The 57,671-nt window shown below is 26.4% G+C and carries 58 protein-coding genes, 1 tRNA gene, 1 riboswitch and 1 other annotated feature (1 of these 61 running past the window's edge); of the genes, 46 read left to right on the top strand and 13 right to left on the bottom strand.

Features of this window, described 5'->3' with window-relative positions; genetic code table 11:
- The 21 genes from Q4E08_RS01915 to Q4E08_RS01815 all read left to right on the top strand — a co-directional run.
- A protein-coding gene (locus tag Q4E08_RS01915; protein ID WP_303127594.1) for a cobyrinate a,c-diamide synthase crosses the window boundary here: on the top strand, positions 1 to 700 show its 3' portion. Its footprint begins 605 nt before the window's first position; only the last 700 of its 1,305 coding nucleotides appear in the window; the start codon falls outside the window, past its left edge; the stop codon is at positions 698 to 700.
- A gap of 29 nt (positions 701 to 729) precedes the next feature.
- Positions 730 to 1,356 (top strand): precorrin-8X methylmutase, encoded by a 627-nt coding sequence (locus Q4E08_RS01910; protein WP_303127591.1) that lies wholly within the window; start codon positions 730 to 732, stop codon positions 1,354 to 1,356.
- A 5-nt stretch (positions 1,357 to 1,361) separates the two neighbouring features.
- Positions 1,362 to 2,444, top strand: coding sequence for a cobalt-precorrin-5B (C(1))-methyltransferase CbiD (gene cbiD / locus Q4E08_RS01905; protein ID WP_303127588.1), 1,083 nt, complete (start codon positions 1,362 to 1,364; stop codon positions 2,442 to 2,444).
- A gap of 12 nt (positions 2,445 to 2,456) precedes the next feature.
- Positions 2,457 to 3,059: a precorrin-6y C5,15-methyltransferase (decarboxylating) subunit CbiE gene (gene cbiE / locus Q4E08_RS01900; protein ID WP_303127586.1), complete on the top strand. Its 603-nt coding sequence runs from the start codon at positions 2,457 to 2,459 to the stop codon at positions 3,057 to 3,059.
- A 16-nt stretch (positions 3,060 to 3,075) separates the two neighbouring features.
- Positions 3,076 to 3,660, top strand: coding sequence for a precorrin-6Y C5,15-methyltransferase (decarboxylating) subunit CbiT (gene cbiT, locus Q4E08_RS01895; protein WP_303127584.1), 585 nt, complete (start codon positions 3,076 to 3,078; stop codon positions 3,658 to 3,660).
- Entirely contained in the window at positions 3,653 to 4,318 is a 666-nt protein-coding gene (locus tag Q4E08_RS01890; RefSeq protein ID WP_303127582.1) for a cobalt-factor II C(20)-methyltransferase, read from the top strand. The genes cbiT and Q4E08_RS01890 overlap by 8 nt, the downstream gene beginning before the upstream one ends.
- A 13-nt stretch (positions 4,319 to 4,331) precedes the next feature.
- On the top strand, positions 4,332 to 5,078 hold the full coding sequence (gene cobM, locus Q4E08_RS01885; RefSeq protein WP_303127579.1) for a precorrin-4 C(11)-methyltransferase: 747 nt from the start codon (positions 4,332 to 4,334) through the stop codon (positions 5,076 to 5,078).
- A gap of 2 nt (positions 5,079 to 5,080) precedes the next feature.
- The gene (gene cbiG / locus Q4E08_RS01880; protein WP_303127576.1) at positions 5,081 to 6,067 is read left to right on the top strand and encodes a cobalt-precorrin 5A hydrolase; all 987 of its coding nucleotides are present in this window, start codon (positions 5,081 to 5,083) and stop codon (positions 6,065 to 6,067) included.
- On the top strand, positions 6,068 to 6,793 hold the full coding sequence (gene cobJ, locus Q4E08_RS01875; protein ID WP_303127573.1) for a precorrin-3B C(17)-methyltransferase: 726 nt from the start codon (positions 6,068 to 6,070) through the stop codon (positions 6,791 to 6,793).
- Complete coding sequence (locus Q4E08_RS01870; RefSeq protein ID WP_303127571.1) at positions 6,793 to 7,563, top strand: cobalt-precorrin-6A reductase; 771 nt, start codon at positions 6,793 to 6,795, stop codon at positions 7,561 to 7,563. Before cobJ ends, Q4E08_RS01870 begins: the two co-directional genes overlap by 1 nt.
- A gap of 10 nt (positions 7,564 to 7,573) precedes the next feature.
- Complete coding sequence (gene cbiB / locus Q4E08_RS01865) at positions 7,574 to 8,521, top strand: adenosylcobinamide-phosphate synthase CbiB (protein WP_303127569.1); 948 nt, start codon at positions 7,574 to 7,576, stop codon at positions 8,519 to 8,521.
- Positions 8,518 to 9,597: a threonine-phosphate decarboxylase CobD gene (gene cobD / locus Q4E08_RS01860; protein WP_303127567.1), complete on the top strand. Its 1,080-nt coding sequence runs from the start codon at positions 8,518 to 8,520 to the stop codon at positions 9,595 to 9,597. Before cbiB ends, cobD begins: the two co-directional genes overlap by 4 nt.
- Positions 9,587 to 10,720 (top strand): hypothetical protein, encoded by a 1,134-nt coding sequence (locus tag Q4E08_RS01855; protein WP_303127565.1) that lies wholly within the window; start codon positions 9,587 to 9,589, stop codon positions 10,718 to 10,720. The genes cobD and Q4E08_RS01855 overlap by 11 nt, the downstream gene beginning before the upstream one ends.
- 12 nt (positions 10,721 to 10,732) lie before the next feature.
- A complete protein-coding gene (locus Q4E08_RS01850; RefSeq protein ID WP_303127563.1) occupies positions 10,733 to 12,238 on the top strand; it encodes a cobyric acid synthase in 1,506 nt (501 codons plus the stop codon).
- A gap of 178 nt (positions 12,239 to 12,416) precedes the next feature.
- Positions 12,417 to 13,868, top strand: a complete 1,452-nt coding sequence (locus Q4E08_RS01845; RefSeq protein ID WP_303127562.1) for an aminoacyl-histidine dipeptidase — start codon at positions 12,417 to 12,419, stop codon at positions 13,866 to 13,868.
- Positions 13,869 to 14,070: 202 nt separating this feature from the next.
- Positions 14,071 to 14,412 carry a hypothetical protein gene (locus Q4E08_RS01840; protein ID WP_303127560.1) on the top strand — a complete coding sequence of 114 codons (342 nt, stop codon included), beginning with the start codon at positions 14,071 to 14,073 and terminating at the stop codon, positions 14,410 to 14,412.
- 77 nt (positions 14,413 to 14,489) lie between these two features.
- On the top strand, positions 14,490 to 14,726 hold the full coding sequence (locus Q4E08_RS01835; protein WP_303127557.1) for a TIGR04540 family protein: 237 nt from the start codon (positions 14,490 to 14,492) through the stop codon (positions 14,724 to 14,726).
- A gap of 162 nt (positions 14,727 to 14,888) precedes the next feature.
- The gene (locus Q4E08_RS01830) at positions 14,889 to 15,338 is read left to right on the top strand and encodes a hypothetical protein (protein WP_303127554.1); all 450 of its coding nucleotides are present in this window, start codon (positions 14,889 to 14,891) and stop codon (positions 15,336 to 15,338) included.
- Positions 15,339 to 15,428: 90 nt separating this feature from the next.
- Positions 15,429 to 15,911: a flavodoxin family protein gene (locus Q4E08_RS01825; RefSeq protein WP_303127552.1), complete on the top strand. Its 483-nt coding sequence runs from the start codon at positions 15,429 to 15,431 to the stop codon at positions 15,909 to 15,911.
- A 23-nt stretch (positions 15,912 to 15,934) separates the two neighbouring features.
- Positions 15,935 to 16,273: a hypothetical protein gene (locus Q4E08_RS01820; protein ID WP_303127549.1), complete on the top strand. Its 339-nt coding sequence runs from the start codon at positions 15,935 to 15,937 to the stop codon at positions 16,271 to 16,273.
- Positions 16,274 to 16,322: 49 nt separating this feature from the next.
- Positions 16,323 to 16,494, top strand: a riboswitch (Lysine riboswitch).
- Positions 16,495 to 16,585: 91 nt separating this feature from the next.
- Complete coding sequence (locus Q4E08_RS01815; RefSeq protein ID WP_303127547.1) at positions 16,586 to 17,911, top strand: APC family permease; 1,326 nt, start codon at positions 16,586 to 16,588, stop codon at positions 17,909 to 17,911.
- 494 nt (positions 17,912 to 18,405) lie between these two features.
- Here Q4E08_RS01815 and Q4E08_RS01810 read toward each other — a convergent pair whose 3' ends face one another.
- Both Q4E08_RS01810 and Q4E08_RS01805 read right to left on the bottom strand, forming a co-directional pair.
- A complete protein-coding gene (locus Q4E08_RS01810) occupies positions 18,406 to 18,867 on the bottom strand; it encodes a threonine/serine exporter family protein (RefSeq protein WP_303127545.1) in 462 nt (153 codons plus the stop codon).
- Between the two features lie 4 nt (positions 18,868 to 18,871).
- Positions 18,872 to 19,636, bottom strand: coding sequence for a threonine/serine exporter ThrE family protein (locus Q4E08_RS01805; RefSeq protein WP_303127543.1), 765 nt, complete (start codon positions 19,634 to 19,636; stop codon positions 18,872 to 18,874).
- A 185-nt stretch (positions 19,637 to 19,821) separates the two neighbouring features.
- Between Q4E08_RS01805 and glyA the strand changes: the two genes are divergently transcribed.
- The 4 genes from glyA (at position 19,822) to Q4E08_RS01785 (ending at position 23,803) form a co-directional block, all read left to right on the top strand.
- Entirely contained in the window at positions 19,822 to 21,057 is a 1,236-nt protein-coding gene (glyA, locus tag Q4E08_RS01800; protein WP_303127541.1) for a serine hydroxymethyltransferase, read from the top strand.
- Between the two features lie 94 nt (positions 21,058 to 21,151).
- Positions 21,152 to 22,063 carry a metallophosphoesterase gene (locus Q4E08_RS01795; RefSeq protein ID WP_303127538.1) on the top strand — a complete coding sequence of 304 codons (912 nt, stop codon included), beginning with the start codon at positions 21,152 to 21,154 and terminating at the stop codon, positions 22,061 to 22,063.
- 55 nt (positions 22,064 to 22,118) lie between these two features.
- On the top strand, positions 22,119 to 23,060 hold the full coding sequence (locus Q4E08_RS01790; protein WP_303127536.1) for a dipeptidase: 942 nt from the start codon (positions 22,119 to 22,121) through the stop codon (positions 23,058 to 23,060).
- Positions 23,061 to 23,065: 5 nt separating this feature from the next.
- Positions 23,066 to 23,803, top strand: a complete 738-nt coding sequence (locus Q4E08_RS01785; RefSeq protein ID WP_303127534.1) for an SDR family oxidoreductase — start codon at positions 23,066 to 23,068, stop codon at positions 23,801 to 23,803.
- A gap of 3 nt (positions 23,804 to 23,806) precedes the next feature.
- Here the strand turns inward: Q4E08_RS01785 and Q4E08_RS01780 are convergent, their stop codons facing one another.
- On the bottom strand, positions 23,807 to 25,321 hold the full coding sequence (locus Q4E08_RS01780; RefSeq protein ID WP_303127532.1) for a cell wall metabolism sensor histidine kinase WalK: 1,515 nt from the start codon (positions 25,319 to 25,321) through the stop codon (positions 23,807 to 23,809).
- Positions 25,321 to 25,992 (bottom strand): response regulator transcription factor, encoded by a 672-nt coding sequence (locus Q4E08_RS01775; RefSeq protein WP_303127530.1) that lies wholly within the window; start codon positions 25,990 to 25,992, stop codon positions 25,321 to 25,323. Before Q4E08_RS01775 ends, Q4E08_RS01780 begins: the two co-directional genes overlap by 1 nt.
- 145 nt (positions 25,993 to 26,137) lie before the next feature.
- Between Q4E08_RS01775 and Q4E08_RS01770 the strand changes: the two genes are divergently transcribed.
- From Q4E08_RS01770 to Q4E08_RS01755, 4 genes are all read left to right on the top strand, one after another.
- Positions 26,138 to 27,382 carry a pitrilysin family protein gene (locus Q4E08_RS01770; protein ID WP_303127528.1) on the top strand — a complete coding sequence of 415 codons (1,245 nt, stop codon included), beginning with the start codon at positions 26,138 to 26,140 and terminating at the stop codon, positions 27,380 to 27,382.
- A 9-nt stretch (positions 27,383 to 27,391) separates the two neighbouring features.
- A complete protein-coding gene (gene recX / locus Q4E08_RS01765) occupies positions 27,392 to 28,030 on the top strand; it encodes a recombination regulator RecX (protein ID WP_303127527.1) in 639 nt (212 codons plus the stop codon).
- Position 28,031: 1 nt separating this feature from the next.
- Positions 28,032 to 28,157 carry a hypothetical protein gene (locus tag Q4E08_RS01760; protein ID WP_303127524.1) on the top strand — a complete coding sequence of 42 codons (126 nt, stop codon included), beginning with the start codon at positions 28,032 to 28,034 and terminating at the stop codon, positions 28,155 to 28,157.
- Between the two features lie 186 nt (positions 28,158 to 28,343).
- Positions 28,344 to 29,090 carry a transglutaminase family protein gene (locus Q4E08_RS01755; RefSeq protein ID WP_303127522.1) on the top strand — a complete coding sequence of 249 codons (747 nt, stop codon included), beginning with the start codon at positions 28,344 to 28,346 and terminating at the stop codon, positions 29,088 to 29,090.
- A 25-nt stretch (positions 29,091 to 29,115) separates the two neighbouring features.
- Here the strand turns inward: Q4E08_RS01755 and Q4E08_RS01750 are convergent, their stop codons facing one another.
- On the bottom strand, positions 29,116 to 29,469 hold the full coding sequence (locus Q4E08_RS01750) for a tetratricopeptide repeat protein (RefSeq protein WP_303127520.1): 354 nt from the start codon (positions 29,467 to 29,469) through the stop codon (positions 29,116 to 29,118).
- Between the two features lie 276 nt (positions 29,470 to 29,745).
- Between Q4E08_RS01750 and Q4E08_RS01745 the strand changes: the two genes are divergently transcribed.
- Together Q4E08_RS01745 and Q4E08_RS01740 are read left to right on the top strand one after the other, a co-directional pair.
- Entirely contained in the window at positions 29,746 to 33,984 is a 4,239-nt protein-coding gene (locus tag Q4E08_RS01745; RefSeq protein ID WP_303127517.1) for a 2-hydroxyacyl-CoA dehydratase, read from the top strand.
- A 58-nt stretch (positions 33,985 to 34,042) separates the two neighbouring features.
- Positions 34,043 to 34,268, top strand: a binding site (T-box leader).
- 125 nt (positions 34,269 to 34,393) lie between these two features.
- Complete coding sequence (locus Q4E08_RS01740) at positions 34,394 to 37,039, top strand: valine--tRNA ligase (protein ID WP_303127515.1); 2,646 nt, start codon at positions 34,394 to 34,396, stop codon at positions 37,037 to 37,039.
- 102 nt (positions 37,040 to 37,141) lie between these two features.
- Here the strand turns inward: Q4E08_RS01740 and Q4E08_RS01735 are convergent, their stop codons facing one another.
- Positions 37,142 to 38,395 (bottom strand): FprA family A-type flavoprotein, encoded by a 1,254-nt coding sequence (locus Q4E08_RS01735; protein ID WP_303127512.1) that lies wholly within the window; start codon positions 38,393 to 38,395, stop codon positions 37,142 to 37,144.
- Between the two features lie 204 nt (positions 38,396 to 38,599).
- Between Q4E08_RS01735 and Q4E08_RS01730 the strand changes: the two genes are divergently transcribed.
- Complete coding sequence (locus tag Q4E08_RS01730; protein ID WP_303127510.1) at positions 38,600 to 39,889, top strand: folylpolyglutamate synthase/dihydrofolate synthase family protein; 1,290 nt, start codon at positions 38,600 to 38,602, stop codon at positions 39,887 to 39,889.
- Positions 39,890 to 39,907: 18 nt separating this feature from the next.
- Here Q4E08_RS01730 and Q4E08_RS01725 read toward each other — a convergent pair whose 3' ends face one another.
- Positions 39,908 to 40,156, bottom strand: coding sequence for a TIGR03905 family TSCPD domain-containing protein (locus Q4E08_RS01725; protein WP_303127509.1), 249 nt, complete (start codon positions 40,154 to 40,156; stop codon positions 39,908 to 39,910).
- Positions 40,157 to 40,281: 125 nt separating this feature from the next.
- On the opposite strand from Q4E08_RS01725, the gene Q4E08_RS01720 reads away from it, so the two are divergent.
- Positions 40,282 to 41,172 (top strand): YncE family protein, encoded by an 891-nt coding sequence (locus tag Q4E08_RS01720; RefSeq protein ID WP_303127507.1) that lies wholly within the window; start codon positions 40,282 to 40,284, stop codon positions 41,170 to 41,172.
- On the opposite strand, the gene Q4E08_RS01715 is transcribed toward Q4E08_RS01720, so the two are convergent.
- A complete protein-coding gene (locus Q4E08_RS01715) occupies positions 41,169 to 41,705 on the bottom strand; it encodes a DUF4364 family protein (RefSeq protein ID WP_303127505.1) in 537 nt (178 codons plus the stop codon). The genes Q4E08_RS01720 and Q4E08_RS01715 overlap by 4 nt on opposite strands.
- An 86-nt stretch (positions 41,706 to 41,791) precedes the next feature.
- Between Q4E08_RS01715 and Q4E08_RS01710 the strand changes: the two genes are divergently transcribed.
- Entirely contained in the window at positions 41,792 to 42,583 is a 792-nt protein-coding gene (locus Q4E08_RS01710) for a polysaccharide deacetylase family protein (protein WP_303127498.1), read from the top strand.
- Between the two features lie 109 nt (positions 42,584 to 42,692).
- On the top strand, positions 42,693 to 43,346 hold the full coding sequence (locus Q4E08_RS01705) for a single-stranded DNA-binding protein (RefSeq protein ID WP_303127495.1): 654 nt from the start codon (positions 42,693 to 42,695) through the stop codon (positions 43,344 to 43,346).
- A 40-nt stretch (positions 43,347 to 43,386) separates the two neighbouring features.
- Here the strand turns inward: Q4E08_RS01705 and dapD are convergent, their stop codons facing one another.
- Positions 43,387 to 44,097, bottom strand: a complete 711-nt coding sequence (gene dapD, locus Q4E08_RS01700; protein ID WP_303127492.1) for a 2,3,4,5-tetrahydropyridine-2,6-dicarboxylate N-acetyltransferase — start codon at positions 44,095 to 44,097, stop codon at positions 43,387 to 43,389.
- 155 nt (positions 44,098 to 44,252) lie between these two features.
- On the opposite strand from dapD, the gene Q4E08_RS01695 reads away from it, so the two are divergent.
- The 8 genes from Q4E08_RS01695 (at position 44,253) to Q4E08_RS01660 (ending at position 52,673) form a co-directional block, all read left to right on the top strand.
- The gene (locus Q4E08_RS01695) at positions 44,253 to 44,789 is read left to right on the top strand and encodes a cob(I)yrinic acid a,c-diamide adenosyltransferase (RefSeq protein WP_303127491.1); all 537 of its coding nucleotides are present in this window, start codon (positions 44,253 to 44,255) and stop codon (positions 44,787 to 44,789) included.
- Positions 44,789 to 45,925: a pyridoxal phosphate-dependent aminotransferase gene (locus Q4E08_RS01690; protein ID WP_303127490.1), complete on the top strand. Its 1,137-nt coding sequence runs from the start codon at positions 44,789 to 44,791 to the stop codon at positions 45,923 to 45,925. Before Q4E08_RS01695 ends, Q4E08_RS01690 begins: the two co-directional genes overlap by 1 nt.
- Before the next feature lie 519 nt (positions 45,926 to 46,444).
- Complete coding sequence (locus tag Q4E08_RS01685) at positions 46,445 to 47,371, top strand: ABC transporter permease (protein WP_303127489.1); 927 nt, start codon at positions 46,445 to 46,447, stop codon at positions 47,369 to 47,371.
- Between the two features lie 13 nt (positions 47,372 to 47,384).
- Positions 47,385 to 48,326, top strand: coding sequence for an ABC transporter permease (locus tag Q4E08_RS01680; RefSeq protein ID WP_303127488.1), 942 nt, complete (start codon positions 47,385 to 47,387; stop codon positions 48,324 to 48,326).
- A 13-nt stretch (positions 48,327 to 48,339) separates the two neighbouring features.
- Positions 48,340 to 49,359 (top strand): ABC transporter ATP-binding protein, encoded by a 1,020-nt coding sequence (locus Q4E08_RS01675; protein ID WP_303127487.1) that lies wholly within the window; start codon positions 48,340 to 48,342, stop codon positions 49,357 to 49,359.
- On the top strand, positions 49,346 to 50,329 hold the full coding sequence (locus Q4E08_RS01670) for an ABC transporter ATP-binding protein (protein WP_303127485.1): 984 nt from the start codon (positions 49,346 to 49,348) through the stop codon (positions 50,327 to 50,329). The genes Q4E08_RS01675 and Q4E08_RS01670 overlap by 14 nt, the downstream gene beginning before the upstream one ends.
- A 74-nt stretch (positions 50,330 to 50,403) precedes the next feature.
- Positions 50,404 to 52,095, top strand: coding sequence for a peptide ABC transporter substrate-binding protein (locus Q4E08_RS01665; protein ID WP_303127484.1), 1,692 nt, complete (start codon positions 50,404 to 50,406; stop codon positions 52,093 to 52,095).
- Positions 52,096 to 52,181: 86 nt separating this feature from the next.
- Positions 52,182 to 52,673 (top strand): GNAT family N-acetyltransferase, encoded by a 492-nt coding sequence (locus Q4E08_RS01660; protein ID WP_303127482.1) that lies wholly within the window; start codon positions 52,182 to 52,184, stop codon positions 52,671 to 52,673.
- A gap of 39 nt (positions 52,674 to 52,712) precedes the next feature.
- Here the strand turns inward: Q4E08_RS01660 and dapB are convergent, their stop codons facing one another.
- From dapB to Q4E08_RS01645, 3 genes are read right to left on the bottom strand one after another with little or no spacing between them, the layout of a single operon-like run.
- The gene (dapB, locus tag Q4E08_RS01655) at positions 52,713 to 53,468 is read right to left on the bottom strand and encodes a 4-hydroxy-tetrahydrodipicolinate reductase (RefSeq protein ID WP_303127480.1); all 756 of its coding nucleotides are present in this window, start codon (positions 53,466 to 53,468) and stop codon (positions 52,713 to 52,715) included.
- A gap of 11 nt (positions 53,469 to 53,479) precedes the next feature.
- On the bottom strand, positions 53,480 to 54,352 hold the full coding sequence (gene dapA, locus Q4E08_RS01650) for a 4-hydroxy-tetrahydrodipicolinate synthase (RefSeq protein WP_303127676.1): 873 nt from the start codon (positions 54,350 to 54,352) through the stop codon (positions 53,480 to 53,482).
- Between the two features lie 22 nt (positions 54,353 to 54,374).
- The gene (locus tag Q4E08_RS01645; RefSeq protein WP_303127478.1) at positions 54,375 to 55,364 is read right to left on the bottom strand and encodes an aspartate-semialdehyde dehydrogenase; all 990 of its coding nucleotides are present in this window, start codon (positions 55,362 to 55,364) and stop codon (positions 54,375 to 54,377) included.
- 202 nt (positions 55,365 to 55,566) lie between these two features.
- Here Q4E08_RS01645 and Q4E08_RS01640 point away from each other — a divergent pair, with 202 nt between their 5' ends.
- The 3 genes from Q4E08_RS01640 to hslO all read left to right on the top strand — a co-directional run bounded on the left by Q4E08_RS01640 (position 55,567) and on the right by hslO (position 57,542).
- A complete protein-coding gene (locus Q4E08_RS01640; RefSeq protein ID WP_303127476.1) occupies positions 55,567 to 55,818 on the top strand; it encodes a small, acid-soluble spore protein, alpha/beta type in 252 nt (83 codons plus the stop codon).
- Positions 55,819 to 55,910: 92 nt separating this feature from the next.
- Positions 55,911 to 56,657 carry a class I SAM-dependent methyltransferase gene (locus Q4E08_RS01635; RefSeq protein WP_303127474.1) on the top strand — a complete coding sequence of 249 codons (747 nt, stop codon included), beginning with the start codon at positions 55,911 to 55,913 and terminating at the stop codon, positions 56,655 to 56,657.
- A gap of 3 nt (positions 56,658 to 56,660) precedes the next feature.
- Positions 56,661 to 57,542 carry an Hsp33 family molecular chaperone HslO gene (gene hslO / locus Q4E08_RS01630; protein WP_303127472.1) on the top strand — a complete coding sequence of 294 codons (882 nt, stop codon included), beginning with the start codon at positions 56,661 to 56,663 and terminating at the stop codon, positions 57,540 to 57,542.
- Between the two features lie 37 nt (positions 57,543 to 57,579).
- Here the strand turns inward: hslO and Q4E08_RS01625 are convergent.
- Positions 57,580 to 57,654 (bottom strand) — tRNA-Cys (locus Q4E08_RS01625).
- Between the last annotated feature and the right edge of the window lie 17 nt (positions 57,655 to 57,671).

Here is a 57,671-nt window from a genome sequence, read left to right as displayed (position 1 = left end):
TTATTGTAGTAGTATTATAGAAAAAAATATTGATATAGATGCATTATTAAATGAATTTAAGAGTATTGAAAGTGAAAATAAAAATTTAAATATAGAATATAAAAACATAAATATAGGTATTGCTTTAGATGAAGCATTTAGCTTTTATTATGAAGAAAATATAGAAATATTAAAAAAAATAGGTAACTTAATATATTTTAGTCCATTACATGATAAAGAAATACCAAAAAATTTAGATTTCTTGTATTTAGGTGGAGGATATCCTGAAGTATTTAAAGAAAAACTTTCTAAAAATAAGTCTATGAGAGATAGTATTAAAAAATCTTTAGAAAGTGGATTGAGGTGTTTTGCTGAATGTGGTGGACTTATGTATTTAACAAAAAATATTGATGGGTATGATATGGTAGGTTTTTTTGATGGGAATAGTGAAATGACTGGGAAATTACAAAGATTTGGATATGCAAATCTTATACTAAAGGATAATAAAAATTTAACTATAAATTGTCATGAGTTCCATAAATCTAAAGTTAACTTAAATGAAGAAAAAGTTTATAAAATTACTAAAGAGAATTTTTTAGGTAAAAAAGTTGAGTGGACATGTGGGTATGAAAAAAATAATACTATAGCAGGATATCCTCATGTTAATTTTTTAGGAAATATAGAATTTTTAAAAGAAATTATAGGATATAAAAATTACTAAAGATATTGTTTTGAAAGAAGGTAAATTTAATGAGTTATATAAAAAATCCTATGGGAATCGAAAAAAGAAGTTTTGAAATAATTGGAGAAGAACTTGGAGACCATAATTTTTCTGATGAGGAACTTCTTATAGTTAAAAGAGTTATTCATACAACGGCTGATTTTGAGTACAAAAATTTATTAGATATAAGTGAAGGTGCAATAGAAGCTGGTAAAGAAGCTTTTAAAAAAGGAGCAAAACTTTACACAGATACTAATATGATTGTATCTGGAATAAATAAAAGAGCATTAAATAGTTTAAATTCTGAAGCTAAATGTTATGTTAACTTAGAGGAAGTTCACAAAGAAGCAAAAGAAAAAGGAATAACTAGATCTATGGCTGGAGTTGAGAGAGCATCAATAGAAAATGTTGATATATTTGTATTTGGGAATGCACCTACAGCACTTTTTAAATTAAGAGAACTTATAGAAGAAGGAAAAGCTAATCCTAAACTTATAATTGCAGTTCCAGTAGGTTTTGTTGGTGCTGCTGAAAGTAAAGTTGGGCTTGAGGATTTAAATATACCTTTTATAAGAGTAAACGGAAGAAAAGGTGGAAGTACAGTTGCAACAGCAATAGTTAATGCTATTATGTATATGCTTTATGAAAGAGAGTAATTAATATGCTTGATTTGTATGTTGAAGGTCCAGATGGAAAAAAACTAAGATGTGGATATACAACGGGTTCTTGTGCATCAGCAGCTGCAAAGGCAGCTACTTATATGCTTTTTAATAAAGAAGAAATTACAAATATAGAGATAGATACTCCAAAAGGAATAAAATTAAATTTAGAAATAAATGATATAAAATTTGGTAGTGATTATGTGGAATGCTCTATTATTAAAGATGGTGGAGATGACATAGATGTAACAAGTGGTTTAGATATTTGGGCAAGAGCTAAAATTATTGATAATGGATATAAATTAAAAGGTGGAGAAGGGGTAGGAAAGGTTACTTTAGATGGCCTTTTTATACCAAAAGGAGAACCTGCAATAAATAAAGTACCAAGAGACTGTATAAAAAAAGAAGTTATGAAAGTTAAGCCTAAAGATAAAGGGGTGGAAATAACAATTTTTATACCAAAAGGAGAAGAAGTTAGTAAAAAAACTTTTAATCCTAGACTTGGTATAGTTGGAGGAATATCTATACTTGGAACAACAGGAATAGTATATCCAATGTCTGAAGATGCTTTAAAAGCATCTATAAATCTAGAAATAAATCAAAAGGCTGTAAATAATGAAAGACTTATATTAACATTTGGAAATATGGGTGAAAGACTTTGTAAACAACTTGGATATGAAGAAAGTGAAATAGTTATAATATCTAATTTCGTAGGATACGCACTTGATTGCTGTAGAAATCTAAATATAAAAGAAGTAATTTTAGTTGGTCATATAGGAAAAGTTAGTAAAATTGCTTATGGATGTTTTAATACTCATAGTAGAGTTAGCGATGTAAGGTTAGAAGTAATAGGATTAGAGCTTGCACTATTAGGTTATGATATAGGTTTTGTTAAAGAAGTTTTAGAACAAAAAACATCAGAAGGCGCAGTTAAATTTTTAGGTGATGGATACAATGAATTATACAAAAATATAGTAGAAAAAATAAAAAAGAGAATGGAAATTTACACTTATAATGAAATGAAGTGTGAAGCTATTATGTATTATGATCCATTAAGTCCTAAAGTTTTATGGAGCTCTATATAGGGAGGGGATTTTATGGTTTATATAGTTGGAATAGGTCCTGGAAATAAGGATTATATATTACCAAAGGCTATTTCTACTTTAAATGAAAGTGATATAATTATAGGATTTTCTAGAGCTTTAAAATCAATAGAATTTTTAAAAAAAGATTTTATATGTGTAAGTTCAATTAAGGAAATAATAAATGAAATAAATAAAAATAAAGAAAAAGTAGTATCAGTTATAGCATCAGGAGATCCATTATTTTATGGAATAACAGATTATTTAAAGAAAAATATAGATGAAAATATAGAAGTTATACCTGGAATCAGTTCTTTTCAATACTTCGCAAGTAAAGTAGGTATAATGTGGAGCAAGGCTTATCTTAGTAGTTTACACGGAAGAGAAGATGAGTTTTTAAAGAAAGTATTAGAAAATAAAATAACAGTTTGGTTAACTGATACTATAAATACTCCAAAAAAATTATGCAATTTATTAAGTGAAAATGAAGTTTGTTCAAAAGTGTATATTGGAGAAAATTTATCATATGAAGATGAAAAAATTACTATAGGTAATCCTAATGATTTAAAAAATGGAGATTATGATAAATTATCTGTAATAATTATAGAGCATATTTAAAGAGGATAGTGATGAAATGAAATTTATAAAAGATGAAGAGTTTATAAGAGGAAATTGTCCTATGACAAAAGAGGACATAAGAATAAACTCTATTTGTAAGTTAGATATTAAAGAAGATTCTAATGTATTAGATATAGGAAGTGGAACAGGTTCAATTACAGTTCAGTGTTCAATGCTTTGCCCAAAGGGAACTGTATATTCAATTGAGAAAGATGAAGATGCTATCGATGTAAGTAAGAAAAATTTTAATAAGTTTAATTGTAATAATATAAAGTTTTTAGAAGGAGATGCAGTAGAACATTTAAATAAACTTTTAAATGAAAATATTAAGTTTGATTCTATATTTGTTGGAGGTAGTGGCGGATCACTAGAAGAAATATTAAAACTATCTAATAAATTAATTAAATCTTCTGGAAAACTTGTAATGAATTTTATAACGTTAAAAAATGTTTATGATGCAATTAAAGTTATAGAAAACTTGAATTATAAAGTATATGTAACAATGTTACAAGTAAGTAAATCAAAAGGTAAAAGTTTAATGCTTATAGCAAATAATCCAATATTTATAGTAGAGTGTAGAAAGGAAGACATAAATGGCTAAGTTATATGGAATAGGTGTAGGACCAGGAGATTCAGAACTTTTAACTATAAAGGCAGTAAATGCAATAAAACAATGTGATATAATAGTTTCACCAGTGGCTGTTGAAGGTGGTGAAAGTGTAGCTTATGAAACAGCAAAAGAATATATAGGTAAAGACACAGAAGTAATACTTAAACATTTTCCAATGGGAAAAAAAGATAGAGTGGAAAAAGCAAAAGATGCTTATAAATACATAGAAAACGAAATAAATTCAGGAAAAACTGTAGGTTTTTTAACTATAGGAGATCCATACGTTTATAGTACATACATACATATGCTTAAACACATGAAAGAAAATGGAATAGAAGTTGTAACTATACCAGGAGTAACATCATTTTGTGCAGCAGCAAGTCTTGTAAATAGAACATTAGTAATAGGAAATGAGCCTTTACTAATACTTCCAGCAGCAAGAATTTCTGATATTAAAGATGAAAAATATGTTGTAATAATGAAGGTATATAAAAAAGAAGAGGAAGTTTTAAATTTATTAGAAGAAAAAGGTTTTGACTATGTTTGTGTTCAAAAAGTTGGTAGAGATGGAGAAAGAGTTTTAGAAAATAGAGATGATATTATAAATTCAAGAGAATATATGTCATTAATAATAGCAAGTAGAGACTAAGGAGGAATAATTTATGGTTTATTTTATAGGAGCAGGTCCAGGAGATGTTGATTTAATTACGGTTAAAGGAAGACAAACTTTAGAAAGTGCTGATGTAGTTATATATGCAGGTTCTTTAGTATCAAATGAACATTTAAAGTTTTGCAAAGGTTCAGCGAAAATATATAATTCAGCTAAAATGACTTTAGATGAAGTTATAGAAGTTATGAAAGAAAATAGAGATAAGATTATAGTTAGATTACATACAGGTGATCCAGCTATATATGGTGCTATAAAAGAACAAATGGATGAGTTAGATAAACTTAATATAGAATATAAAGTTATTCCAGGTGTAAGTTCATTTACAGCAGCTGCATCTTCAATAAAAAAAGAGTTTACTCTTCCAAGTGTAACTCAAACAGTAATACTTACTAGAGTTGAAGGAAGAACTCCGGTTCCAGAAGGAGAGGACTTAGAAAAGCTTGCAAGTATTGGAGCTTCAATGGCAATATTCTTATCTATATCAATGATAGATAAAGTAGTTAAAAAGTTAAGAAATGGTTATGGAAGAAATGTAAATATTGCTGTTGTAGAGAGAGCAACTTGGGAAGATGAAAGAATAATTTTAGGAACACTTGACGATATAAATGAAAAAGTTAAAGAAGCTGGAATTACAAAATGTGCTCAAATATTAGTTGGAGATTTTATAAACTGTGATTATGAAAAAAGTAAATTATATGATAAGTCATTTACACATATGTTTAGAGATGCAAAGGAATAAAAATGATTGGAATTATTAGTGTTACTAAAAAGGGAGATATTTTAGCTAATAAATTAAAAGAAAATTTAAGTTCGGAAATATTTTTAAAATCTAAGGAAGATTTAGATATTAAAAGCGTAGCTTGTGATTATTTTGAAAAATTTGATGGAATCATTTTTATAAGTTCAACAGGAATAGCTATAAGAATGATTGCAAATCTCTTAAAAGGGAAATCAAAGGATCCTGCAGTAGTTGTTGTTGATGTAAATAATAATTTTACAATAAGCTTATTAAGTGGACACTTAGGTGGAGCTAATGAATTAACTTTAAAGGTAGCTAATATATTAAAGAATACTCCAGTTATTACAACCGCAACTGATGGAATGAATATAAAAGCTCCAGACGTTATTGCAAAAGAAAATGGATTTATAATTGATAATTTTAAAATATGTAAAAATATAGCCTCTTTACTTGTAAATAATAAAAAGGTATTCATAAAAGATGAAAAAAATATTATAAAGAATGAGAATGGATATATTAATTCAGAAGATATAAATTGCAACACTGTTTTAATTACTAATAAAAATAAAAAATATAATGAAGAAAATATTTTAAAACTTATAAGACGTGATGTTGTTTTAGGAATTGGTTGTAGAAAAGAAACAAATCCTAAAGAATTAGAAAAATTCGTGTTAAAGACATTAGAAAATCATGGTTATGATTATAGAGCTGTATGTAAAATAGGTTCTGTAGATATAAAAAAAGATGAAAAAGCAATTAAAGAACTTTCTAAAAAGTTAAACTGTGATTTTATAACATTTAATAGAGATAGTATAAATAGTGTTAATTTAGATTATGAAAAAAGTGACTTTGTATTTAAAACTTTAGGTGTTTATGGAGTTTGTGAACCGGTAATTTCTTTATTAAATAGCTTTGTTACGGTTAAGAAAATAAAATTTAATGGAATGACATTAGCAATAGGTGAGATAATTAGTGAAGGAGAAGAATAAATGGGAAAATTATATGTAATAGGAATTGGTCCAGGTGGATTAGAACATATGACATTAAAGGCTAAGGAAACTATATCAAATGCAGATATAGTAGTTGGATATACTAAGTATATTGATATGGTTTCAGAATTAGTAGATGGAAAAGAAGTATTTAAGACTGGTATGAGGGGGGAAGTTGAAAGATGTAAAAAAGCTTTAGAACTTTCAAAAGATAAAAATGTAGCTTTAATAAGTACTGGAGATTCAGGCATATATGGAATGGCAGGACTTATATTAGAGCTTAGAGAAGATGAGAATGTTGAAGTAATACCAGGACTTACAGCATCAAGTGCAGCAGGTTCAGTTGTAGGTGCTCCACTTATGCATGATAATTGTAATATTAGTTTAAGTGATTTAATGACTCCTTATGAAGATATTAAGAAAAGAGTAAAGCTTGCAGCAGAAGGTGATTTTATAATATCTTTATATAATCCAAAGAGTAAGGGAAGACCAGAGTATTTAAAGGAATGTTTAGATATAATTAAAAATTATAGAAATGGAAATACTCCAATTGCAGTAGTTAGAAATGCCTTAAGAGATGATATGAGTTATACTATAACTACTTTAGAAAAATTTGATGTAGAAATAGTAGACATGATGAGTATTGTTATAGTTGGGAATTCAAAAAGTTATATAAAGGATGGAAAATTTATAACTCCAAGAGGATATAAAATAGGTGATAAGTAATGATAGGTTTTATACTTGGAACATCAGAAGGTAAAAATATTTTAAAATATATTAATAGATTTACTGATGAAGTTGTAGTTTCAACTGCAACAGAATATGGTGGAGAATTACTTAAAAAATATAAATTTAAACATTTAAACACTAAGCCACTTGATAAAGATGGCTTAGTTAATTTAATAAATAAATTTAATATCAAGGTTCTAGTTGATGCAAGTCATCCTTACGCTAAGGAAGTTAGTAAAAATGCTATAGATAGTGCTAAAGAATGTAATATAGATTATATAAGATATGAAAGACTTGGAGTTTTAAAAGAATCAAATTATAAAAAGATTTCTTATATAAGTGGATATGATGAATTAAAAGATACAATTAAAAATATTGATGGAAATATTTTAAATACTACAGGTAGTAGAAACATAGAAACAATTTATAATCTTAATATAAAAAATAGAATAATACATAGAATACTTCCAAGCGCAAAAATACTTCAAGATGTTTTAAATATTGGAGTTAAGGTAGAAGATGTTATAGCTATAAAAGGACCTATAGGTTATGAATTAAATAGAGCTTTTATAAATCAATATTCTGCAAAGGCACTAATAACAAAAGACAGCGGAAAAGCTGGTGGAACTATTGAAAAGCTTAAAGCTTGTATGGATGAAAATATAGATATTATAGTTATAGATAAGCCTAAGATAGAATATGGAATAACATTTTCAGATGAAAAAGAACTAGTAGATTATTTAATAGATAAATATAATTTAGTTTAGGAGTTTTAATATGTTTAAAATAATACTTGGATATATATTAGACCTAATAATAGGGGATCCACAAAATCCATATCATCCAATTAGATTTATAGGAGCTTTGGCAAAGTTTAGTGAAAATTTATTTAGAAAAATATTTAAAAATAGTTTAAAGTTAGCTGGACTTATAACTTGGATATTTGTTATATTAATAACTTTCTTTATTAATTTTATAATAATAAAATTATTAGGAAATATAAATGTATATTTAGCTTTTATTTATGAAGCCTTAGCTATATATTTTTGTATAGCAACAAAATCTCTTAAAGATGAAGGATTAAAAGTAATAGAATATTTAAAAAAAGATGACTTAAATGGAGCAAGACATAGATTATCTTATATAGTTGGAAGAGATACTGAAAATTTAGATGAAACTTCAATAATAAGAGCTGTTATTGAGACAGTGGCAGAAAATATGTCTGATGGAGTTATCGCACCTATAATTTTTGCAGGAATTGGTGGTGCACCTTTAATTTTTGTATATAAGGCTGTAAATACAATGGATTCTATGTTTGGATATAAAAATGAAAAATATAAAGATTTTGGATATTTTCCAGCAAAACTTGATGATGTATTTAATTATATACCAGCAAGAATTACAGCTTATTTAATTATAATATCATCATTTGTACTTAGATTAGATTATAAAAAAGCTTTATACATATATAAAAGAGATAAAAATAATCATACAAGTCCTAATAGTGCTCATCCAGAAGCGGCAGTAGCTGGAGCTTTAAATATAATGCTTGGAGGAGATAATTATTATTTTGGTAAAATAGTTCAAAAGCCTAGAATAGGTGATGATATAGAAAAAATAACTTTAAATAAAGTTTATTTAGTAAATAAAATATTATATTTAAGTTCTTTTTTAGGTATCATATTAGCTTGTATTATAAACAAGTTTATTGAGGTGATTTTATGAAAAAATTTACTCATGGTGGGAATATAGATGAAGTTTGTAGAGAACTATGTATAGATAGAGAAAATATTATAGATTTTTCAGCTAACATAAACCCTTTAGGATTAAGTAACAGTGTTAAAGAATCTATATTAAAAAGTATAGATATAATAGTTAATTATCCAGATATAACTTATTATAATCTTAAAAAGGAAATAAGTAATTATGAAAATATAAATATGGAAAATTTATTTTTAGGTAATGGAGCTGCTGAGTGTATATTTAATGTAGTAAGAGCTATAAATCCTAAAAATACACTTCTTTTAGCACCAAGTTTCTCAGAATATGAAGAAGCAATAAAAAGTATAAAATCTAATATAGAATATTATTTTTTAAAAAAGGAAAATAAATTTAAAATAGATGATGAAATATTAAATAAATTAAATAATGATATAGATCTTTTATTTATATGTAATCCAAATAATCCAACAGGTGTTTTAACATCAAAAATACATTTAGAAAAAATAATAAAAAAAGCAAGTCAAAATAATATATATGTTGTTGTAGATGAGTCATTTATGGATTTTGTTAAAGATAGCTATAAGTATTCAGTAAAGGAATTACTAAATAATTATACTAATTTAATAATAATAAAATCAGTAACTAAATTTTATGCAATACCAGGACTTAGAATGGGTTTTGGAATTACAAAAAATAAAGAGTTATTAAAAAATGTAGATTCTGTAACTATGGCTTGGAATGTTAATAGTTTAGCTTCAGAAGCCACTATAAGTGGGTTAAGAGATAAAGAATACATAGAAGAAACTATAGATTACGTACAAAAAGAAAAAGAGTATTTATGTAATAATTTAAGTAAAATAAAAAGTATAAATATTTTTGAACCTTCTGTAAATTTTATATTTTTTAGTATAGATAAAGATATTGATTTAAAAAAAGAATTATTAAAACATGGAATAATAATTAGAAGTTGCAGTAATTATAATGGATTAGATAATAGTTTTTATAGAATTGCAGTTAGAACAAGAGAAGAAAATGATAAAATATTAAAAGTATTAAATAGGGTCTTAAATGAAAAGTAAAAAAATACTGATTGTTTTAGATGGATACTATGAAGAAAATACTATTATTAAAGAAGAAATAAATAAGAACTTTGATAAATTAATAGGATTTTCATCATTTACTAAAAAAGGATATATAGACAATTCAATAGATGGATACGATGTTGATAGCTTAAGTTGTATTTTTAATATATTAGGATACAAACTTAATAAAGAAAAAATATATGAAAGAGCATATTTTGAGGCGTTATCAAAAGGATATAATATAGATGATAATGAATCTGTTCTTAGATGCAATTTAATTAAAGTACATAAAAATAAATTACATGATTTTACTGGTGGATTAGATAAAGAGTGTGAAGAAAAGTTAATAAATAATTTTATAGAAGATATAATGATAAAAGGTGAGTTTAAAGATTACTTTAAGCTTGTGAATTGTAGTCATTATAGAAATTTACTATTTATAAAAGAAAAGTATGAAAATATTAAACAAATAAATTTTTTTAAACCACATGAAAATGTTGGAGAGAAAATAAATGCTATATTACCAAAAAGTAATATTAAAAATGATATATTTTATAAAATAACTTTAATGATGGAATTATCAAAGAAATATTTTAAAATAAAAGGCTATGATGGTCTTATGTTATTTCCATGGGGATTATCTAAAAGGGCTAATATAGAAACTTTATACAAAAAATATTTTTTAAGTGGGTCTGTTGTAGCAGGAATAGATTTAATAAAAGGTATGGGGTTAGCATTAGGTTTAAAGGCAGTTAACTTAAAAAAAGCTACTGGAAACTTTGATACTTCTTTAGATGAAAAATTAATTAAATCAAAAGAAGAAATAAAAGATAAAGATTTTTTATTTATTCATATAAATGGTTGTGATGAATTAGCTCACATTTATGATTTAAAAGGAAAAGCTAACTTTATAAATAAATGCTTTAATGAATTTATTTTTCCTTTTGCAAATCATATTAAAGAAAATTATAAAGATTATTCTATAATTATAACTGGAGATCATATAACTGATTCTATAACTGGTAAACATAAGAAAGGTGAAACATGTTATTTTATCTTATCATCTAATAAAATAAAAAATAAAGCATTAGATAATTCACTTATAAATATATTTAAATAAAGGAATGATAAAATGAAAACTAAAGGGATAATGTTTCTTGGAACGGCTTCATCGGTAGGAAAGAGTACTTTAGCAACAGCTGTATGCAGATATTTTACAAATAAAAGTTTAAAGGTTTGCCCTTTCAAGGCTATGAATATATCTTTAAATTCATTTGTTACAAAATCAGGAGATGAAATGGGAAGAGCTCAAGTTGTGCAAGCTGAAGCATGTAATATTGAACCAGAAAGCTTTATGAATCCATTACTTTTAAAGCCAAATGGAGGAAAAACTCAAGTTATAGTAAATGGAAAAGTTAAATTTATAATGGATGCTTATAAATACAAAGAAATAAATAAAGAATTAAAAAAAGAAGTATTAAATACATATAATAACATAAAAAATAATTATGATTTAATGGTTCTTGAAGGTTCAGGTAGTTGTGCAGAGATAAATTTAAAAGATACAGATATAGCTAATATGGAAATGGCAAGAATGGCAGATGTACCTGTTATATTAGTTGCAGATATTGATAGAGGAGGAGTTTTTGCCTCTGTAGTTGGAACTCTTATGCTTTTAGATGAAGAAGATAGAAAAAGAGTTAAAGGTGTAATTATAAATAAATTTAGAGGTAGGGTAGATCTTTTTAAAGGAGCAATGAAAGATTTAGAAAAAATAATAAATATACCTGTACTTGGAGTTATGCCATATACTAAGTTAAATATTGAAGATGAAGATGGTGTAACATATAGAACTACTAATAATTATAGAGATAATTATAAAATAGATATTGCAGTTTTGAAGCTTCCACACATGTCTAATTTTACTGATTTTAATAATTTAGAAAGGATTAATTATGTTAATTTAAGATATGTAGATAATGTTTTAGATTTAAATAATCCTCATATGATAATTATTCCAGGAAGTAAAAATAGTATAGAAGATTTAAAGTTTATTAAAGAAAAAGGATTTTTTAATAGGCTAAAAGATTTAAATAAACAAGGAACTATTTTATTTGGAGTATGTGGTGGATATCAAATGCTAGGAGAGGCAATTTTAGATGATATGCAAATAGAAGGAAGCTCTAAGAGAGAAGAAGGTTTTAATTTATTAAATTTTAAGACTAAATTTAGCAGAGAGAAAACTACGATTCAAACAGAAGGAAAAATAAATATTGATAATCCAATTAATGAATACTTTAAAGATTTGAATGTAAATGGATATGAAATTCATAATGGATTTAATGAATATAATGAAAATGTAATTCCATTTATATATGGAGAAAATAATAGAATAGTTGGTTCCATAAATAAAAGTGGTACTGTAATAGGAACATATCTTCATGGTATATTTGATTCTGATGAATTTAATGAAAATCTTATTAAGGTTATTTGCAATAAGAATAATATAAAAGATTTCAATTTAAATGAAGAAGAATCTTATAGAGAATATAAAAATAAAGAATATGATAGAATATCTAGTATTTTAGAAGAAAATATAGATGTAAGTAAGATAGAAAGTATAATAAATAATAATTAACTAGAAAATAAGGAGTACTATTATTATAGTGCTCTTTATTTTATAAAAAAACTATTATTAAAATATAAATTTTATCAAATTTATAATAATATATTGATTATTAATTTAAAAATAATTACAATTTTTTTATAAGTAAAATAAATTTAATAAAATTTGACATTAAGAAGGAGCGATTATTATGTCAGTATGTAAAAATTTAGAGCCAAAAAAAGTATTTAAGTTTTTTGAAGAAATAACTAAAATTCCTCATGGTTCATATAAAGAAAAACAAATAAGTGATTACTTAGTTAATTTTGCAAAAGAAAGAAGCCTTGAGGTAATACAAGATAATGCATTAAATGTAATTATAAAAAAACCTGCAACTAAAGGTTATGAAAATAAGACACCTGTAATAATACAAGGACATATGGATATGGTTTGTGAAAAAGGAGCTAATAGTAAGCATGATTTTGATAAAGACTCTTTAGAATTAAAAGTAGAAGGTGATTTTTTATATGCAAATGATACTACACTAGGTGCAGATGATGGAATAGCAGTTGCATATACACTTGCTATATTAGATTCAGATGATATTAATCATCCTGAAATAGAAGCAGTATTTACTACATCAGAAGAAGTTGGTATGGATGGTGCTATGGCATTAGATACTAGTCTTTTAAAAGGAAAGATATTATTAAATATTGATTCAGAAGAAGAAGGAATATTTTTAACAGCTTGTGCTGGCGGAATAAATACTAAAGTTATATTTGAAGGTGAATTAGAAGAAGCTTATGGAAGGTGTATTAAATTAGAAGTAAATGGTTTACTTGGTGGTCATTCAGGATTAGAAATAATAAAACAAAGAGCTAATGCCAATAAGCTAATAGGAAGAATATTATTTGAATTAAGAAAAGAAGTACCATTTAATTTAGTAAGTATAAATGGTGGAACAAAACATAATGCTATACCACGTAAATGTGAGGTTCTACTTACTTTAAATAATTCAGATGATATTAACAAAGTAAAAGCAATAGTAGAAAATATTGCAAAAGATTTTAAGGTTGAATATAGAATAGCAGATAAAGGATTAAATGTTGAAGTTTATGATTATAATGAAGGTGTAGATAAACAATTTAATTTAAGCACAACTTCTAACTTAATAGATTTCTTAGTTATGTGTCCAAATGGAGTTCAAAATATGAGTGAAGATATAAAAGGATTAGTTCAAACTAGTTTAAATGTTGCAGTTATAGAGACTTTTAAAAATAATATTTCTATAATCACTTCTATAAGAAGTTCAATTAAAAGTTTAAAATATGAAGTATTTAATAAATTATCAGTAATAGCTGAAAGAGCAGGTGCTTCAATAGAAAAGGTTAGTGAATATCCTGAGTGGGAATATGATCCAAACTCAAATATAAGAAAGCTTTGTGAGAAGGTATATAAAGATATGTTCCATAAAGAAGCTGAAATTTCAGCAATTCATGCAGGTCTTGAGTGTGGATTATTTAAAGAAACTATGAAAGATACTGATATGATAAGTTTTGGACCATATATATTTAATGCTCATACTCCAACAGAACATTTAAGTATATCATCAGCTGAAAGAATGTATAAATTCTTAGTAGAACTTTTAAAGGAAATCAATTAAATATATTTTAGAAATATAAATTTATTAATATTTAAAGAGAGTAATTTTAAAGTTTAAATTGCTCTCTTTTTATAATATAATTATTAAATTTATAATTATATAAAAATAGGTTTAAATAAATTTAATTTTTAAAATAATTATAAATAGTATTTAAATAAAAAAATACTCATAGTTATAAGTAATTAATATTTAAGGAGCAACTATGAGAAAAATAAACCTTTTAATAATTAGTTTTTTAATAATTACTTTAAGTATTTTTGGTTGTAGTAAAGAGACTTTTAACAAATTTCAAAGTGAAATATCAAAAGATGAAGCTAAAAATATAGTTTATGAATATGTGAAATTAAACAATAATATTCAAGAAGAAATAATTATTGATAGTATTGATGATATTGAATTAAATGGAAAAAAAGCTTATGGCTTTAATCCAAGGGTTATAATGGATATGCATACATCATCATTAGGATTTTTTTATGTTACAGTAGATGGTAATCTTTATGAAATGGATATTTTAAATCCTAATAATTTAATAAAGATAAAGTAGTTTAAATGTAAGATTGAAATAATAATAAAATATGGTATTATATATTTAAGAAATTTATTAGTACAAAGGAGTAAATTATGAGAGCAGTTTATAGAAATCCTAAGGAATTAGCAACTTGTTTAAAAGACTTAATAGACCAATATTTAGAAGACCTTATTACTTATGAAAAATTAGCACAAAAAGTACTAAGAATAGTAGATGCAAATAAAAATGCTGTTTATAAGGATGGACATATGCCATCAAAATTAGCTAATTTTTTAGGTGAAGATAGAAAAGATATATTAGATAAAATAGTTTATAATGAGCAAAATTAATATATTTATTTAAGAATTTCAGCAAATATTTCAAAAAACATATATTTTAATGTATAATATATAAGTAATTTATTTTAAGTGAATAAGCTAACTTCTTTTACAGTTAGACATATTATAGTATTTATATGCACTTAATAAAAGTATATTTGGAAGAAGGTAGAAATGATGGAAACTATAAAAGTATTTAATAAAAAAATACACTGGGATGGTTTAAATTTAACTTGTGTAATGGAAAGATATTTAGATACTAATAATATAGCTTTAGAGGTATATGATGAGTACGGTGAATTTTATGAGTGTGTTACACTAGATTATAAAGAAAGCTTACCAAAATCAAACAACGCAATCATAAATAATAGAAACGAATGTGAAGGAATATTAAATGCTATAACTTCAGCAAATCTTGCTAAAGTTGTTGGTAGAATAGATGTAAATCTTTTAATGAGAGATTTAGTTGTAGTTAACAGCAGAGAATTTAAAGAAATTGATGAAGAGTTATTTTTAGAATTTGCTAAAAGTACATATAATGATTTAAGCTCATTTATTGCTTCAAAAGAAAAAGAAGAAAATTTAGAAGAAATTGAATCTATTGATGAGATAGAAGAAATTTAATTAAAAAATTTTTAATTTAAAAATAGGTGTAAGATTAATGCTTACACCTATTTTATATAAAACAAAAGATAAAGGTTGGAGGGTAAATTTATGAAAATTTCTATATTATATGATTCAAAAAGTGGGCATACTAAAAGAATTGGAGAAACAATAAAGCTAGGTGCTGAGAGAGTAAGTGAAATTGAAGTAAAATGTATGAATATTAATAACATTGATATAAATTTTTTAAATGAAAGTAAGGCGGTAATATTTGGTACACCAACATATTTAGCTAACACTACTTCTAATATTAAGAATTGGTTAGATAATTCACGTAATGTTAATTTAGAAGGTAAGATAGGAGCTATGTATGCTACAGCTGATTACATATGGGGAGGAGCAGATACTGCTATTTTAACATTAATGAATCATTTAATTGTAAAAGGAATGCTTTTATATTCTGGAGGGTCAGCACATGGTAAACCTTTTATACATTTAGGTTATGTTAGTGTAAATGGTGTTAATGATGAAGACAAAGAAACACCTATGATATTTGGAGAAAGAATAGCTAAGAAAGTTAAAGAACTATTTTAATTATAATAAAAGGAGAGTTTAATATGAAAGATACAATTAAATTAACAGATGTTGCAAAAGAATTAGGATTGAATATAAAAGTAGTTACATCAGTAAGATCTTTTAATAATTATAATGCATTTTATAATATATTTGATGATGCTGAGGAAGCATGTAGACGTTTGGTTATATTAACACCTGATAATAATATTGAAGAAGTATATGATGAAAATCCAAGCGAATTAGTTGAAGAAGGTACATATGTTGACGGAAACTATTGGATAAAAGATTATAAATTAACTACTAATCCCAATAATATTGATATAAATAGTATAAATATAAAAAAAAGCACTTATATGAATATAAAAAATAATATAAAATAAATTGACATTATTAAAAATTTTGTCTACAATTACATAGTCACTAAAAAATAGGTAAGATAGAGGTTGCAATAATAATCAGTACTTTTAATGAGGTAAGCACGATGATTTTTAAGGAAAGGTATTATTGCCGAAATGTACAATGGAAGCTTTAAAATTGTATGTTGGGTTTACATAAAATATATGTAAAACTGTCACAAGTTTTGTGGAGAGCTATCTTTGTGTTTTGAATTTTAGTTATTCGGGCTCAGAGATTAGAATACTTCTCTGAGCTTTTATTTTACCTTTATAAAGATATACTTTAAGGAGGACTAAATGGAAGAGAGAAATTTAAAAAAGGAAATTAGTCTTTTCATGGCAACTATGCTTGTGTGTGGTAATATGATAGGATCAGGTGTGTTTATGCTTCCAGCAACACTTGCACAGCTTTCAGGACCACTTGCAACAATAATTGCATGGATATTAACATCTGCAGGATCAATACTTATTGCAATGTCATTTGCTAACTTAGGATCTAAATATCCTTCAACTGGAGGGGCATATCAATACACTAAGATTGCTTTTGGAGAATTTGCAGGATTTTTAAGTGCATGGTTATATTGGAATGGTTCATGGATAGGAAATGCAGCAATAATAGTAGCACTTTCAAGTTATAGTGCAGCAGTTATACCAGCTTTAAGAGATCCACTTATCTCTATAATTTATACAAGTGCCATACTTTGGTTCTTTACAATTATAAATATAATTGGAGTAAAAAAAGCAGGAAAGATTCAAACGGTAGCTACAGTGTTTAAGATTGCATTTTTTGCTATATTCATAATAGTAGCATTAATTAATTTTGATACTGTAAATATAATGCCATTACTTCCTCAAGGAAAGGGACTTTCTACAATATCACTTGCAGCAACATCAACGCTTTGGGCTTTTGTAGGTCTTGAAAGTGCAACTGTTACAGCTGGGGAAATTAAAAATCCAGAGAAAAATGTAAGAAAGAGTACAATTTATGGAATGATTATAGCATCTGTTATATATATGTTAATAAGTGTAGCTAGTATGGGTGCTATGCCAAATTCAGAACTTGCAAATAGTCAAGCACCTTTAACTGATATATTAACTAGAATATTAGGTAGTTCAATTGGTAAGCCAATTACTATTGCAGTTGTAATATGTATTTTAGGTACAACCATTGGGTGGCTTTTATCAACAGCACGTGTAGCTTTTGCGGCAGGAGAAGACGGAGTTTTTCCTAAATTTTTTGGAAAACTTCATCCTAAGTATGGAACTCCAGCAAATGCTTTAATAGTTGGATCAATTTTAGTAAATATACTTTTAATAATGAATTATCAAAAGAGTATGGTATCAGCATTTACATTTATAACAATACTTGCAACACTTTCATTTTTACCAATATATCTTTTAACAGCAGCAGCAGAAATAATGCTTATGTTTAAAGGAACAAAAGAATTTAATTTTGGAATTTTCATAAAAAAAGCTATAGTTCCATTATTAGCATTTATATATTCAATTTGGACAATATATGGTTCAGGTGCAGAAACTGTAATGTGGGGATTTATATTAATGCTTATAGGCGTTCCTTTTTATATATATAATTATCATAAAAATAAAGTTGAAATTAATTAATTAAAAACTAGCCTTTAAATTTAAAGGCTAGTTTTTTAATTTATAAATAAATTAATAGTTATCAAATAAATATTTAATTAATACAAAAATATTTATTTGAATATATAAAATTAGAATTTTATAATTATAAGATAATTAAAGGTAAAAAAGATAATATAAATAATATGAAGGATTTTATATTATAAAAAGAATTATTATGAAAGATATCTTTATAAGTGGTTGTATTATATTTAAAGATAATACAAATTTTATTAAATAAGCTATTGAAAGTACTAAAGGTATTCTAGATGAAATAATAATTTCAAATATATAAAATAAAGAAGAAGTAAAAAAGTTATAAAAACAATATTATATTGTAATTATGAATAATAAATTTGAAGGAAATTATTCATAATTAATAAATGAAATTATAAAAAGCTAATAGTAAAGTATATATTTGTTTTATATAGTGAGTAATTTTATTAATATTAAAATAAAAAGTGAAAGATTGAGAATTAAATTTTCTCAATCTTTTTTTTATATCTTTTATTTTTAACTAAATAATACTGTCTAGTAATTGTAGAGACAAATATAACTCCAAGAGCTAAAGCTCCTGCACTTGATAAAGTATTTAATCCTAATTCTATTGAATGAATGATATTTCCAGTTACAGCTTCATACATTGTATAATACATTCCAGATCCAGGAACTAAAGGGATTAATGCACAAACTACTAATGTTGTAACAGGAGTTTTTAATTTTCTAGCTAGTATTTCAGAATAAATACTAAAAATAACAGCAGATATAAAAAAAGATGTGGTTTGAGAAAAGTGAATTTTTAAGCATAAACTATAAACAAACCAACTTATTCCACCGCCTATACCAGCAAAAATTAGATTTTTACCATGAATATTAAATATTACAGCAAAACCAATAGTAGCAATAAAAGAACAAAGTGTTTGAATAAATATAGTCATATTATTATATACCTCCTAATATCTTAAGCCAGAAACTTATTACGCCACCTGTACCAACAGCAATTGCAATAGCAACTAAAAAAGCTTCACTAGCTTTTATAATTCCACCTAAATAATCTCCAGCTATTGTATCTCTTATTGCATTTGTAATAGCAAGTCCTGGAACTAGTATCATTATTGCACCTATTATAGTTTCATCAATATTATCTATAAATCCTAAGTGTAAAAATAATATTGCAAAAGCGGCAGAAGCTGCAGCACAAATAGTATTTATAAAAAAGTCGTTAATTGACATTTTAGTGAATATCATTGAAAGATATTTAATAAATGCACCTATAAAAAAAGATGCAATTAAGTCTTTTAAGTTTCCACCAAAAAGTATTGAAAAAAATCCTGCTGCTATACCAGAAAAAAATAAAGTTGATAATAAAGAATATCTTTCAGTATTATCTATATCTTTTAATTCAGCTTCAATTTTATCAAGAGGAGGTTTAGTACTTGCAATTCTTCTTGATAAGTCATTTATTCTTTCGATTTTATGTAAATCTACTCCTCGTATAGTTACTCTTTTTACTATAGAGTAAGTTTGATTTTTATAGCAAATAGACACCATTATTCCAGTAGGAGTAACAAAGCTATTAGCTTCATCAATTTCATAGGATTGACAAATTCTACAAATAGTTTCTTCAACTCTATATATTTCAGCACCACTTTGAAGCATAACAATACCTGCATATGTAGATAGATGAAGCAATTTATTTACGTTCAATATAATCACTCCTTGTGTAAATTTATAAATAAATTATAGCATAAATATATAAAATAAATATTGTATATATAATTAATAAAATATGATATTTATTATATATACTTATAAATTTATTAAAAATATGTTGAAAAAATTAAAGAAGAACCGTATAATCTAATAAAAATAAATAAAATTGGGGTGTTATAATGAACTTTGAAAAAATTAAAGAAGAAGATAATGATATTTATGAATTAATAATGGAAGAAGTTGAAAGACAGGAAGAAGGAATAGAACTTATTGCATCAGAAAATTTTACAAGTGAAGCAGTAATGGAAGCTATGGGATCATATCTTACTAACAAATATGCCGAGGGTTATCCAGACAAAAGATATTATGGAGGCTGTCATATAGTTGATAAAGTAGAAGATATAGCAAGAGATAGGGCTAAAAAATTATTTAATGCAGAGCATGCTAATGTTCAACCTCATTCAGGCTCACAAGCTAATATGGCTGTGTATTTTTCAGTACTTAAGCCAGGAGATACTGTTTTAGGAATGGATCTAAGTCATGGAGGGCATTTAACTCATGGTTCACCTGTAAATTTTTCAGGAAGATTATTTAACTTTATATCATATGGAGTAGATAAAGAAACAGAAGTAATTGATTATGAAAATGTAAGACAAATAGCATTAGAGAATAAACCAAAACTTATAGTTGCTGGAGCTAGTGCTTATTCAAGAGAAATAGATTTTAAAAAGTTTAGAGAGATTTGTGATGAAGTTGGGGCATATTTTATGGTTGATATGGCACATATAGCAGGGCTTGTTGCAGCAGGACTACATATGTCACCTGTACCTTATGCTGATTTTGTTACATCAACTACGCATAAAACTTTAAGAGGACCAAGGGGAGGTCTTATACTTTGTAAAGAAAAATATGCTAAAGAATTAGATAAAAATATATTCCCAGGAATGCAAGGTGGACCTTTAATGCATATAATAGCAGCAAAAGCTGTATGCTTTAAAGAAGCTTTAGAACCTAGTTTTAAAGAGTATATAGAGCAAGTAGTTAAAAATTGTAATGTATTAGCAGAAGAACTTGTTAAGTATGGTTTCAAATTAGTATCAGGAGGAACAGATAATCATTTAATATTAGTTGATTTAACTAATAAAGATTTAACAGGTAAAGATGCTGAAAAACTTTTAGATTCAATAGGAGTAACTTTAAATAAAAATACAGTTCCGAATGAAACAAGAAGTCCTTTTGTAACATCAGGAGTTAGAATAGGAACTGCTGCTGTAACTACAAGAGGATATAAAGAAGAAGATATGAAAGAAATAGCATCAATTATAAATGATGCTATAAATAAAAAAGTTTATGGTGATGAAGAATTAATTAATAGAGTTAAGAAATTAAGCTCTAAACATAGAATGTATATTTAATAAAAATTAAGCGAGTAGATTTTTCTACTCGCTTAATTTTTTAGGAAACACTGATAATATAATATATTATAAAATAATTTAAGTAGGATGTATTATGGGAAAGAGGGACTTAAAAAGAATATTAAAAAAATGCGAAACTTTAGATATTAGTATAAATTCTAAAATAGTTTTTATTAGTGATGTTCATAGAGGGGATGCTGGAACATCAGATTCTCTAGTAGGAAATAAAAATATATATTTAGCGGCTATAAATTATTATTATAAAGAAGGATATACATTAATTGAAATTGGAGATGGAGATGAGCTTTGGAAAAATAAAGATTGCAAAGATATAGCATATAATTATAAAGATGTGTTTAGCATATATAATAGATTTAACAGTGATAATAGACTTTATATGATATATGGAAATCATGATAAAATTAAAAGTAAAAAAGATTTTAAAGAACAGCAAAGAAAAAAATTTCAAAAAATTGGAGGGAATTTTGGAGAAGATTTTATTAATCTTATATCCAAAACTAAGTTTTATGAAGGATTAGTAATAAATTTTAAGCCTTATAATAAAAAAGGATTAGTAGTTCATGGACATCAACTTGATATTATGAATAATGAATTAGCTTTTTTTAGTAGATTTTTAGTAAGATATTTTTGGAGAGTTATGGAAGGATTTTTTGGTTTCAAAGCTCCTAATAGCCCAGCAAGCAGTTATAAAAAAGGAAATAAAATAGATAAAGACCTAAATGATTGGGCAAGTGAAAATAAAATAATACTTATATGTGGACATACTCATAGAGTGAGATTTCCTAAGGTTGGAGAAGGAACTTATTTTAATGATGGTTCTTGTGTACTTCCACATAGTATAACATCAATAGAAATAAATAAAGGGCTTATAGCTTTAGTTAAATGGAATATAGATATTGGGAAAGATAACAATCTTTATATAAAAAGAAGTTTTCTAGAAGGACCTGAAAGGTTAGATAGTTATTTAAATTTTGTTAATAACTAAAAGTTATAATATAATTATTAGTAATAAAGTTTATCTGTGATTGGGGGAATAGCTTATGAAATATATAGATTTACATTGCGATACTGCATATAGAATGTTAAATGAAAATCTAGAACTTAAAGATAGTATATGTAAAGTAACATTAGATAAATTAAAAAAAGGTGAGGCACTTTCACAAATATTTGCGTTTTTTATAGATTTAGAAGAAATAAAAAGAAGTCCTTTTGAGGAATTTCATAAAATGTATAATAATTTTATGAAAGAAATAAATAAAAACAAGGATAAAATAGAAGTAATAAAAGATATAAAAAGATTAGATTCTATAGAAAATGATTCAAAGATAGGTGCAATTCTATCAATAGAAGAGGGAGAAGTTTTAGAAGGGGATATAAATAATGTGTCTAAAGTTTCAGATCTCGGAATCAAAATAATAACATTAACTTGGAATTATGAAAACACTATTGGATATCCAAACTACAATTTTAAATTTAAAGATAAAGGTCTTAAAGATAAAGGAATAGAAATAGTAAAGGAAATGGAAAAGTATAATATAATTCCAGATGCATCACATTTGTCAGATGGTGGATTTTATGATCTTTTAAGAATTTGTAAAAAGCCATTTATAGCAACTCACTCTAATGCAAGAGAAATTAAAAATCATCCTAGAAATTTAACTGATGATATGATTAAAAAATTATCAGAAAAAGGTGGAGTTATGGGACTAAATTTCTGTAGTGATTTTGTAGGAGAAAGCAAGATAACAAAGATAGATGACTTAGTAAAACATGCAACACATATAAAAAATGTTGGAGGAATAGATGTATTATCTTTAGGAAGTGATTTTGATGGAATAGAAAATGAAGTAGAGATTAAAGATACTAGTGAAATGAACAAGCTTTATTATGCTCTTAAAAAAGAAAGGTTTACTGATGATGAAATAGAAAAGGTATTTTATAAGAACATAATAAGAGTATTAAAAGAATGTAATAAGGAGTAAATTAAATGAAATTATTGGGAAAGGTTGCAATAGTAACAGGAGCTTCAAGAGGTATTGGGAGAGATATTGCAATAGAACTTGCAAAAAGTGGAGCAAGTGTTGTTATAAATTATTCAAAAGATGAAGATGGAGCTTGTGACACATTAAATATAATAAAAAGTAATGGTAATTTCGCAATAAAAATTAAGGCTGATGTTGGAGATTACGAAGATTCAAAAAAATTAGTTGATGAAACAGTTAAGACTTTTGGAAGATTAGATATTATAGTAAATAATGCGGGAAGAAGCAATATAGGGTTATTTATGGATTCAACTAAAGAGGACATAGATAATCTTATTAGAACTAATCTTTTAGGAGCTATGTATATATCAAAGCATGGACTTAAGTATATGCTTAATAATGGGGGAAGTATAATAAATATTTCATCTATGTGGGGAGATGTAGGGGCTTCTTGTGAAGTTATATATTCTACATCAAAAGGTGGAATTAATTTATTTACTAGGGCTTTAGCAAAAGAAATGGCGCCATCTAATATAAGAGTAAATGCTATAGCTCCAGGAGTTATAAATACAAGTATGAATGCTTTTTTAACTAATGAAGATAAGGAAGAACTAGAAAATGAAATACCAATGGGAAGATTTGGAGAAGGAAATGAAGTTGCAAAGTGTGTTTTATTTTTATGCTCTGAAGATTCATCATATATAACAGGACAAGTAATTAGAATAGATGGAGGAATGATTTAAACATCATTCCTCCATTTCACTTTGTTCAGCTTTTTTTAGTGTAAATTCAAACAAAACTCCAAGTTTAACATTTTTAATACTATATTTTGAATTATGAAGATCTAATATATTTTTTACTATAGCAAGACCAAGTCCAGTACTATTATCTTTTCTATTTCTTGATTTATCTACTCTAAAAAATTTATCAAATAAATTTATATTTTCTCCTTCTGGTATTGATGAACCTGTATTTAATACAGAAATTTTAAAGTTATTTTCATCAAAGTCCTCTATAGATACATATATTGAATTATTTTCACTTGTATATTTTATAGCGTTGGTAATAATATTAGTTAAAACTTGTTCCATTTGAAAAATATCAGCTTTAACATATGAATAATCAGTTTTAGGATTGAATTCTATAGAAAGTCCATTTTCTATACATTCATGTTTAAGTGTTTTTACAACTTTATTAATAAGTCTGTTTATATTAAATATTTCAAAATTAGATTTTATAACTCCTGATTCAAGTTTTGAAAGCTCTAGCATATTAGCAACTAATTTTCCCATTTTTTTAGATTCATCTATTATTGTTTCAAGATAAAGTTTTAAATCATCACCAGTAACAATACCATCTTTAATACCTTCTGCATATCCTTCTATTATACCTATAGGCGTTTTTAATTCATGGCTTACATTAGCAACAAAGTCTTTTCTCATAATATCTAATTGTCTTTCTTTTTCAATATCTTTTTCAAGTTTTTTATTTTGCATTTTTAAATCATTTAATGATTTTTGTAAATTTTCAGATAAGAAATTTAGTGTTTTTCCTAAATTACCAATTTCGTCATCACTTATATTAGTACACTTTTCAGAAAAATCCATATTAGATAATTTTGTAGCTACATGATTAATCTTTTTTAATGGATTAGTAACTAATTTTGCAAAAATTAATGAAATAATTAAAGCAATAAACATTATTCCTATAAATACATAAATATAAAATTCACTTATAACATTTCCAGCTTCTATTATTGGTTGAATTGATGATACAGCAAGCACTATAGAGTCATGCTTATAATTTAAAGACATTGATGAGGCAACGCCTATGTTTTTAATTTGACTATTATCAGTTGAAAATATAGTTGATATTGGTTTATTACTTGCTAAAAGTTTAAATAAAATATCTTTGTTATTTATCAAAGTAGAACAAAAATCACTAAGTATTTTTATATCATCTTTATCATTTTCTAAATTATTAGATATATATCTTAAGCTTCCATCTACTGAAAATATTGCGATTTTTGCATTGTTTGTATTTTCAAAGTTTTTTAGTGCTTTATAAAGGCCTGGCAAATTATTTAATTGAAAAGAATTTGCCTTAGAAAAGTTTTCAATTTTGTAAGTTAAATCTTTGATTTTTTTTTGCTCATAAAAGTCTTCAAATATAAAGGTTTGAAAAATTAAACTTAAAGCCATAAAAGAAACTAAAAATGAAGCTGTTATTATAAATAATTTTTTTGATAAAGTTTCTTTCATTACTTTACCTCAAACTTATATCCACTACCACGAACTGTAACTATATAATTTGCTTTATCTAAAAGTTTTTCACGAAGCCTTTTTATATTTGTATCAACAGTACGTATATCTCCATAGTAATCTATTCCCCATACGTTATCTAAAATTGTGTCTCTAGAAAGTGCAATTCCTTCATTAGATATTAAATATAATAATAGTTCATATTCTTTTGGAGATAGTGATATTTCAGTTTCATTTACTTTAACTTCATGAGACATTTTATTTATAGTAAGTCCATTAAAATCTTGTGAACTAGAGTCTATATCTGTTCTAGTTCTTTTTAATAAAGCCTTACTTTTTGCAACTAATACTTTAGGGCTAAATGGTTTTGTCATATAATCATCAGCACCAACTTCATAACCTTGTAACTTATCATCTTCTTCACTTTTAGCTGTAAGAAGTATAACAGGAACTGATGATACGGAACGGATTTTCTTTAAAAAAGATATTCCATCCATTTTAGGCATCATTATATCTAAAATTATTAAATCAATTTTTTCTTTAGAAAATACTTCAATACCTTTTTCACCATCTTCAGCTTCGTATACATTAAAATTTTCATTTATGAAATAATCTCTAATTAAAAATCTAATTCTTATTTCGTCTTCTACAATAAGTATTGATTTTTTCATAATATTAACCCTCCATTTTATTTAACCTAATTACATTATATACAAATATAAAAATATTTGAAGGGTTTCACAAGGTTTATGTTGTATTATTTATGAAAACATATTATATTAAAGGTTGTAATTAAATTACAAATAGGAGATGGATATGATTAAATTAAATTTCGATATAAATAAAAAAGTATTAGAAAACGGATTAAAAGTAATAACAGTAAAAAAAGATACAAAGATAGCATCAATAAATATTGGAGTAAATATTGGGGCAATGTATGAAAGAATGGATGAAAAAGGAATAAGTCATTTTATAGAACATATGTTGTTTAAAGGTACAAGCTCTAGATCAAATAAAGAATTAAATGAAGAATTAGAATATTTAGGAGGAGAATATAATGCATATACTGATTATGCATCAACAGTATACACTATAAGTTGCTTAGAAGATGAAATTAAAAATGCTACTATTTTACTTGGTGATATGATTATAAATTCAAATTTTCCAGAAGATGAAATAGAAAAAGAAAGAAGTGTAATACTTGCTGAAATAAGAACTAGCAAAGATGATATAGAGGATTTAAGCTTTAAAAAAACAAGTGAAGTAGCATTTGATAAAAGTTATTTAAAATTTGATGTTATAGGTTTCGAAGAAAATGTAAATAGATTTAATAGGGAAGATTTATATAAATATTATAAAGAAAATTATAGACCTAATAATTCTGTTATTGTAATGGTATCTTCTTTTGAACATAATGAAGCATTAAATATAATAAAAGAATCCTTTTCTAATTGGAAAATGAAAGAAACTAGAAAAAAAGAAGTAATATCAGAAAAAAATAAAAATGAAGAAGTTACAAGTTATAAAAATGAAATTGAACAAAGTACAATAGTATACTTATATACTTTTGATAACCTTAAAAAAGATGATGAACTTCCACTTAGAATATTAAATCATAGACTTGGAGAAAGTGCTAACTCACTGCTTTTTAGAGAGGTTAGAGAAAATAGAGGATTAGCTTATGATATATTTACACATTTAGATATAAATAAAGATTATAAATCATTATATATATATACTTCAGTAGGTGATGAAGATGTAGAAGAAGCAAAAGAAGCTATAGATAGTGTTATATCTTCAATATTAAATAACAAAATAAAGTTTACAGATAGAGATTTAAATATTATGAAAAAGGTTCATAAAACAGCAGTTATAAGTACACTTGAAGATTCAGCAGACCTTTGTAATTATATACTTCATCAAGAACTTGAAAATGAAAATTTACTAGAATTTGTTGATGATATGGATAGAATCAATAATATAGAAAAGAATGAAATTTATGAGGTTTCCAAAAAAGTTCTTAAAAATCCAACAATTCATATTTTAAGAAGAGAGAAATAAGGTGAAATTTTGAGCAAGATAACAAAAATAGAACAGTGTAAAAGAAATAAAGAGAGAGTAAATATTTATATAGATGAAGAATTTGTTTTTGCAATATATATGGAACTTGTATATAGATTTAATCTTAAGGTAAATGAAGAAGTAAATAAAGAAAAACTTATAGAAATTGCAAAGGTTGAAAATTTATCTAAATGTAAAGATAGTGCTTTAAAAACTATAGAAAGAAGTTATAAAACAGAGAAAGAGATTAGAGATAAACTTTTAAATAAAGAATTCGATGAAGAAACTGTTGAAAAAACAATAAATTTTTTAAAAGAGTACACTTTTATTGATGATTTAAAGTTTACTAAGATGTATGTTAAAGATAGAATAAGAACTCAAGGAAGAAATAAAATTAAATATGCATTAATACAAAAAGGTGTTAATAAATATTTAGTAGATGAAGTATTAGAAGAGTTAGATAGAAATGATGAAGAAGAGAGAGCACTTTTAATATGCGAAAAAAAATATTTATCAATATGTAAAAGAGAGGAGGATGATTTCAAAATAAAAAATAAGCTTATAAGATATATGTTAGGAAGAGGATATGAATATGAAGTAGCACGAAATGTTGTGTCTAAAATTTATTTACAATACAAGGGAGAATAATATGAATTTTACTCTACCTGAATTAGTTATTTTTACTATAATTTTTATGATTACATTAAAAAGTATAAAGGATTCATTTTTAAATAAAAGTCTTTTTTATGTGAAAAATTCTATAATAGGAAGTTAATAAAGGATTTTAATGTTTTTTAAAATATTTTAATTTTATAATTATTTTTACGATTGTGTAAGTATAAATTTATATAATATTTATAGTGGGAAAAGTTTGTTAGTGTTATTTAGATTAATAGGATTTATAATAATATTTTGGACTATAAAGTGTATTATATATTTTATATTAAATTTTATAGATAGAATGTTTTTTAATTTTGAATTTAATGGAAATTCAAATTCTCAAAAAGCATTACTTATAACATTAAGTTCCTTTCTTGGTATTTTAAGAGGTTTTTTAATAGTTATAAGCATTTTAATAGGAATAATCTTTTATAATGGATTAGTTGATAAAAAATTTGAAATAAATTTTTTTGATAAACTAAATATTTATAGTAAAATAGCATCTTCTATTGATAATAAAACTGTAGATAAAATAAAAAATGGATTATTTGAAGATAATTCATTAAAAACAATAATTTATTATAATGGTGTAACTTTAGATGAGGGGATAGAATCTAACAATTTTATAGATAGTAAGGCTATAAAAATAACAAAAGGCTTAAAAACAGATAGAGAAAAGGCCAAAGAGCTTTATAAATGGATTGGAAGTAATATAAAGTATGATTTTGAAAAGGCAGAAAATATTCAAAATAGTAGTTTAAATAGTAGTGGAGCTATAGTTGCCTTTAATGAAAGGAAAGGAATATGTTTTGATTATGCATGTCTTTTTGTAGCGATGTGTAGGGCTAATAATATAAGGGTTAGAATGATAATTGGTAAAGCTTATAATGGACATGAATACATAAATCATGCATGGAATCAAGTATATTTAAGTAATGAAGGAAAGTGGATTAATGTAGATCCAACATTTTATTCAGCAGGAAATTACTTTGATAATAAATATTTTAATAATGATCATAAAAGTAAGAGCATTGCTGGAGAGTGGTAAAGTTAGAAGGAGTGTTTATCTCATTCTAACTTTTTTTATGTTTAGATAATATTAAATCAATAGCCTTTTCACAATCTTTATCTTTGTTGTCTAAAGACCAAGATACATTGAAATATATTAAGGCTTTATTATTTTCATTTTTCATTGCATAACAGTATCCAAGATTAAAAAAATACTTACTATCCCTTTGTAAAGTTATTGCTTTTTTTAACATAGATATAGCATTATCGTAGTTTTTAAGCTTTATAAAGCAAACACCTGAATTATAGTAAGAACATGCTTCATTTTCATTATATTCAACAGCTTTTTGATAAAATTCTATAGCTTTTTCATAATCTTTTGTATTATATAATCTATTAGCTTCGCTAAAATAATTCATATATTCCTCCTTAAATTTAAAAAAAATTAACAAATTAAAATTTATTTTTTTAAAAGTGAATGAATAAAAGTATTAAACATTTACATTATATACATAGTTTTAATATTATATACGAAACTTACCAAATATATACTGAAATTTTAATAAAGATTTAACTTAACCTTAAATTTTTGATAAATAATAATGTGATAATATAATTATTATTGATTTGACAATTAGTTAATATATAATACATATATAAGTGTTTTATTTAAAATGGATAAGTAGGTGTAATTAATGAATAATTATAAAATGGGGTTGGATGTAGGATCAACTACTGTAAAAATAGTAGTTTTAAATACTAATAATGAAATAGTCTTTTCAGAGTATAGAAGACATTTTTCAGATATAAAAAATACAATTATACAATTAATTAAAGAATGTTATGAAAAAATTGGAGATAGAAAAATTACTGTAACTATAACAGGTTCAGGAGGATTATCATTATCAGAGTGGCTTGGAGTAAACTTTGTGCAAGAAGTTATAGCTTGTACAGAAACTATAGAAAAAGTTATAAAAGAAACAGATGTTGCAATTGAACTTGGAGGAGAAGATGCAAAAATAACATATTTAAGAGATGGGATAGAACAAAGAATGAATGGTACTTGTGCAGGTGGAACAGGTGCATTTATAGATCAAATGGCAGCTCTTTTAAATACAGATGCACAAGGATTAAATGAACTTGCAAAAGGACATACAATTATATATCCAATTGCATCAAGATGTGGTGTTTTTGCTAAAACAGACGTACAGCCATTAATAAATGAAGGTGCTAAAAAAGAAGATATCGCAGCTTCAGTGTTACAAGCTGTTGTAAATCAAACAATTGGTGGACTTGCGTGTGGTAAGCCTATAAAGGGAAATGTGGCATTTTTAGGCGGGCCACTTTATTTCTTATCAGAGCTTAGAAAAAGGTTTATAGAAACATTACAATTAAAAGAAGATGAAATTATATTTCCAGATAACTCACAGTTATTTGTAGCAATGGGAGCTGCACTTTTATCAGAAGAACAAGAATGTATATCATTTAAAGAATTAGTTGATAAAACTAAACATATTAGTGATGCAAAAGATGATAATATAGAAAGATTACCAGCATTATTTGAAAATAAAGAAGAGTTTGAAAAGTTTAAAGAAAGACATGATAAAGCTAAAGCTAAAAGAGGAAATTTAGAAAATACTAGAGGAAATGTATTTTTAGGTATAGATGCTGGTTCGACTACTACAAAGGTTGTATTAATAAATGAAGATAGAGAAATAATATATTCATTTTATGGTAGTAATGAGGGTAATCCATTAAAAACTATTGTAGAAATAATGAATGATTTATATAACAAATTACCAGAAGGGGTTAAGATTGCAAAAAGTACTGTTACAGGATATGGAGAGGCTTTAATAAAATCTGCACTTCATATGGATCTTGGAGAAATAGAAACAATAGCCCATTATAAAGCAGCTGAATACTTTTTACCTGGAGTTGATTTTATACTTGATATAGGTGGACAAGACATGAAGTGTTTAAGAATAAAAGGCGGAGTAATAGATAGTATATTACTTAATGAAGCTTGTTCATCAGGATGTGGTTCCTTTATAGAGACATTTGGAAAATCTTTAGGTATGGAAGTTAAAGATTTTGCAAAAGAAGCATTATTTTCAACTTCTCCTGTAGATCTTGGTTCAAGATGTACTGTATTTATGAATTCGAGAGTTAAGCAATCACAAAAAGAAGGTGCAAGTGTTGGTGATATATCAGCAGGGCTTTCATATTCAGTAATAAAAAATGCATTATATAAAGTTATAAAAATTAGAGACGAAAAAGAAATGGGAGAAAAAATAATAGTTCAAGGCGGAACTTTTTATAATGATGCAGTTTTAAGAAGCTTTGAGAAGATATCAGGTAGAGAAGTTATAAGACCAGATATAGCAGGACTTATGGGTGCTTTTGGAGCAGCTCTTATATCAAAAGAAAGATATGTAGAAGGTGAAGAATCTAGCTTACTTAAAAAAGAAGATATAAAAGGATTTAAAATGACATCTGAATTTAGAAGATGCGGTTTATGCGGAAATAATTGCTTGTTAACTGAAAATACATTTTCTACAGATGAAAAATTTATATCAGGTAATAGGTGTGAAAGACCACTTGGAATTCACATAAAAAAAGATGAAGTACCAAATCTTTATAAATATAAATTTAAAAGAACGTTTGGATATAAACCATTAAAGAAAGAAGAAGCCAAAAGAGGAACTATTGGTATACCAAGAGTTTTAAATATGTATGAAAATTATCCTTTATGGTTTACTTTATTTACAGAGCTTGGATTTAGAGTGATAGCATCACCTGTTTCTTCAAAAAAATTATATGAAAAAGGTATAGATACGATACCATCAGAATCAGCTTGTTACCCAGCAAAGCTTGTGCATGGTCATATAATGAGTTTAATAGAATCTGGAGTGGATACAATATTTTATCCATGTATACCATATGAGAAAAAAGAGTTTAGTGATTCAACTAACCATTATAATTGTCCTATGGTAACTTCATATCCAGAAGTAATTAAAAATAATATGGATATATTAGAAGAAAAAAATATAAAATATATTGCACCATTTTTCTCATTAGATAATGAAAAAGTATTGGTTAAAAGAATAGTTGAAGAGTTTAAAGACTTTAAAATAACATTAAATGAAGCAAAAGATGCAGTTAGAAAAGCTTATGTAGAAAGAGATAAATATAGAGCTGATATAAAAAATAAGGGAAAAGAAGTTATTGAATATCTTGAAAAAAATAATAAAAAAGGTATAGTTCTTACAGGAAGACCTTATCATATAGATCCAGAAATAAATCATGGAATACCAGATGTTATAACTTCATTTGGGATGGCAGTATTAACAGAAGATAGTATTTGTGATTTAGGTGAATTAAATGCTCCTTTAAGAGTAGTTGATCAATGGACTTATCATGGAAGACTATATAGAGCAGCAGCATATGTTAGAGATTCAAGAGTGTTAGAAATGATTCAACTTAATTCTTTTGGATGTGGATTAGATGCTGTAACAACAGATCAAGTAAATGAAATTCTTCAAGAAAAAGGTAAGATATATACTGTATTAAAAATAGATGAAGGAAATAATTTAGGAGCTGCAAAAATAAGAATTAGATCACTAAAAGCTGCTATTGAAGAAAGAGATAGAAATAATTATAGTCCAGTAACAGAGGATATAGAATATAAAAATCCTACATTTACTAAAGAAATGAAGAAAAAACATACAATATTATGCCCACAAATGTCTCCAATACATTTTGATATTTTACAAGAGGCAGTTAGAGCTTCTGGATATAACCTTGAAATATTACCATCAACAGATCCAGGTGCAGTTGAAGAAGGTTTAAAATATGTGAATAATGATGCATGTTATCCATCAATAATTGTAATTGGACAAATAATAAAGGCTTTAAAATCAGGAAAATATGATTTAAATAATACATCTGTTATAATATCTCAAACAGGTGGTGGATGTAGGGCAACAAATTACATAGGATTTTTGAAGTTAGCTATGAAAAATGCTGGATTTAATAATGTACCTATACTTTCATTAAATGCAGTTGGGCTTGAAAAGCAACCAGGGTTTAAAATAACTATAAGACTTATAAGAAGAGCTTTAATGGCGCTTATTTATGGAGATCTTTTTATGAGAGTTTTATATAGAACTAGACCATATGAAAAAGTTAAAGGTTCAGCAAATGAACTTCATAAAAAATGGGAAAAAATTGCTAAAGAAAATGTCAGAAATGGAAGCAAGAGAGAATTTAATAAAAATGTTAAAAATATAATAAAAGAATTTGATGAGTTAGAATTATTAGATATTAAAAAACCTAGAGTTGGTGTAGTTGGTGAAATATTAGTAAAATATCATCCAACAGCTAATAATGATATAGTAAGTCTTTTAGAAAGTGAAGGGGCAGAAGCTGTTGTTCCAGATCTTTTAGATTTCTTCTTTTATTCAGCTTACGATAGTGAATTTAAAGCTGATTATTTAGCATTTAGTAAGATGTCAAAGAACCTATCCAATTTAGCAATGAAATACATGAATAGTTATAGAAAATCAATGAATGAAGCTCTAGAAAAAAGTGAAAGATTTGAAGCACCTAAAAATATAAGAGATTTAGGTAAGATGGCTTCACAAATACTTTCACTTGGAAATCAAACTGGAGAAGGTTGGTTCTTAACAGCTGAAATGATAGAACTTATAAAAAGTGGTGCTGATAACATAGTTTGTATGCAACCATTTGCTTGTTTACCAAATCATGTAACAGGAAAAGGTATGATGAAAGCACTTAAAAAAAGATATAAAAATGCTAATATAGTTGCTGTAGATTATGATCCAGGTGCATCAGTTGTAAATCAAGTAAATAGAATAAAATTAATGCTTTCAGTTGCATTTAAAAAGATGAAAGAGGATAGTAATAAAAAATAAATTAAATATTTGACAAAAAACAAATATTACTATAACATATATATACGAAAATCATATATTAAAGGCTTAGAAAAAGAGGAGTAAATTTATTAAGTATCAAAGAGAAAAGGGATTAGGTGAGAGCCCTTTATACTGAATATTTTGAAGGTAGCTTTGGAGCTTCTTTAGTGAAATAGTAGTAACTAAAGACGGTTTTAAAATAATCGTTAATTGAATTAAGTGCTTATAATAAATATTTAGTTATTATAAGAATAAAGGTGGTACCACGAGCTTTCGTCCTTTTAGGATGAAGGCTCTTTTTTTATTTTATAAAAAAGCAAAAAAATTTATCTTTATATAAAATTATAAAAATAGTAATTATACTTAAATATAAATAATTTTTAGAAATTTATTAAAGGAGGAGATTGTAATGTCAGATATAAGAAATATTGAGACAACGTATAATCCAAAAGAATTTGAAGATAGAATTTATAAAACTTGGGAAGAAAAAAAATATTTTACTCCAAAAGTAGATAAAAATAAAAAGCCATATTCCATTATTATGCCTCCACCAAATATAACTGGTAAATTACACTTAGGTCATGCACTTGATAATACACTTCAAGATATGCTTATAAGATTTAAAAGAATGCAAGGATTTGAAACTTTATGGCTTCCAGGAGAAGATCATGCTTCAATAGCTACAGAAGTTAAAGTTGAAAATGAATTGCTTAAGCAAGGCTTAAAGAAAAAAGAAATGGGAAGAGAAGCTTTCCTAGAAAAAGTTTGGGAGTGGACAGATGAATATAGAGAGAGAATAAGAACTCAACTTAAAAAAATGGGTTGTTCAGCAGACTTTACTAGAGAAGCATTTACTATGGATGAAAATTTAAATAAAGCTGTTAAGCATGTATTTGTTAAACTTTATAATGAAGGACTTATATATCAAGGAAATAGAATAACAAATTGGTGTCCTAAGTGTCAAACTGCTCTTTCAGATGCAGAAATTGAATATGAAGAAAAAGCAGGACATTTTTGGCATATAAATTATCCTCTTAAAAATGGAGAAGGATTTTTAGAAATAGCAACAACAAGACCAGAAACATTACTTGGAGATACAGCAGTTGCAGTTAATCCAAATGATGAAAGATTTAAGCATCTTATTGGAGAAACTTTAATACTTCCATTAGTAAATAGAGAAATTCCAATAGTTGCAGATGAGTATGTAGATTTAGAGTTTGGTACAGGTGCAGTAAAAATAACTCCAGCTCATGATCCAAATGATTTTGAAGTAGGTAAAAGACATGGACTTCCTGAAATAAGAGTTATGGATGATAAAGGATTCATAAATGAAAAGGGTGGAAAATATGAAGGTCTTGAAAGATATGAAGCTAGAAAAGCAATAGTTAAAGATTTAGAAGAACTTGGACTATTAGTTAAAGTAAAAGACCATAGCCATAATGTAGGAACACATGATAGATGTGGTACAGTAATAGAACCAATAATATCAAAACAATGGTATGTAAAAATGCAATCTTTAGCAGAGCCAGCTATAGAAGTTGTTAAAAATGGAAAAACAAAATTTGTTCCAGAAAGATTTGATAAAACATATTTTAACTGGATGGAAAATATACAAGATTGGTGTATATCAAGACAGTTATGGTGGGGACATAGAATACCAGTGTGGTACTGTAATGATTGCGGACATATAAACGTAAGTGAATCAGAAGTAACAACATGTGAAGCTTGTAAGAGCAGTAATTTAGAACAGGAAACAGATGTTTTAGATACTTGGTTTAGTTCAGCGCTATGGCCTTTCTCAACACTTGGTTGGCCAAATAAAACAGATGATTTAGAATATTTCTATCCAACTAATACATTAGTTACAGGATATGATATTATATTCTTCTGGGTTGCTAGAATGATATTTAGTGGAATACATAATATGGGAGAAACTCCATTTGAAAATGTATTAATTCATGGAATAATAAGGGACTCAGAAGGAAGAAAAATGAGTAAATCATTAGGTAATGGAGTAGATCCACTTGAAGTTATCGATACTTATGGAGCAGATGCTTTAAGATTTATGTTAGTTACTGGTAATGCACCAGGAAATGATATAAGATATTATCCAGAAAGAGTTGAATCAGCAAGAAACTTTGCAAATAAAATTTGGAATGCTTCAAGATTTGTAATGATGAATTTAGATAGAGAATTAATGGATAAATATAAAGATTCAAATGAATATAGTTTAGCTGATAGATGGATACTTTCAAACTTAAATACTTTAATTAAAGAAGTTACAGAAAATATGGATAAATTTGAGCTTGGAATAGCTCTTCAAAAAATTTATGATTTCATGTGGAATGAATTCTGTGATTGGTATATTGAGCTTGTGAAACCTGTATTATATGGAGAAGATGAAAAGGCGAAAGGTATAGTTTATAATGTATTATTTAATGTTTTAGAATCAGGACTTAAATTACTTCATCCTGTAATGCCTTTTATAACAGAAGAAATATTTACGCATTTAAATGATAAAGAAGAAACAATAACTTTATCTAATTGGCCAGAATATAAAGAAGAATTAAATGATAAAAAAGCTGAGAATGATATGGCATTTATAATAGAAGCTATTAAAAACTTAAGAAATTTAAGAGCTGAAATGAATGTTAAGCCTTCAAGAAAAGCAAATGTTATATGTTATATATCAGATGAAGCTAAAGATGCATTTAAAAATGGAGCTGCTTATATTGAGAAGTTAGCATCAGCATCAAATGTTTCATTTATAGAAAGCAAAAATGAAGTTCCAGAAAATGCTGTATCATTAGTTGTTAAAGGTGGAGAATTATTTATGCCACTTCTTGATTTAGTTGATAGAGAAAAGGAACTTGAAAGATTAAATAAAGAACTTAAGAAATTAGAAGGAGAAATTGAAAGAATAGATAAAAAACTTTCAAATGAAGGATTTGTAGCTAAAGCTCCTGAAAAAGTAGTTCTTGGTGAAAAAGAAAAGAGAGTTAAATATGTTGAAATGTTAGAAGCTGTTAAAGGCAGAATTGATACATTAAAATAATTTAATTATTATAACGCTGGTAATTTAATTACCAGCGTTTTTTCATAGAAAATATAAATTTAAATAAAAAAGAGGCTAATGCCTCTTTTTTAATCTAAAATATTATTTAACATCACATTTTCCGTGATCAATGGCTTTTAGATCAATTTCGCCAAACATAGATTTAGAGAAACTATTACCAAAGTTTATAGCTTCTTGAATTTGCTTTTCTGAAGCTCTAAATCTAACTTTTAAACCTGGATTTACTAATTTCATTTTTAATTCTTCTAATCTGTGTTCTATTCTTGGAACAGCTTCACCACTCCAGCCATATGAACCAAATGCTGCAGCAAATTTACCACCATGAATAATAGGGTTTAAGTTTGCAAGTAATATTCTAATTGGTGGAAGTAATTCATTTACTATAGTTGGAGAACCGAATAATATACCATCTGATTCTTCTATATCTTTAAGTATTTCTGCTGTTTCATGTTCTATAACATCGTACATTTTAACTTCAACATTATGATCTTTTTTAATACCTTCAGCAATGTGATTTGCTAATTCCTTAGTATATCCATATGCTGAAACATAACAAATAGTAACTTTTTTGTCTCCGTTTATATTAGGTTTTACAGGAGTACTCCATTCTTTATAAGTTTTAACTATTTCCCATGGATTATCTCTAAGCACAGGTCCATGTCCTGGACAAATAATATCAATATCTAAGTCTTTTATTTTATCGATAGCTTTTAATACGAATTGCTTATATGGTCCGAATATACAATCATAATAATATCTTAATGCATCATAATAATGATCTTTGTTAGGAAGTAAATCGTTAAATACTTCTTCACATGAGTAGTGGCTTCCGAATGAATCGCAAGTCATTAAGACTTTATCTTCAACTACATAAGTGTACATTGAATCTGGCCAATGTAAAAATGGTGCAGAAATGAACTTTAATGTTTTATTTCCAAGAGATAAAGTATCACCATCTCTAACTACTATATGGTCAAAATCTCTATTTATAATTTCTTTTAAGAAAGAAATTGCTTGCATTGAACCAACGACTTTTGCATGTGGAGCAAGCTCAAGTATTTTACCAACTGATCCTGCATGATCTGGTTCAGTATGATCAACTACTATATAATCTATGTCAGATGGTTTTATATCTAAAGTTTCAAGAGTCTTTAAATATTCATCAAAACATTTTTCTTTTACAGTTTCAAATAAAGCAACTTTTTCATTTCCTTTAACAACATATGAATTATAAGTTGTTCCATATGGAGTATACATAATAATATCAAATACTCTTAAACCTGGATCTAATGCACCTACCCAGTAGATGTCTTTTTTAATCTCAACATTTTTCACTTTGAACACCTCTTACTAACAATACTTTTTATTAAATAATAAATATTAATCCGACTATTTTTATGATATCAAAAAAACAATTTAATGTAAATGATAAAACGTCATTTATTAGATAAATTTAGAAAAATATAATATAATTGTAGTATTAACTTTTAATTATAAAATATTATTATAATTATTAATAAAATTAACAGGAGAAGATGGATGAATTATAAACAAGCAATGGATTATATAAAAGAAGTAGGCAATTTTGGATCAAATTATGGTCTTGAAAGAACTGAAAGAATTTTAGAGATTTTGGGAAATCCGCATAAAAAAATAAAATGTATACATATAGCAGGAACAAATGGTAAGGGGTCTACTACATCTATTATTAATTCTATATTAATTGAAGAAGGATTTAAAGTAGGAATGTATACTTCACCATTTTTGGAGGAATTTGAAGAAAGAATTCAAATAAATAAAGAAAATATTAAAAAGGAAGATTTAGCAATCTCTGTAGAAACTGTAAAAGAAGCAGTAGATAAAGTTATTGAAGAAGGGTACAGCCATCCAACAGAATTTGAAATAATAACTTGTTTAATGTTTGAGTATTTTTATAAAAATAAAGTTGATTATGCAGTAATAGAAGTTGGTCTTGGTGGAAGGCTTGATTCTACTAATGTAGTAAGTCCAATTTTAACTGTTATAACTTCAATTGGATTAGATCATACAAATTTATTAGGAAATACTATTGAAGAAATAGCAAGGGAAAAGGGAGGAATTATAAAGAATAATGTTCCTTTAATATTATATCCTCAAAAAGAATCCGTTAAAAAAGAGATTTTAAAAATAGCAAAAGAAAAAAATTCAAAAGTTTATATAGTAAACGAAAAAAATTCTAAATTAATAAGCATAAATAAAGAAAAATTTTATCAGAATATAGAAGTGAAAGGATTAAAAAAAGATTATAAATTAAAGCTTAGGCTTTTAGGAGAGCATCAAGTATTAAATTGTAATGTAGCTATAAATGCAGTTGAAGTTTTATCTAAAATAGAAGATTTTAATATTAATAATATTGAAAAAGGTGTATTTAATGCTAAATGGATAGGTAGATTAGAAGTACTAAGAGAAAATCCTCTTATTGTTATAGATGGGGCTCATAATATACAAGGAATAAAAATGCTTAAAAAAAATATACTAGAATATTTTGATTATGATGATATGTATTTATTAATTGGTATTTTAAGTGATAAGCAAGTTGATGATATGATAAAGGAGATAGTTCCATTAAGTAAAAAAGTAATTGCATTAACTCCACATAGTGACAGAGCTGAACTTGCTAGTGAACTAAGAGAACATATAAAAATGGTAAATAAAAATGTATTAAGTTTTGAAGATTATAATGAAGGATTAGAGGAAATTTTAAAAGATGCTAAAGAAAATGATTTGATTTTAGTTACTGGCTCTCTTTATATGATAGGAGATATGAGGAAAATAATAAATAATAAATAAAAAGTAAGCTAAATAAGCTTACTTTTTATTTTTATATTCTTTTAATGCCTTTGATAATTGATCAGGACATGATGTATCTTTATTGCCACATTTTATACCTTCAAGTTTTGATATAGCATCATCAATATTCATACCTTCTACTAATTTAGAAATTCCAAAAAGATTTCCAGGACATCCTCTAACAAATTCAACAGTTTTTATTGTATTATTTTCTACATCAATGTGTATTTCAGTTGAACAAACACCAGTTGTTTTATAAGTGTACATTAAGTTTACCTCCAATTATAAAGTGTACAAGTATATTATATTTGTAAATTATAAAGAAATAAAGTGTAATTTGTCGCTAATTCTATAAATAATTCATATTATATATAGGTAAGTCTTTTAAGGAGGTGTTACCTATAAATAATATATATGTTTGTAATACTATAGACGACTGTATTAAAAAACTAAACATAGATAATTTTAAAATAGATAGTTTACATTTAAAGCTAATAGATGAAAAATCTATAGGACCTATTTCTATAGATATAAAAGAAAATAATTGTATTGTAGTGAATAAGTTAGATGGGACTATATCAAATATTGATTTAGAATCATTTGTTGAGAATAATAGAAAATATATATGTCCAGCACCTAGGGATATAAAAATATATGGAGATTACGCTTATATATCTAGTAATGAAACAAATTCAATAATAATATACAATATAATAAAAGAAGAAATAGAAATGCAATTAAAAACAGGTATTTCGCCAGGGAGTATTGTATTATGTGAGGAAGATAGTAAGCTTTTTTGTGCTAATATATTAGAAGATACAATAACAGTTATAGATTTAAAAGAAAATAAAGTTATAAGAAATATAAAGGTTGGAAATTATCCTATAAAAATAAAATTATCTAAAGATAAAAAATTACTATATGTTTGTGAAAGCAATTTAGAAGATGATAATAATGGATATATAAGCATTTATTCTTTAAGTAATTTTAATTTAGAGAGTAGAATAAGAGCGGGGAAGACACCTGTTGATATTTATGAAGATAAAGGAATTTTATATGTTTCAGATTTTGAAGGTGGTAGTATAAATTTAATAAATGAAAAAGAAGAAAAAGAAGAAAAAAGATTATTTTTAGGTGGGATGCCAAACGGAATATTGAAGCATGAAGATAAACTATATGTTACAGATTACTTTAATGGAAATTTATATCAAATAGATGAGGAGCTTGAAAATTTAAAAATCATTGCAATAGGAAATGAGCCTAATGCAATGATTATAGTTTAATTTAAATCATCAAAAAGTAGATTTATAATTTGATTATAAATTTCAGAAGGATTTTCCTGCCACTTGTTACAAAGATAAGTGGCTTGTTTTTTTGTAGGAACTTGTAATTTTAATTCTATCAATGGAGAATCATCTTCTAAAGCTTTAATATCTACAATAAAGCTATCATTTTGTCCAATTGTATAATCGCTATGTATAGTTAATTCTTTTTTTATTAAATCTATATGTGACTTAATATATTCATTTATAAGTGATATTTTCGAAGGGGATATTCTATCTTGAAAAAATGAAAGAACTCCTTCACCTTCATTTGTAACTTTTAATAATTTTTTATCCATTACTTCAGCATACTCTATAAAATTTGCTTCATTAAGTTCTGTTATGTATTGTTGAAGAGTAAAATAGTTAATAAAGCTATTTTCAAGAACTATTTCTGTAAGTTGTGTATTAGAAATAGGATGTTTTAAAGATTTTAAAATATATAAAAGCAATAATTTATTTTCTGCTAATTCTAATGAATTTTCTTCGTACATAATTAAGCCTCCATCTATCTAGATATATTTTTAATTATAGCATAAATTTTTAAATAATGAATATAGTGACTATAAATAAAATATAAATGATATATAACACTGATAGAGGTTTAGAGGGTATGAAGGGAAAAAGGAATATTTTTTTAGTTATAGGTGCTATAATTTTACTTATGAGTTTTGTATATGTAAAATATCAAAAAATATCATTAGAAACTATAGCAACTGAAAAAAAATTACCTATACATTGTATAGAAACTAAAGAGAAGGAAATAGCTTTAACATTTGATATAAATTGGGCTGAGAAAGATTACTTAAAGAATATATTAGATGTGTTAGATAAATACGATGTTAAAGCTACATTTTTTATAATAGGTAAATGGGTTAATTATACAGATGAAAATTTAAAAAATTTAAAAATTATAAATGAGAAAGGTCATGAAATAGGAAATCATAGTTATATACATCCAAATTTTTCAGGTCTTAGAGATGAGCTTATTGAAAAGGAAATAATTAAAACAGAAAAAGTAATATATGAAGCTACGGGAGTAAAAACTATTTTATTTAGATTTCCAAGTGGAGATTATTCGAATAATTCATTAAGAAAAGTAGAAAGTATGGGTTATATACCAATACAATGGAATATAGATTCTGTAGATTGGAGAGAAGATGGAAAAGAAAAGGAATATAAAAGGGTTAAAGATAAGATAAAGGAAGGATCTATAATTCTTTATCATAATAATGCAAAGTATACAGTAGAAAATTTAGATAGATTAATAAGTGAACTAAAAAAGGATGGATATTCATTTAAAAAGGTTGGTGAAATGATTTATAAAGATAGTTATTATATAGATTCTCAAGGCATACAACATAAAAAATAATAAATTATATTGAAAAAGCAATAAATTATGTATTATAATGGAAATGTACTGGTGTGGGGATCATTAAAATTTATAAAATACTTAATTATAAAGGGAGAGAGGGGTTACAATGGATAACTTAATGTTAAACAACAAAATTTATCTTGAAGGAAAGGTAGTTTCAGAATTAGAGTATAGTCATGAAATGTATGGGGAAGGTTTTTATACTTTTAATCTAGAAGTTCAAAGATTAAGTGATTCAACAGACTTACTTAATATAACGATTTCAGAAAGATTATTAGCTGATTTTGATGTAAGCTTAGGAAAAGACGTTATAGTTGAAGGACAATTAAGATCATACAATAAATTTGTAGATGGTTCTAATAAACTTATACTTACTGTATTTGCTAGAAATATTGAACCATGTATAGAAAAAAGCAAAAATCCAAATGAAATATATTTAGATGGGTTCATATGTAAAGAACCAGTATATAGAACTACACCATTTGGAAGAGAAATAGCAGATGTTTTACTAGCTGTTAACAGAGCATATAATAAATCAGATTATATTCCAACAATTGCATGGGGAAGAAATTCAAGATTTTGCAAGAGTTTAGAAGTTGGAGATAATATTAAAGTATGGGGTAGATTACAAAGTAGAGAATATCAAAAGAAAATATCAGAAACAGAAGTAGTAAAGAAAATTGCTTATGAAGTTTCAATTTCTAAAATGGAAAGAGTAAAAAAAGATGAGGTTTGTGAGCACGAAGAAGGTGCAGTTTAATATTAAAAAAAGGTATTTGAAAATTCAAATACCTTTTTTATTATTTTCTTAAATCATCAAGAAGTTGAGTTTTATCTTTTGTTTTATCATCAACTGATTTAATTATTTTAGCTGGAGAACCTGCAACAACAACTCCATCTGGAACATCTTCAGTAACAACAGATCCAGCTGCAACAACAGAACCTTTACCAATTTTAACGCCTTCTAATATAACTGCATTTGCTCCAATTAAAGCATTATCTCCAATTTCGCATGGTGATTTGCTAGGTGGTTCTAAAACACCAGCAACAACAGCACCGGCACCTAAGTGAACATTTTTTCCAAGTTTTCCACGAGCACCTATTACAGCATTCATATCAACCATTGTTCCTTCACCAATTTCAGCTCCTATATTAATAACAGCTCCCATCATAACAACTGCATTTTTACCAATTTTAACTCTATCACGAATTATTGAACCTGGTTCGATTCTAGCTTCTACTTCAAGAAGATCAAGCATTGGAATTGCTGAATTTCTTCTATCATTTTCAACTCTAAAGTGTTTAATTAAATGCTTGTTATCTAAAACAACTTTTAGTATTGAATCAGATTCACCTGCTAATATGTAAAATCCATTAGCACCATACCATTCTATATTTTCTAAGTTTGCTTCGCTTAAGTCACCATTTATATAAACTTTAACAGGTGTTGACTTTTTAGATTCTTTTATAAATCTAGCTATTTCATATGGATCAGTTAAATTATATTCCATAATATCATCCTTTCTAACAGTTACTATTATTTATAAATAACAAGTTAATTATAATAAAAAAAGTTTAATAATAAAAGAGTTTAGAGTAAAAAAGAGTAATATTTGCTAGTATTAAAAGTTTAATGTAAAATATTTTTAATAAGGAGATGATAAGTTTGAAACTAAGTGAAGGATTTGTTCAGATATATACAGGTGATGGAAAAGGAAAAACTACAGCAGCAATAGGTCAAGGGATTAGAGCTTATGGAAATGGTTTAAAGGTTATTATGATTCAATTTTTAAAAAGTGGAGAAACAGGAGAACTTCAAACAGTAAAAGAGCTTGGAGAAAATTTTGAAATTTTTAGATTTAAGAAGAGAAGGGGTTTCGTTTGGACTTTAAGTGAAGAAGAAAAAGAAGAAGTAAAAAAGGAAGTTAAAGCTTCTTATGATTTTCTTTTAAGTCTTTTAGAAGATGATAGATGTGATGTTCTAATTATTGATGAGATAATGGGAGTATTAAAAAATAAATTTTTAACAGTTGAAGATGTTATAAATATAATTGATAGAAAGAGAAAACATGTAGAAATAATAATGACTGGTAGAAATGTACCAAAAGAAATAGTTGAAAAAGCAGATTTAGTAACTGAAATGAAGTTAGTTAAACATTATTATCAAAAAGGTATTCCAGCTAGGAAGGGGATAGAGTTTTAATGAATAATAAAGTACTAGGAATAGAAATATCAGGAATAAGAAAATTTTATAATAAAGTAAAGAAAGTTGATGGAGCTATATCATTAACTCTTGGTCAACCGGATTTTAATACACCTAAGGTTGTTAAAGATGGAATTAAAAGAGCTATAGATGAAAATAAAACTGTGTATACTGAAAATGCTGGAATAATGGAATTAAGAGAGGAAATAGCAAAATATTTAAATGGTTTAAACATTAAATATAATAGTAACAATATTTGCATTACTGTTGGTGGAAGTGAAGCAATATTTGATTGTTTTATGGCACTTTTAAATAATGGGGATGGAGTTCTAATTCCAAACCCTGCATACCCAGCTTATGAAAGTATTGTGAAAATGATTGGTGGGAAAGTTAATAATTATGAGTTAGATGAAAACTTTAATATAAATATAGATAATTTAATAAATAAATATAAAGAAACTAAAAGTAAATATTTAGTATTGTCTTTTCCAACAAATCCAACTGGAGCTATTTTAAATAAAGAATTAAGAGATAAGCTAGTAGAGTTTATAAAGAAAGAAGATATTATAGTAATTACAGATGAAATATATGCTTCAATTATATATGATACATATTATTCAGTAGCTCAAGATGAATCTATATTAGATAAAATAATATATATAAGTGGGTTTTCTAAGATGTTTTCAGCAACTGGTCTTAGAATTGGATATATAGCTTGTAAAGAAAAAATAATGGATGAGATAATGAAAGTTCATCAATATGGTGTTTCATGTGCTCCATCTATTGTACAATATGGTATGATTGAAGGATTAAAATATGGATTTGATGATGTTATATTTATGAAAAATGAATTTTTAAGAAGAAAAAATTATGTAGTGGAAAGATTAAGAAAAATGGGAGTAGATGTGAATAATCCAAAAGGTGCATTTTATGTTTTTCCATCTATAAAAAAATTTAATTTAACTTCAGAAGAGTTTTGTGATAAATTGCTTGAAAAAGAAAAGGTTGCCTGTGTACCAGGAACAGCTTTTGGAAGTAACGGTGAAGGTTATATTAGAATATCTTATTGTTATTCAATGGAAGAATTAGAAATAGCACTGAATAAAATAGAAAATTTTATTAATAACATAAAATAAATAATATATAAATTTTATAAAAAATACGTTTGTTATACAAAAAGTAACAAACGTATTTTTATTTTGAAAAAAATTAAAATGAAGGAAAGATTAAATTTTACTTCAAAAAGTCTAGTTAATACTATAAATTTTCTTTATTTTTAATATAAAAAATAAAAGTTAAAAAATTAAACTTTCAAAATGTTTGTTTAATGCGAACAAAAATAAAGAAATGTATTTAAAAAAGAATAGTAAAATAAAAAAAGTTTTTTACAAATATTTCAATAAAAACGATAAAAAAAAGATATTTATTTTATTTAAATTTTATCCATAAATTAACAGTATAAGCTAAAGTAAACGTATTCAAAAAGATAAAGGGGTTTTGAGTTAATATTAAAAATATTGATATATTATTGATAAGTTAATAATAAATTACTATAAAAATTGTTATAATAAATTAGCAAAATGACTATATATAATATAATTAATAACAATAAATAAATGTAAAAAATATTACAAAAATAGAATGGAGGGGGTAAAATGCTAAAGTACATAGGAAAAAGAATTTTTACTAGTATTTTAACAATATGGGCAGTTGTTACTATAACATTCTTTTTGGTAAGGGCAATGCCAGGAGGACCATTTGATGGTGAAAAAGTAACACCTGAAATGAAGGTTATATTAAATGAAAAATATGGATTAGATAAACCGTTAAGTGAGCAGTATGAAATCTATATGAAAAATTTATTAAAAGGTGATTTAGGTGAATCAATGCAGTTTAGAGGAAGGGAAGTAAAAGAAACTATAAAATACTCATTTCCTAAATCAGCAAAACTTGGAGTTGTTGCAGTAGTTTTCTCTTTAGCAGTTGGAACTTTACTTGGAATAGTATCAGCATTAAAATCAGGAAAATTACCAGATAAATTATGTATGTTTATATCTACTTTAGGCATAACAGTACCTAGTTTTGTAATAGGTGCAGTACTTATATATTTTTTTACTGTTGAATGGAAGTTACTACCTGCAGTTGGATTGAAGGGGCCAAGTAGTTATATTATGCCAGTTATTGCGCTTGCAGGAAGTTCAATGGCATTTATAACAAGACTTACAAGAAGCAAATTAATTGATGTATTAAAGTCAGATTATATAAGAACAGCCAAAGCTAAAGGCTTAAGTAGCAAAATTGTTATATTTAAACATGCTTTGAGAAATTCACTTATTCCAGTTGTAACTTATTTAGGACCACTTATAGCATCAATTTTAACAGGATCATTTGTAGTTGAAAAGATATTTGTTGTACCTGGGCTTGGAAATGAATTTGTATCAACTATAACAAATAGAGATTATACTTCCTTACTTGGAGTAGTAGTGTTTTTCTGCACATTAATTGTAATAAGTAACTTATTAGTTGATATATTATATGTAATCATAGATCCAAGAATAAAATTGGATGATATTGAAGGATAAAGGAGGCAGATTTATGGAAAATTTAGAATTTGATAAAAGTATGTTTACTCCTGTATCGCAAGAAGAAAAAGCTTTCGAAAAAAATATAAGACCAAGTGTTGGTTATTGGAGTGATGCTTGGAGAAGGTTAAAGTCAAATAAGGTAGCATTAATTTCTTTAATAATTATAATTGCTTTAGTTATACTTGCAATAGTAGTTCCTATAGTATCTCCTTTTAAATATGATTCTCAAAATTTAGCATTAAAGGACTTGGGGCCTAATAAAACTAATTTCTTCGGTACAGATAAACTTGGTAGAGATTTATTTGTAAGAGTTATGATGGGGGCAAGGTATTCATTAGTTATTGGTGGTGCAGCAGCTATTATAAATCTTTTTATAGGAGTTATATATGGTGGAATATCAGGTTTTTTTGGTGGAAAGATTGATAATATAATGATGAGAATAGTTGATTGCCTTTATTCAATTCCAACAACTATATATGTTGTAATTATAATGGCTGTATTAAAAGATACTGCATTTGATAAAACAGGAATACTTAGTATTATATTAGCTCTTTCTATATCATATTGGGTTGGAATGGCAAGAATAGTAAGAGGAGATATTCTTCAATTAAAGCAACAAGAATTTGTACTTGCGGCTAAAACATTAGGGGCATCTAAAAAAAGAATATTATTTAGACATTTAATACCAAATTGTATGGGGTCAATAATAGTTACCATGACTCTTTTAATTCCACAAGCTATTTTTACTGAAGCCTTTTTAAGTTTTATAGGATTAGGCCTTAATGCTCCTCTTGCATCATTGGGGACTTTATGTAATGATGCAATGCCAGCTATATATACAAATCCTTATCAGCTATTCTTCCCAGCAGCAATGATATGTTTAATAATACTTTCGTTTAATATGCTTGGTGATGGATTAACAGAAGCGTTAGATCCAAAGCATCAAAGATAGTAGGAGGAAAAATATGAGTAAATTATTAGAAGTTAAAAATTTAAAAACCTCCTTTAAAACACATTTAGGAGATGTAAAAGCAGTAAGAGGAATTTCTTTTTATGTTGATAAGGGAGAGGCAGTAGGTATAGTTGGTGAATCAGGATGTGGAAAATCTGTGTCTATGATGTCAATTATGAAATTATTATCAGAAAATGCAAATATAGAATGCGATGAAATTTTATTTGATGGAGATGATATTAGTAAATATAAAGAAAAAGATATGGAACAAATAAGAGGAAATAAAATTAGTATGATATTTCAAGATCCTATGACTTCTTTAAATCCTTTATATACTATAGGAACTCAATTAACTGAACATTTAATTAAACATAAAGGATTATCAAAAAAAGATGCGTGGACTAAAGGAATAGAAATATTAGATTTAGTTGGTATTCCTAGTCCTGAAAGTAGAATGAAACAATATCCTCATGAATTTTCAGGCGGAATGAGACAAAGAGCAATGATTGCAATAAGTCTTATATGTGAGCCAAGTCTTATAATAGCTGATGAACCTACAACAGCATTAGATGTTACAATTCAAGCACAAATATTAGACCTTATGAAAAATTTAAAAGAAAAACTAAATACATCTATAATACTTATAACTCATGATTTAGGTGTTGTTGCAGATCTTTGTTCAAGAATTAATGTAATGTATGGAGGGGTAATAGTAGAAACAGGAAGTGCTGAAGATATTTTTTATAGAAGCAAACATCCTTATACATGGGGATTATTAAATAGTGTTCCTAATCCATTGAGTGAACTTAGAGAAAAATTAATTCCTATAGAAGGACAACCACCTGACCTTTTAAAACCACCAACAGGATGTCCTTTTGCAGAAAGATGTAAATATACAATGAAAATTTGCTTAGATAAAAAGCCACCATTATTTAAATTGGGAGAAAATCATAACTCAGCATGTTGGCTATGTCATGAAAATGCACCTAAAGTTACATCAGAAATAGAGGTGAAGCAATATGGGGAAAAATAATGATATTATTTTAGAAGTTCAAAATCTTTGTAAATATTTTCAAGCTAGCAAAGGGATTTTTTCAAAGAAAAGTTATGTAAAAGCAGTTGATAATGTATCTTTTTTTATAAAAAGAGGAGAAACGTTAGGCTTAGTTGGAGAATCAGGATGTGGAAAAACTACAACAGGTAGAACTATATTAAAGCTATATGAGCCAACAAGTGGAAAAATAATTTTTAATGGAGAAGATATAACAAATAAATCTGAAAAAGAAATGATAGCTTTAAGAAGAAAAATGCAAATGATATTTCAAGATCCATATGCATCGTTAAATCCAAGAATGACAGTTGGAGATATAGTTGGTGAAGCTATTGATATTCATGGATTATATAAAGGAAAAGAAAGGGAAAATAGAATAAGATATTTACTAGATAAAGTTGGATTAAATGGAAGCCATATAAATAGATATGCACATGAATTTTCAGGTGGACAAAGACAAAGAATAGGAATTGCTAGAGCACTTGCAGTAGAACCTGAATTTATAGTTTGTGATGAACCAATATCAGCACTTGATGTTTCTATTCAAGCTCAAGTTATAAATATGTTAGAGGAACTTCAAGATGAACTGGGGCTTACTTATCTATTTATAGCTCATGATTTATCAATGGTTAAGCATATATCAACACATATAGGAGTTATGTATTTAGGTCAAATGGTTGAAAAAGGTCCTAGTGATGATGTTTATTTAAGGCCAAAGCATCCATATACTAAAGCTCTTTTATCAGCAGTACCAATACCAGATCCTAAAATTGCTAAAGAAAATAAAAGAATAGTACTAACAGGAGATATACCATCTCCAATAGACCCTAAACCAGGATGTAGATTTTGTGGAAGATGTATTTATGCCAAAGATATATGCAGTAAGGTAGAACCATCTATCAAAGAAGTGGAAAAAGGACATTTTGTTTCTTGTCACTTATTTAATAATTAATAATATAATATTAAGATAATTTATTATCTAATTGATAATTTAATTATAACTCTATATAAAAAGGGGGATAAAAAATGAAATTAAGTAAAATCAAAAAGCTTTGTGCTGTAGCATTAGCTGTAGCGTTAAGTGCATCTGTTTTTGCTGGATGTGGAGGTTCAAGTGATCAAGGTAATGGGGGAAATAGTGAAGCGGTAGAACAAAAAATTACTTATAATGTTGGAGCAGTTGTAGAAACTATTGATCCAGCTTTAAATACAGCTGTAGATGGATCTACTATAATTGGAAATGCATTTGAAGGATTAACTAGATTAGATGAAAATGATAAAGCTATACCTGGAGTCGCTAAAGAATGGAAAATATCAAATGATGGATTAACTTATACATTTAATTTAAGAGATGATGCCAAATGGTCAGATGGTAAGCCTGTTACAGCAAAAGATTTTGCATATGCATGGAAAAGAGCACTTTCTAAAGAAACAGCAGCAGAATATGCATATCAACTTTATTACATTAAAAATGCAAAGGAATTTTATGAGGGTAAGGTAAAAGAGGATAAACTTGGAGTTAAAGTAATAGATGATAAAACTTTAGAAGTAACTTTAAATTCACCAACTCCTTATTTTATAGAACTTATGTCATTTCCAACTTATATGCCAGTAAGAGAAGATATAATAAAAGAGCATGGTGATAAGTGGACAAATAAGCCTGAAACCTATGTATCAAATGGACCTTTTAAATTAAATGATTTTCAAATGAAGGATTCTTATACTTTTATTAAAAATGATAATTATTGGAATAAGGATAACGTAAAGCTTGAAACATTAATTTATAAGATGGCTATGGATGAAACAAGTTCATATGCATCATTAGAATCAGGGGATTTTGATATTATAAGTAATGTTCCAACTGAAAGAATAGAAGATGGGAAGGCGAGTGGATTAGTACAAATTTATCCGAATCTTGGAACATACTTCTTATGTGTAAATGTAAATAATGAATTTGATAAGTTAGATAAAGAAGTTCAAAAGGTACTTTCAGATAAGAAGGTTAGACAAGCACTTTCTTTAGCTATAGATAGAGTTTCTATAGTTGAAAATGTTACTAAAGCAGGTCAAGTAGCATCAGCTAGTTATGTTCCAGAAGGAATAAAAGATTCAAATGGAAAGGATTTTAAGAATAATAAGTTTGACCCAACAAAACAATCAGAAAATGTTGAAGAAGCCAAGAAGCTTTTAAAGGAAGCAGGATATGCAAATGGTAAAGGTATTCCAACTATAGAATTAATGTATAATTCAGAAGGTGGTCATAAAGCTATAATGGAAGTTGTTCAACAAAATTGGAAAGAAATTGGGGTTAATGTAGAACTTAAAAATCAAGAGTGGGCAGTATTTTTAAATACAAGACAAAATGGTCAATATGAAATAGCAAGACATGGTTGGTCTGCAGATTATATAGATCCTATGACATTTTTAGATATGTGGATTAGTGGAAATGATGGAGATAAAAATAGTTGGGGAAATAATGATTCACATTTTTCAAATAAAGAATATGATGAGTTAATTAAAAAGGCAAAGGTTGAAGCTGATAATAATAAAAGATTTGAATTAATGAAAAAAGCAGAAGAAATATTACTAGAAGAAATGCCTATAATTCCATTATATGATTATACTAAAGTATATGGAATTCAATCATATGTTAAGGGTTATCAATCATCATCACTTGGACAAATTTATTTTGATAAATCATATGTAGAAGCTCATTAATATAAAAAAGGAAGCAAGGAGATATAATTCTTGCTTCTTTTTTATATATATAAATATAAAGCGTTTATTATAAGGAGGTCTAATATTTGGAAATAAGAAGACTTAATAGAAGATATTATAAAAAGCTTCATAAACTTTTTTATAATTTAGATAAAGAAAGTGAATTTCTGCTATTTGAAGAAGGAGAAAGAAAAATAACAGAAGAAGAAGTTCATAAAATGTTATCAAGTAGCTTAGAAGATTTAGTTTTTATTGGGGCATTTGATGGTGAGGAACTTATAGGTTATTTAAGTTCTTTTAGAGGTAAGTACAATAGAATAAGACATGTATCTTATAGTGTAGTTGGAATTAGAAAAAAATATAGGAGCAAAGGAATAGGAAGAAAATTATTTGAAGAATTATTTATTTGGGCATATGAAAATAATATAAAGAGACTTGAATTAACTGTAGTTTGCAATAATATTATTGCAATAAATTTATATAAAAAAGTTGGATTTAAAGTTGAAGGGTTGAAGAAAAGAGCTATTTTCAAGGATGGGCTTTATTATGATGAATATTATATGAGTAAGTTATTATAAAAAAATAGGCAAATAAAAAATTGCCTATTTTTTTGAAATTTATAATCCTATAACATCATTCATATCATATAGTCCAGGTTCTTTTATATTGCTCATATATTCACAAGCTTTTAAAGCTCCAACAGCAAATACATCTCTTGATATTGCCTTATGAGAAAGTTCTATAACTTCTCCAGTACCAGCAAATATTACATCATGATCTCCGACAATTGAACCGCCACGTATAGCGTGTATACCTATTTCTTCTTTTTCACGTTTGTGCTGTCCTTCTCTTCCATATACATATTTAGTATCATCTTTTAAAGAATCCTTGATAGTATCAGCTAAAAGAAGAGCTGTTCCACTTGGAGCATCTACTTTTTGATTATGATGTTTTTCTATTATTTCTATATCGTAGTTTCCGTATAATAAAGGAGCTACCTTTTTTAATAAAGAATTTATTAAGTTTATTCCAAGAGACATGTTAGCAGATCTAAATAATGGCAAGCTTTTACTTTTTTCATCTATAAGTTTTAAATCATCTTCTGAAAATCCAGTTGAACATATAACAAGAGGTTTTTTAGTTTTTTCAGTAAGTTTTAATAAGCCTTTTAATGCATCAGCTCTTGAAAAATCTAATAAAACATCATAATCAATATTTACTTCAGAAGGAGAAGAAAATATTTTTATATTAGAATTTTCTTTTGGAAATTTATCTATACCTGCAACTATATCAATGTCTTTAAAATCTTTTGCTACATTACATATAACAGTTCCCATTTTTCCGGATATACCATTTATTATTACTTTAGTCATTTAAAATCTCCTTAGATTAATTTATATTTTTTTAGGGTATTTTCTAATTGATTCTTTAAAGCATCATCCATTTCATATAAAGGAAGTCTTAAAGGACCAACTTTAAATCCCATTAAGTTAAGAGCAGTTTTAACTGGGATAGGGTTAGTTTCTAAGAAAAGTGAATTAGCAAGAGTTAAATACTCTAATTGCATTTTTGAAGCATCATGACACTTTCCATCCAAATACATTCTTGTCATGTTATGAGTTTCTTTTGGAATTACATTTGCAAGAACAGAAATAACACCTTTTCCGCCAAGAGACATAATAGGGATTATTTGATCATCATTTCCTGAATAAATATCTATTCTATCTCCACAAGCTTCTGCCATTTTAGCAACTTGACTTAGATCACCACTAGCTTCTTTTATAGCAACTACATTATTTAGCTTGCTTAATTCTTTTAAAGTATCAGGAGTAATGTTCATTCCTGTTCTACTTGGTACGTTATAAAGAATTATAGGTATATTTATAGCGTTATTTATAGATTCAAAGTGCTTTAAAAGACCTTTGTGATTAGTTTTATTATAATATGGAGTAATTACAAGTACTGCTGAAACTCCAACACTCTCAGCATATTTACTCATTTCGATAGAAGCTTTTGTATTATTAGAACCAGTACCTGCAATTACTGGAATTCTTCCGTTTATAGTATCAACTGTAAATTTTATTACTTCTTTTTTCTCATCTAATGTCATTGTAGTTGCTTCACCAGTAGTACCACATATTATTATAGAATCAGTACCTTCCTTAACGTGCCATTCTAAAATTTCTTTTAATTTATCATAATCCACGCCTGTTTCTGTAAATGGTGTAATTAAAGCAACACCAGATCCTTCAAAAATTGACATAATAAAATCCTCCAATCTATTTATTGTTTATTATTAATTCAGCAATTTGAACTGCGTTTAATGCAGCACCTTTTCTAATGTTATCAGCTACAACCCAAAGGTTTAAACCATTATCAACACTAAAATCTCTTCTTATTCTTCCAACAAATATTTCATCTTTGTCAGACGCCTCAAGGGGAGTTGGGTATACAAGGTTGTTAACATCATCACAAACCTTAACTCCAGGTTGATTATCTAAAACAGTAACTATATCTTTTAAGTCAAATGGTTTTAAAGTTTCCACATTTATACTTTCGCTATGAGAATTTAATACAGGAACTCTAACTGTTGTAGCAGTTATTTTTAAATCATCAAGATGAAGGATTTTTTTAGTTTCATTTATCATCTTCATTTCTTCCTTAGTATATCCATTTTCTAAAAATACATCTATGTGAGGTAATACGTTACCAAATATAGGTTTTGGGAATTTTTTAGGGGCTATTCCTTGAACACCATTTTCTAAATCTTCAATAGCTTGCATACCAGCACCTGAAACAGCTTGATAAGTAGAGTATATAACTCTTTTTAATCCGTATTTATCATTTATAGCTTTTAATACAGGCATAGCTTGTATAGTTGAACAGTTTGGATTAGCTATTATTCCGTTATTCCACTTTATATCCTCAGGATTCACCTCAGGAACAACAAGAGGTACTTTAGGATCCATTCTCCAAGCACTACTGTTATCAATTACTATAGCACCATTTTTAGCAAATACAGGAGCGAAAGTTAAACTAGTATCTCCTCCAGCTGAAAATAGAGCAAAGTCAATTTTTTTTGATAATATATTTGAATCACAAGTTTCTTCTACAACATACTCTTTTCCTTTGAATTCTATCTTTTTACCTGCAGATCTTTTTGAAGCAAAAAGATAAAGATTATTTATAGGAAAATTTCTTTCCTTTAAAATACTTAGCATTTTTCTACCAACATTTCCGGTAGCACCGACTACTGCGACATTATACAATTTAATCCCTCCAATTTTATATATCTATTCAATATATGTATACAATAACTATAAATATTTATTAAAAAAATATCAAGTTTTATAATAAGAAATAAATTTAAAATATACATTATTAAAAGAGTCTTAATAAATATATTAAGGATATATACATTATTTTAATATAATTTGGATAAAATAATTTTAAAGAATGGAGGGATTTAATTTGAGTAAAACGCCTTTAAAAAAAATTATAAAATCTAAATTAAAATCTAATAGAGAATTAACAGAAGCTGAAAAACTTAGAGAAAAAATAAAATATGAAATAGCAGAAGAATTAGGTCTTAAAGATAAAGTTGATGAAGGTGGATGGGGCTCATTAACTGCTGAAGAAACAGGTAGAATTGGAGGTATAATGACTAGCAGAAAGAAAAAGCTACATATACCAACAAATGATCAAATATTAGGTAGAAGGTAAATCCTCATAAATTGTAATTAATTAGTTTGACTAAATTTATAAATAATTATAATATAAGTTATAATGTTTATATAAGTGAATGGGGGAATATTATGGCATATGGAGAGTTTGCTAAAATATATGATGAATTAATAAATGAAGATATTAATTACGATGAAATAGCCTGTAGAGTTAAAGAATTATTATCTAAATATAAAATTAATAATGAAGATTATTTAGATTTAGCATGTGGTACAGGAAACGTTTCTTTAAGATTAGCAAAAGAGTTTAAAAATTCTTTTGCAGTTGATTTATCAGAAGATATGCTTAGAGAAGCTTTTGATAAATTCAAAAAAGAGCGTATTAAAAGTAGAATTGTATGCCAAGATATGACAGAGCTTTCTTTAAATCATAAATTTGATCTTATTACCTCTGTTTTAGATTCAACAAATTATATATTAGAAGATTCTGATATTGAAAATTATTTTAAAAGTGTTTATAATCATCTGAAAGATAATGGTATATTTATATTCGATATAAATTCATATTATAAACTTTCTACTATATTAGGAAATAATATTTATACATATAATTCAGAAGATGTTTTTTATTCATGGGAAAATACTTTTGAAGACGATATTACAAGTATGTATTTAACATTTTTCATTAAAGATGGGGAGTTATATGAAAGATTTGAAGAAGAGCATTTTGAAAGAGCTTATAAAGAAAAATTTATAGAAGATCTTGTTCATAAGACTGGATTTTGTATATTAGATAAATTTGAAGGATATACAGATAAGGCGGTTTCAGATTTATCTGAAAGAATATTATATGTAGTTAAAAGGAATATGGAGGGATAGTACATGAAAGATAAAATAATAAGAGGTACAGCTAAAGATGGAATGGTTAGATTCATAGGGGGTATAACTACTAATTTAGTAAATGAAGGAACAGCACTTCATGAATGTACACCAGTTGCATCAGCAGCTCTTGGAAGAATGCTTACAGCTGCATCATTAATGGGAGTTCAACTAAAATCAGAAAAAGAAGCAATAACTTTAAGAATGAATGGAGGAGGACCGGTTAATGGAGTAACGGTTACTGCTCATTCAAATGGAACTGTTAAAGGATTTATTGGCAATCCAAAAGTTGATATTCCATTAAAAGAAAATGGAAAACTTGATGTAAGTGGAGCTATTGGAAAAAATGGATTATTATATGTTATAAAAGATATGGGTCTTAAAGATCCATATGTTGGACAGGTTCCTATATATACTGGAGAAGTTGCAGAGGATTTAGCTTATTATTTCACTGTATCAGAACAAACACCATCTGCAGTTGCACTTGGAGTTTTAGTAGATAAAGATTTATCAATAAAGGCAGCAGGTGGATTTATAATTCAAATGATGCCAGATGCAGATGAACTTTTAGCTGATGTTATAACATATAGACTTCAAGATATGAAACCTATAACAGCACTTATAGAAGAAGGAAAAACAATTGAAGATATTATAAAAGAAATATTTGAAGATATGGATCCTAAAATATTAGAAGAAATTGAACCAGAGTATAAATGTGATTGTTCAAAAGAAAGAATAGAAAAAGCATTAATAAGTATTGGATCAAAAGATTTAAATGAAATATATGATGAAGGAAAAGATGAAGAAATAGTTTGTAATTTCTGTAACAAAAAGTATAAAATAACTCATGATGAAATTGGAGAATTAATTGAAAAAATTAAATAGAAATAAAAAAGGAGAACTTATAGTTCTCCTTTTTTATTGGAGGCGCCACCCAGATTTGAACTGGGGAATAAAGGTTTTGCAGACCTCTGCCTTACCACTTGGCTATAGCGCCTTATAATTAAATTATAT

This window comes from Clostridium sp. (genome assembly GCF_030532265.1).
Lineage (GTDB): Bacteria > Bacillota > Clostridia > Clostridiales > Clostridiaceae > Clostridium.
This window is presented reverse-complemented; position numbering and strand designations above follow the sequence as displayed.

Excerpts from the sequence above, each read along its gene's own strand:
- Q4E08_RS01675 (WP_303127487.1), top strand. The coding sequence starts at position 48,340 with ATGAGTAAATTATTAGAAGTTAAAAATTTAAAAACCTCCTTTAAAACA.
- Q4E08_RS01705 (WP_303127495.1), top strand. The coding sequence starts at position 42,693 with ATGGATAACTTAATGTTAAACAACAAAATTTATCTTGAAGGAAAGGTA.
- glyA (WP_303127541.1), top strand. The coding sequence starts at position 19,822 with ATGAACTTTGAAAAAATTAAAGAAGAAGATAATGATATTTATGAATTA.
- cbiD (WP_303127588.1), top strand. The coding sequence starts at position 1,362 with ATGCTTGATTTGTATGTTGAAGGTCCAGATGGAAAAAAACTAAGATGT.
- Q4E08_RS01775 (WP_303127530.1), bottom strand. The coding sequence starts at position 25,992 with ATGAAAAAATCAATACTTATTGTAGAAGACGAAATAAGAATTAGATTT.
- Q4E08_RS01685 (WP_303127489.1), top strand. The coding sequence starts at position 46,445 with ATGCTAAAGTACATAGGAAAAAGAATTTTTACTAGTATTTTAACAATA.
- Q4E08_RS01855 (WP_303127565.1), top strand. The coding sequence starts at position 9,587 with ATGAAAAGTAAAAAAATACTGATTGTTTTAGATGGATACTATGAAGAA.
- Q4E08_RS01715 (WP_303127505.1), bottom strand. The coding sequence starts at position 41,705 with ATGTACGAAGAAAATTCATTAGAATTAGCAGAAAATAAATTATTGCTT.
- Q4E08_RS01825 (WP_303127552.1), top strand. The coding sequence starts at position 15,429 with ATGAAAATTTCTATATTATATGATTCAAAAAGTGGGCATACTAAAAGA.
- Q4E08_RS01910 (WP_303127591.1), top strand. The coding sequence starts at position 730 with ATGAGTTATATAAAAAATCCTATGGGAATCGAAAAAAGAAGTTTTGAA.
- dapD (WP_303127492.1), bottom strand. The coding sequence starts at position 44,097 with ATGGAATATAATTTAACTGATCCATATGAAATAGCTAGATTTATAAAA.
- cbiB (WP_303127569.1), top strand. The coding sequence starts at position 7,574 with ATGTTTAAAATAATACTTGGATATATATTAGACCTAATAATAGGGGAT.
- cobJ (WP_303127573.1), top strand. The coding sequence starts at position 6,068 with ATGGGAAAATTATATGTAATAGGAATTGGTCCAGGTGGATTAGAACAT.
- Q4E08_RS01750 (WP_303127520.1), bottom strand. The coding sequence starts at position 29,469 with ATGAATTATTTTAGCGAAGCTAATAGATTATATAATACAAAAGATTAT.
- Q4E08_RS01835 (WP_303127557.1), top strand. The coding sequence starts at position 14,490 with ATGAGAGCAGTTTATAGAAATCCTAAGGAATTAGCAACTTGTTTAAAA.
- Q4E08_RS01820 (WP_303127549.1), top strand. The coding sequence starts at position 15,935 with ATGAAAGATACAATTAAATTAACAGATGTTGCAAAAGAATTAGGATTG.
- Q4E08_RS01710 (WP_303127498.1), top strand. The coding sequence starts at position 41,792 with ATGATATATAACACTGATAGAGGTTTAGAGGGTATGAAGGGAAAAAGG.
- Q4E08_RS01785 (WP_303127534.1), top strand. The coding sequence starts at position 23,066 with ATGAAATTATTGGGAAAGGTTGCAATAGTAACAGGAGCTTCAAGAGGT.
- Q4E08_RS01780 (WP_303127532.1), bottom strand. The coding sequence starts at position 25,321 with ATGAAAGAAACTTTATCAAAAAAATTATTTATAATAACAGCTTCATTT.
- Q4E08_RS01680 (WP_303127488.1), top strand. The coding sequence starts at position 47,385 with ATGGAAAATTTAGAATTTGATAAAAGTATGTTTACTCCTGTATCGCAA.
- Q4E08_RS01745 (WP_303127517.1), top strand. The coding sequence starts at position 29,746 with ATGAATAATTATAAAATGGGGTTGGATGTAGGATCAACTACTGTAAAA.
- cbiT (WP_303127584.1), top strand. The coding sequence starts at position 3,076 with ATGAAATTTATAAAAGATGAAGAGTTTATAAGAGGAAATTGTCCTATG.
- Q4E08_RS01890 (WP_303127582.1), top strand. The coding sequence starts at position 3,653 with ATGGCTAAGTTATATGGAATAGGTGTAGGACCAGGAGATTCAGAACTT.
- cbiE (WP_303127586.1), top strand. The coding sequence starts at position 2,457 with ATGGTTTATATAGTTGGAATAGGTCCTGGAAATAAGGATTATATATTA.
- Q4E08_RS01730 (WP_303127510.1), top strand. The coding sequence starts at position 38,600 with ATGAATTATAAACAAGCAATGGATTATATAAAAGAAGTAGGCAATTTT.
- cobD (WP_303127567.1), top strand. The coding sequence starts at position 8,518 with ATGAAAAAATTTACTCATGGTGGGAATATAGATGAAGTTTGTAGAGAA.
- Q4E08_RS01870 (WP_303127571.1), top strand. The coding sequence starts at position 6,793 with ATGATAGGTTTTATACTTGGAACATCAGAAGGTAAAAATATTTTAAAA.
- Q4E08_RS01665 (WP_303127484.1), top strand. The coding sequence starts at position 50,404 with ATGAAATTAAGTAAAATCAAAAAGCTTTGTGCTGTAGCATTAGCTGTA.
- Q4E08_RS01815 (WP_303127547.1), top strand. The coding sequence starts at position 16,586 with ATGGAAGAGAGAAATTTAAAAAAGGAAATTAGTCTTTTCATGGCAACT.
- Q4E08_RS01690 (WP_303127490.1), top strand. The coding sequence starts at position 44,789 with ATGAATAATAAAGTACTAGGAATAGAAATATCAGGAATAAGAAAATTT.
- Q4E08_RS01670 (WP_303127485.1), top strand. The coding sequence starts at position 49,346 with ATGGGGAAAAATAATGATATTATTTTAGAAGTTCAAAATCTTTGTAAA.
- Q4E08_RS01840 (WP_303127560.1), top strand. The coding sequence starts at position 14,071 with ATGAGAAAAATAAACCTTTTAATAATTAGTTTTTTAATAATTACTTTA.
- Q4E08_RS01760 (WP_303127524.1), top strand. The coding sequence starts at position 28,032 with ATGAATTTTACTCTACCTGAATTAGTTATTTTTACTATAATTTTTATG.
- dapB (WP_303127480.1), bottom strand. The coding sequence starts at position 53,468 with ATGACTAAAGTAATAATAAATGGTATATCCGGAAAAATGGGAACTGTT.
- Q4E08_RS01770 (WP_303127528.1), top strand. The coding sequence starts at position 26,138 with ATGATTAAATTAAATTTCGATATAAATAAAAAAGTATTAGAAAACGGA.
- Q4E08_RS01795 (WP_303127538.1), top strand. The coding sequence starts at position 21,152 with ATGGGAAAGAGGGACTTAAAAAGAATATTAAAAAAATGCGAAACTTTA.
- Q4E08_RS01850 (WP_303127563.1), top strand. The coding sequence starts at position 10,733 with ATGAAAACTAAAGGGATAATGTTTCTTGGAACGGCTTCATCGGTAGGA.
- Q4E08_RS01755 (WP_303127522.1), top strand. The coding sequence starts at position 28,344 with ATGTTTTTTAATTTTGAATTTAATGGAAATTCAAATTCTCAAAAAGCA.
- Q4E08_RS01845 (WP_303127562.1), top strand. The coding sequence starts at position 12,417 with ATGTCAGTATGTAAAAATTTAGAGCCAAAAAAAGTATTTAAGTTTTTT.
- cobM (WP_303127579.1), top strand. The coding sequence starts at position 4,332 with ATGGTTTATTTTATAGGAGCAGGTCCAGGAGATGTTGATTTAATTACG.
- Q4E08_RS01740 (WP_303127515.1), top strand. The coding sequence starts at position 34,394 with ATGTCAGATATAAGAAATATTGAGACAACGTATAATCCAAAAGAATTT.
- Q4E08_RS01810 (WP_303127545.1), bottom strand. The coding sequence starts at position 18,867 with ATGACTATATTTATTCAAACACTTTGTTCTTTTATTGCTACTATTGGT.
- Q4E08_RS01830 (WP_303127554.1), top strand. The coding sequence starts at position 14,889 with ATGATGGAAACTATAAAAGTATTTAATAAAAAAATACACTGGGATGGT.
- hslO (WP_303127472.1), top strand. The coding sequence starts at position 56,661 with ATGAAAGATAAAATAATAAGAGGTACAGCTAAAGATGGAATGGTTAGA.
- Q4E08_RS01725 (WP_303127509.1), bottom strand. The coding sequence starts at position 40,156 with ATGTACACTTATAAAACAACTGGTGTTTGTTCAACTGAAATACACATT.
- cbiG (WP_303127576.1), top strand. The coding sequence starts at position 5,081 with ATGATTGGAATTATTAGTGTTACTAAAAAGGGAGATATTTTAGCTAAT.
- Q4E08_RS01635 (WP_303127474.1), top strand. The coding sequence starts at position 55,911 with ATGGCATATGGAGAGTTTGCTAAAATATATGATGAATTAATAAATGAA.
- Q4E08_RS01790 (WP_303127536.1), top strand. The coding sequence starts at position 22,119 with ATGAAATATATAGATTTACATTGCGATACTGCATATAGAATGTTAAAT.